This window comes from Pseudomonas sp. T8 (genome assembly GCF_024610635.1).
Lineage (GTDB): Bacteria > Pseudomonadota > Gammaproteobacteria > Pseudomonadales > Pseudomonadaceae > Aquipseudomonas > Aquipseudomonas chlororaphis_I.
Genome location: NZ_CP102374.1, coordinates 3526456 through 3584126 on the forward strand (window position 1 = coordinate 3526456; position 57671 = coordinate 3584126).

The 57671-nt window shown below is 65.0% G+C and carries 48 protein-coding genes (1 of these 48 running past the window's edge); 33 read left to right on the forward strand and 15 right to left on the reverse strand.

Features of this window, described 5'->3' with window-relative positions:
* Positions 1-64 precede the first annotated feature (64 nt).
* The 5 genes from NRG23_RS15860 to pbpC form a co-directional block, all read right to left on the reverse strand.
* Positions 65-622 (reverse strand): DUF4136 domain-containing protein, encoded by a 558-nt coding sequence (locus NRG23_RS15860; RefSeq protein ID WP_007928685.1) that lies wholly within the window; start codon positions 620-622, stop codon positions 65-67.
* Positions 623-734: 112 nt separating this feature from the next.
* On the reverse strand, positions 735-1346 hold the full coding sequence (locus tag NRG23_RS15865; RefSeq protein ID WP_124310285.1) for a DUF4136 domain-containing protein: 612 nt from the start codon (positions 1344-1346) through the stop codon (positions 735-737).
* A 12-nt stretch (positions 1347-1358) separates the two neighbouring features.
* On the reverse strand, positions 1359-2108 hold the full coding sequence (locus NRG23_RS15870; RefSeq protein WP_009046783.1) for a methyltransferase: 750 nt from the start codon (positions 2106-2108) through the stop codon (positions 1359-1361).
* Positions 2108-2410 (reverse strand): MazG-like family protein, encoded by a 303-nt coding sequence (locus tag NRG23_RS15875; protein ID WP_009041990.1) that lies wholly within the window; start codon positions 2408-2410, stop codon positions 2108-2110. Before NRG23_RS15875 ends, NRG23_RS15870 begins: the two co-directional genes overlap by 1 nt.
* A gap of 67 nt (positions 2411-2477) precedes the next feature.
* Positions 2478-4784, reverse strand: coding sequence for a peptidoglycan glycosyltransferase PbpC (pbpC, locus tag NRG23_RS15880; protein ID WP_135007084.1), 2307 nt, complete (start codon positions 4782-4784; stop codon positions 2478-2480).
* 222 nt (positions 4785-5006) lie between these two features.
* On the opposite strand from pbpC, the gene NRG23_RS15885 reads away from it, so the two are divergent.
* Positions 5007-5300 (forward strand): hypothetical protein, encoded by a 294-nt coding sequence (locus tag NRG23_RS15885; protein ID WP_007921634.1) that lies wholly within the window; start codon positions 5007-5009, stop codon positions 5298-5300.
* Between the two features lie 79 nt (positions 5301-5379).
* On the opposite strand, the gene NRG23_RS15890 is transcribed toward NRG23_RS15885, so the two are convergent.
* Positions 5380-10284, reverse strand: a complete 4905-nt coding sequence (locus NRG23_RS15890) for an alpha-2-macroglobulin (RefSeq protein WP_257375047.1) — start codon at positions 10282-10284, stop codon at positions 5380-5382.
* A gap of 126 nt (positions 10285-10410) precedes the next feature.
* On the opposite strand from NRG23_RS15890, the gene NRG23_RS15895 reads away from it, so the two are divergent.
* Positions 10411-10602 carry a hypothetical protein gene (locus NRG23_RS15895; protein ID WP_138984938.1) on the forward strand — a complete coding sequence of 64 codons (192 nt, stop codon included), beginning with the start codon at positions 10411-10413 and terminating at the stop codon, positions 10600-10602.
* Complete coding sequence (locus NRG23_RS15900) at positions 10590-11936, forward strand: MATE family efflux transporter (RefSeq protein ID WP_257375048.1); 1347 nt, start codon at positions 10590-10592, stop codon at positions 11934-11936. Before NRG23_RS15895 ends, NRG23_RS15900 begins: the two co-directional genes overlap by 13 nt.
* 61 nt (positions 11937-11997) lie before the next feature.
* On the opposite strand, the gene speA is transcribed toward NRG23_RS15900, so the two are convergent.
* The 4 genes from speA to NRG23_RS15920 form a co-directional block, all read right to left on the reverse strand.
* The gene (gene speA / locus NRG23_RS15905; protein WP_009046779.1) at positions 11998-13911 is read right to left on the reverse strand and encodes an arginine decarboxylase; all 1914 of its coding nucleotides are present in this window, start codon (positions 13909-13911) and stop codon (positions 11998-12000) included.
* 222 nt (positions 13912-14133) lie between these two features.
* Complete coding sequence (locus NRG23_RS15910) at positions 14134-14505, reverse strand: translation initiation factor Sui1 (protein WP_007921638.1); 372 nt, start codon at positions 14503-14505, stop codon at positions 14134-14136.
* Between the two features lie 201 nt (positions 14506-14706).
* Complete coding sequence (locus tag NRG23_RS15915; protein WP_028681586.1) at positions 14707-15243, reverse strand: NUDIX hydrolase; 537 nt, start codon at positions 15241-15243, stop codon at positions 14707-14709.
* A gap of 3 nt (positions 15244-15246) precedes the next feature.
* Positions 15247-16314: a DUF2333 family protein gene (locus tag NRG23_RS15920; protein ID WP_009046777.1), complete on the reverse strand. Its 1068-nt coding sequence runs from the start codon at positions 16312-16314 to the stop codon at positions 15247-15249.
* 292 nt (positions 16315-16606) lie between these two features.
* Here NRG23_RS15920 and NRG23_RS15925 point away from each other — a divergent pair, with 292 nt between their 5' ends.
* The 14 genes from NRG23_RS15925 (at position 16607) to NRG23_RS15990 (ending at position 35419) form a co-directional block, all read left to right on the forward strand.
* A complete protein-coding gene (locus tag NRG23_RS15925; RefSeq protein WP_257375049.1) occupies positions 16607-18271 on the forward strand; it encodes a PleD family two-component system response regulator in 1665 nt (554 codons plus the stop codon).
* Between the two features lie 973 nt (positions 18272-19244).
* Positions 19245-20288: a methyl-accepting chemotaxis protein gene (locus NRG23_RS32850; protein WP_373922260.1), complete on the forward strand. Its 1044-nt coding sequence runs from the start codon at positions 19245-19247 to the stop codon at positions 20286-20288.
* A 229-nt stretch (positions 20289-20517) separates the two neighbouring features.
* The gene (locus NRG23_RS15935) at positions 20518-22311 is read left to right on the forward strand and encodes a protein-disulfide reductase DsbD (protein ID WP_257375051.1); all 1794 of its coding nucleotides are present in this window, start codon (positions 20518-20520) and stop codon (positions 22309-22311) included.
* 134 nt (positions 22312-22445) lie between these two features.
* Positions 22446-22901 (forward strand): type II 3-dehydroquinate dehydratase, encoded by a 456-nt coding sequence (gene aroQ / locus NRG23_RS15940; RefSeq protein WP_007921644.1) that lies wholly within the window; start codon positions 22446-22448, stop codon positions 22899-22901.
* 24 nt (positions 22902-22925) lie between these two features.
* Positions 22926-23387 carry an acetyl-CoA carboxylase biotin carboxyl carrier protein gene (gene accB / locus NRG23_RS15945; protein WP_009046774.1) on the forward strand — a complete coding sequence of 154 codons (462 nt, stop codon included), beginning with the start codon at positions 22926-22928 and terminating at the stop codon, positions 23385-23387.
* Positions 23388-23404: 17 nt separating this feature from the next.
* Positions 23405-24760 carry an acetyl-CoA carboxylase biotin carboxylase subunit gene (gene accC, locus NRG23_RS15950; RefSeq protein WP_007921646.1) on the forward strand — a complete coding sequence of 452 codons (1356 nt, stop codon included), beginning with the start codon at positions 23405-23407 and terminating at the stop codon, positions 24758-24760.
* A 287-nt stretch (positions 24761-25047) separates the two neighbouring features.
* Positions 25048-25926: a 50S ribosomal protein L11 methyltransferase gene (prmA, locus tag NRG23_RS15955; RefSeq protein ID WP_063428109.1), complete on the forward strand. Its 879-nt coding sequence runs from the start codon at positions 25048-25050 to the stop codon at positions 25924-25926.
* A 30-nt stretch (positions 25927-25956) separates the two neighbouring features.
* On the forward strand, positions 25957-27198 hold the full coding sequence (locus NRG23_RS15960; RefSeq protein WP_257375052.1) for a DUF3426 domain-containing protein: 1242 nt from the start codon (positions 25957-25959) through the stop codon (positions 27196-27198).
* Positions 27199-27394: 196 nt separating this feature from the next.
* Positions 27395-28408 carry a tRNA dihydrouridine synthase DusB gene (gene dusB, locus NRG23_RS15965; protein WP_007921649.1) on the forward strand — a complete coding sequence of 338 codons (1014 nt, stop codon included), beginning with the start codon at positions 27395-27397 and terminating at the stop codon, positions 28406-28408.
* Positions 28405-28725: a DNA-binding transcriptional regulator Fis gene (gene fis, locus NRG23_RS15970; RefSeq protein WP_007921650.1), complete on the forward strand. Its 321-nt coding sequence runs from the start codon at positions 28405-28407 to the stop codon at positions 28723-28725. The genes dusB and fis overlap by 4 nt, the downstream gene beginning before the upstream one ends.
* A gap of 81 nt (positions 28726-28806) precedes the next feature.
* Positions 28807-30414, forward strand: coding sequence for a bifunctional phosphoribosylaminoimidazolecarboxamide formyltransferase/IMP cyclohydrolase (gene purH / locus NRG23_RS15975; protein ID WP_016703773.1), 1608 nt, complete (start codon positions 28807-28809; stop codon positions 30412-30414).
* Positions 30415-30584: 170 nt separating this feature from the next.
* The gene (gene purD, locus NRG23_RS15980; protein ID WP_009046769.1) at positions 30585-31880 is read left to right on the forward strand and encodes a phosphoribosylamine--glycine ligase; all 1296 of its coding nucleotides are present in this window, start codon (positions 30585-30587) and stop codon (positions 31878-31880) included.
* Between the two features lie 99 nt (positions 31881-31979).
* On the forward strand, positions 31980-34763 hold the full coding sequence (locus NRG23_RS15985; protein ID WP_257375054.1) for a hybrid sensor histidine kinase/response regulator: 2784 nt from the start codon (positions 31980-31982) through the stop codon (positions 34761-34763).
* A 62-nt stretch (positions 34764-34825) separates the two neighbouring features.
* On the forward strand, positions 34826-35419 hold the full coding sequence (locus tag NRG23_RS15990) for a MarC family protein (RefSeq protein ID WP_009046767.1): 594 nt from the start codon (positions 34826-34828) through the stop codon (positions 35417-35419).
* Between the two features lie 88 nt (positions 35420-35507).
* Here NRG23_RS15990 and NRG23_RS15995 read toward each other — a convergent pair whose 3' ends face one another.
* On the reverse strand, positions 35508-35768 hold the full coding sequence (locus tag NRG23_RS15995; protein WP_028681593.1) for a hypothetical protein: 261 nt from the start codon (positions 35766-35768) through the stop codon (positions 35508-35510).
* Between the two features lie 873 nt (positions 35769-36641).
* Between NRG23_RS15995 and NRG23_RS16000 the strand changes: the two genes are divergently transcribed.
* Positions 36642-37943 carry an IS4 family transposase gene (locus tag NRG23_RS16000; protein ID WP_080577987.1) on the forward strand — a complete coding sequence of 434 codons (1302 nt, stop codon included), beginning with the start codon at positions 36642-36644 and terminating at the stop codon, positions 37941-37943.
* Between the two features lie 175 nt (positions 37944-38118).
* Here NRG23_RS16000 and cobJ read toward each other — a convergent pair whose 3' ends face one another.
* From cobJ to cobG, 4 genes are read right to left on the reverse strand one after another with little or no spacing between them, the layout of a single operon-like run.
* Positions 38119-39816: a precorrin-3B C(17)-methyltransferase gene (cobJ, locus tag NRG23_RS16005; protein ID WP_257375055.1), complete on the reverse strand. Its 1698-nt coding sequence runs from the start codon at positions 39814-39816 to the stop codon at positions 38119-38121.
* Positions 39816-40547 (reverse strand): precorrin-2 C(20)-methyltransferase, encoded by a 732-nt coding sequence (locus NRG23_RS16010; RefSeq protein WP_124355543.1) that lies wholly within the window; start codon positions 40545-40547, stop codon positions 39816-39818. Before NRG23_RS16010 ends, cobJ begins: the two co-directional genes overlap by 1 nt.
* A complete protein-coding gene (locus tag NRG23_RS16015) occupies positions 40547-41173 on the reverse strand; it encodes a precorrin-8X methylmutase (protein WP_257375056.1) in 627 nt (208 codons plus the stop codon). Before NRG23_RS16015 ends, NRG23_RS16010 begins: the two co-directional genes overlap by 1 nt.
* Positions 41166-42473, reverse strand: a complete 1308-nt coding sequence (gene cobG, locus NRG23_RS16020; RefSeq protein ID WP_306674805.1) for a precorrin-3B synthase — start codon at positions 42471-42473, stop codon at positions 41166-41168. Before cobG ends, NRG23_RS16015 begins: the two co-directional genes overlap by 8 nt.
* 138 nt (positions 42474-42611) lie before the next feature.
* On the opposite strand from cobG, the gene cbiE reads away from it, so the two are divergent.
* The 15 genes from cbiE to urtA all read left to right on the forward strand — a co-directional run.
* On the forward strand, positions 42612-43817 hold the full coding sequence (cbiE, locus tag NRG23_RS16025; protein ID WP_257375058.1) for a precorrin-6y C5,15-methyltransferase (decarboxylating) subunit CbiE: 1206 nt from the start codon (positions 42612-42614) through the stop codon (positions 43815-43817).
* A 108-nt stretch (positions 43818-43925) separates the two neighbouring features.
* Entirely contained in the window at positions 43926-45023 is a 1098-nt protein-coding gene (locus tag NRG23_RS16030; protein WP_257375059.1) for a cobalt-precorrin-5B (C(1))-methyltransferase, read from the forward strand.
* Positions 45020-45733, forward strand: a complete 714-nt coding sequence (locus NRG23_RS16035; RefSeq protein ID WP_038630498.1) for a cobalt-precorrin-6A reductase — start codon at positions 45020-45022, stop codon at positions 45731-45733. Before NRG23_RS16030 ends, NRG23_RS16035 begins: the two co-directional genes overlap by 4 nt.
* Before the next feature lie 216 nt (positions 45734-45949).
* Entirely contained in the window at positions 45950-46285 is a 336-nt protein-coding gene (locus NRG23_RS16040; protein ID WP_009046759.1) for a type II toxin-antitoxin system RelE/ParE family toxin, read from the forward strand.
* 5 nt (positions 46286-46290) lie between these two features.
* The gene (locus NRG23_RS16045) at positions 46291-46614 is read left to right on the forward strand and encodes a DNA-binding protein (protein WP_009046758.1); all 324 of its coding nucleotides are present in this window, start codon (positions 46291-46293) and stop codon (positions 46612-46614) included.
* A gap of 103 nt (positions 46615-46717) precedes the next feature.
* Positions 46718-47116: a DUF2946 domain-containing protein gene (locus NRG23_RS16050; RefSeq protein ID WP_038630497.1), complete on the forward strand. Its 399-nt coding sequence runs from the start codon at positions 46718-46720 to the stop codon at positions 47114-47116.
* A gap of 48 nt (positions 47117-47164) precedes the next feature.
* Entirely contained in the window at positions 47165-47659 is a 495-nt protein-coding gene (locus tag NRG23_RS16055; RefSeq protein ID WP_016703762.1) for a copper chaperone PCu(A)C, read from the forward strand.
* Between the two features lie 105 nt (positions 47660-47764).
* Entirely contained in the window at positions 47765-48112 is a 348-nt protein-coding gene (locus NRG23_RS16060) for a DUF2946 domain-containing protein (RefSeq protein ID WP_051423570.1), read from the forward strand.
* A gap of 91 nt (positions 48113-48203) precedes the next feature.
* Complete coding sequence (locus tag NRG23_RS16065; RefSeq protein WP_257375060.1) at positions 48204-50339, forward strand: TonB-dependent copper receptor; 2136 nt, start codon at positions 48204-48206, stop codon at positions 50337-50339.
* A gap of 144 nt (positions 50340-50483) precedes the next feature.
* Complete coding sequence (locus tag NRG23_RS16070) at positions 50484-51866, forward strand: PepSY domain-containing protein (protein ID WP_257375061.1); 1383 nt, start codon at positions 50484-50486, stop codon at positions 51864-51866.
* Positions 51867-52037: 171 nt separating this feature from the next.
* The gene (locus NRG23_RS16075; protein ID WP_257375076.1) at positions 52038-54164 is read left to right on the forward strand and encodes a TonB-dependent siderophore receptor; all 2127 of its coding nucleotides are present in this window, start codon (positions 52038-52040) and stop codon (positions 54162-54164) included.
* A 105-nt stretch (positions 54165-54269) separates the two neighbouring features.
* Positions 54270-55058 (forward strand): ABC transporter ATP-binding protein, encoded by a 789-nt coding sequence (locus tag NRG23_RS16080; RefSeq protein ID WP_257375062.1) that lies wholly within the window; start codon positions 54270-54272, stop codon positions 55056-55058.
* Positions 55055-56026, forward strand: coding sequence for an ABC transporter substrate-binding protein (locus tag NRG23_RS16085; RefSeq protein ID WP_257375064.1), 972 nt, complete (start codon positions 55055-55057; stop codon positions 56024-56026). The genes NRG23_RS16080 and NRG23_RS16085 overlap by 4 nt, the downstream gene beginning before the upstream one ends.
* Complete coding sequence (locus NRG23_RS16090; RefSeq protein ID WP_038630492.1) at positions 56023-57033, forward strand: iron ABC transporter permease; 1011 nt, start codon at positions 56023-56025, stop codon at positions 57031-57033. The genes NRG23_RS16085 and NRG23_RS16090 overlap by 4 nt, the downstream gene beginning before the upstream one ends.
* A gap of 346 nt (positions 57034-57379) precedes the next feature.
* Positions 57380-57671 carry the start of an urea ABC transporter substrate-binding protein gene (urtA, locus tag NRG23_RS16095; RefSeq protein ID WP_009046748.1) on the forward strand. It continues 974 nt past the right edge of the window, so 292 of the gene's 1266 nt are visible here — the first part of the coding sequence; its start codon is at positions 57380-57382; its stop codon lies beyond the right edge, outside the window.

A 57671-nucleotide genomic window follows, 5' to 3' on the forward strand; every position in this document is an offset into this window, starting at 1 on the left:
CAACACAACGCTGGCGACCTGCCAGCGCTGTGTTTGGGAAGTGGCCGCGGTGGAATGCCGCGACTTACCTGGGTGGATAGTTCGCCAGGATCCGGCCGACGGTCTCCCTGATCGCCGTGCTGCGATCGGCGGGGTTCGGCGTGCTGCTGAGTATCTGCTCGTCGCTGCCGCGCCACACCAGCTTGCCGTCCTTGCCATCGAGCAGGTCGATCTGGATGGTGGCGACCTTGTAGGTGATGTTGCGGGTTTCGTTGTACATCGGCGCGCCCCAGTAGCCGTTCCACGGGCCACCCCAGCCGCCGCCGTAATTGGTGGTGACCTGCTGCTGGCGGTTCTCGACGATCAGGTAAGTCTGGACGTTGAGATCAGCCTTTTTGCCCGCCGCGGCCGGACGCAGGCCGCGCTGGTCCAGTTGGTCGCTGACCGCCTGGCGGATGCGCTGTTCGGTCAGGTCGCTCTTGATCCGCGGATCGTCGGGGCGGTATTGCAGGGCGGGTTCCTTGAAGCTCCAGCTGCGATAGGCAGCGAAGTCGCGACTGGCGTCGAAGTCATGGTTGACCTGGTTGGCGGCGCAGGCGCTGAGCAGCGCGGCCAGGGCCAGTAAAGCAAGAGGGCGGAACATGATGTGTCTCCAGAAGAGCAAATGCACCTGAAGGGATGTCGCTAGGTCTGTACGAAAGTTGGCGAGCGAAGCCTGTTTTCAACCCAGCCCATCGCGCAGCTTCGTACGGAGCCTAACTAGGAGGATACGCCGCCATGGCCTTTTCCACAGCCTCGCGCAACGCATCGGCGCGCTCGCTCAGGCTGCCCTGGCTCGAGGTTTCCGCGCTGGCGCTCCACACCGGCTGGCCACTGCCGCCGTCGAACAGGTTGACCCGCACCACCACGACTTCCACCTCGTAGGTACGCACCACCGGCACTGTGTTGTACATGCCGTAGCCGGGGCCGTAGCGGTTGTAGCCATAACCTCCGTAACCGTAGCCGTAGTCGTCCTGCACCTGGCGCAGGCGCTTTTCCAGGTGCAGGTCGGCGCTGACCCACAGGTCCGCCGGGCGGTTGTCGTGCAGCGGGCGCAGGCCGCGCTGGTCGAGGGCATTGCTGACCGCCTCGGCGACCTGCGCCGAATCGGCCCAGGCCGAGCCGTTGGGCAGGCGCCCGTCGCGCCAGGCCCAGCTGCGATAGCGGCCATAGTCGCGCTGGGGCGCCGGATAGGCGCTGCGGTCGAAGGTGCCGGCCGCCTGCGGGGGCGCCGGCGGCAACGGATTGGAACTGGCGACATAGGGATTGGGGCTCTGGCAGGCCGCCAGCCCCAGGGACAGCACAAGCAAACCAGCGTGGCGTTTCATTTCGGGCTCCGCTCAGACCGGACGGCAAATCCAGTGCAGGTAACGCCCAAGCCCGGCAAAGCTTGGGTGACGACGATAGGCCAATTCCATTTCCAACAGATCCAGCAACTCGGCGCGGGCCTGGAATTCCACCGGCATGTAGTCGTGGAAAACCCGTACCCCGCTCTGGGTTTCGACCTGCCACAAGCCGTCGAGTTGCGCCGCCAGCTCCCGTGGATCGAGGGGCTGTTGCGGGGTCAGGCTCTGCTTCTCGCCGGCCATGTCGTTCTTGCGCATCTTGCGAAAGTGGCCCTTGAGCAGGTTGCGATAGATCAGCGCATCGCGGTTGTAGAAGGCCAGCGACAGCCAGCCGTCCTGAGTGGTCAGTTGATGCAGCACCGGCAGGATCGCGTGGGGCTCGGCCAGCCATTCCAGCACCGCATGGCACAGCACCAGGTCGTAGGGTTCGGTGAGCTGGCCCAGCAGGTCCTGCCAGGGCGCCTGGATAAAGGTCGCCTGCTGGCCGGCCTCGGCGAAGCGCTGGCGGGCGCCTTCGAGCATCGGTTCGGCCGGCTCGGCCAGGGTCACCTGGTGGCCACGCTGGGCCAGCCACAACGACATGTGCCCCAGCCCGGCGCCGATATCCAGCACTCGCAGCGGCCGGTCCGGCAAGGCTTCGGCCAGGTCGGCCTGGAGCACCGCCAGGCGGATCGCGCCCTTGGCGCCGCCGTAGATCTTTTGGGCGAAACGGGTCGCCAGCTGGTCGAAATGACGATCGCTCATCAGCTGAACCGCCGTTCGCTGTCGGCCAGCTTGCTGCGCACCACCTGCTCCAGGTCCAGGCCCAGCTCGCTGCACAGCAGCAACAGGTACAGCACGATGTCACCGACTTCCTGGCCGGCGTGGGCCAGCTTGTCCGCCGGCAGTTGCCGCGACTGGTCTTCGCTCAGCCACTGGAAGATTTCCACCAGCTCGGCCATCTCCACGCTGGCGGCCATGGCGAGGTTCTTCGGGCTGTGAAATTGCCGCCAGTCATTGCGGTCGCGAATGGCGTGCAGGCGTTGGGTCAGTTCGTCTAGGTTCATCGGGGTCTCCTGAAGGCGTATAGCTTCGGGGGGATGGCGAGTGAAGGCAAGGCCCGTACCGCCCCTCTCAATCGATAACGCTGAACTCGACCCGCGCCGTCTGCCCGCCTTCGTCCAGCACGCTCAGTTGATAAGGCCCCAAGCGTTCGAAGCTGGCGTTGATACTGTCCTGGTTGGCACTCTCGCCCAGCGGCTCGCCGTTGACGAACCACCAGCGCCGGCCGCTGCCGCCCAGGGCCGACAGCTTGAGCCGCAGCAGTTCCTGGCTGGCCGCCGGGCGACGCAACCGATCGCCCTCGCGCACGCCGACGATGGACAAAGGCGCCGCTGCCGCCAGGGCTGGCCCCGGGCAATCCGGGTCGTTGGCCGGCAGGCGCGCTTCACGCCGTTCGATGCGCGGCAGCCAGGGCTCCAGCGGCGCCGGCCACAGCGCGATATCCCGCGCCTGCGCCCCCGGGCACTTGGCGTCGACCCGCAGGCCCTTGGCATTGACCCAGACTTTTTCCAGCAGGCCGACCCCCAAGGGTTGATCCGCCGCCTGCAAGGTCGGCGGTGTGGTGCCGTCCAGGGTCCAGGCGAAACGCTGGCGGCGGCAGTTCGGATCGCTGCGGCTCATGGGCTGGCCCAACGGCCAACAGATCGCCGCCACCCCGACATTCATCGGCACCGGCTGTACCGGCGCGCCGATACCGCGCTGGCTGTCGCGGTTGATCAGCACATCGTGCACTTGCAGCATCAAGGGCGCCGCCGAGGCCAGGCCGAACTGGCCCGGCACCGGGGTGCCGTCCGGGCGGCCGATCCAGATGCCGATCAGGTAGCGCGGCCCGACGCCGATCGCCCAGGCGTCGCGAAAGCCATAACTGGTGCCGGTCTTCCAGGCCAGCACCGGGCGCTGCACCAGTTCGGCCCGCGGGTCGCGGTCCGGGCGCGCCTGGCCGCTGAGAATGCGCCGCACGATCCACGCCGAACCGGGGGACAGCAAGGGCCGCTCGCGCAACTCATCGTCCGGTTGCAGGCGGAGGCTGGCGCTCTTGCCGCCACGGGCGAAGGCGCTGTAGCCGCTGACCAGGTCCTCCAGGCGGCTGCCGGCGCCGCCGAGAATCAGCGCCAGGTTCGGTTCCGCCAGCGCCGGCAGGGTCAGGGGCATGCCGCCGATGCGCATCTCGGCGGCAAACCGTTTCGGTCCGTAGGCTTCCAACAGTTGCACCGCGGGCAGGTTCAGCGAAGTGGCCAGGGCCGTGCTGGCCGACACCGCGCCGCTGAAGCCCATGGAAAAGTTGCCCGGCCGGTAGTCGCCATAACGCCGCGGCACGTCTTGCAGCAGCGATTCGGAATGGATCAACCCGGCATCCAGCGCCATGCCATAGAGGAAGGGCTTGAGGGTCGAACCCGGCGAGCGCATGGCGCTGATCATGTCGACATGGCCGAAGCGCCGCGCATCGTTGATATCCACCGAACCCAGGTAGGCGCGCACGGCCATGCTCTGCGCCTCGACCACCAGGATCGCCGCCGAGGTGTGTTCCGGCAGGCGTGCGCGCCAGCCCAGCAGCAGGTCTTCCAGGCGGCGTTGCAGGTTGGCGTCCAGGGTGGTGCGGATCAGCGGCGGGCTGTCCGGACGGTTCAGCCGGCGCGCCAGCAAGGGCGCCAGGCTCGGCTCCAACCGTGGCGCCAGCAACAGGGGTTCCTGCAACGCTTCATCCACCGCCGACTGCGGCCAGACCTGGAACTGCGCCAGGCGCTGCAGCACCTTGTCCCGGGCCGCCTGTGCCCGCGCGGCATGCCGGTCCGGGCGCAGCCGGCTCGGCGCCTGGGGCAGCACCGCCAGCAGCGCGGCCTCGGCGTGGGTCAGGTGCTGCGGCGACTTGCCCAGGTAAGCCCAGCTGGCCGCGGCCACCCCTTGCAGGGTGCCGCCGAATGGCGCGCGGTTGAGGTAGAGCGTGAGGATCTGCTGCTTGCTCAGGTGCCATTCCAGCTGCGCGGTGCGCCACAGCTGGCGCAGCTTGCCGTGCCAGGTTCGCGAGTGCGGATCGAGCAAGCGCGCCACCTGCATCGACAGGGTGCTGCCGCCGGACAACACCCGCCCGCCGGTGAGGTTCTGCCAGGCAGCGCGCACCAGCGCCATCGGGTTGACCCCGGGATGGCTGTAGAACCAGCGGTCTTCGTAGGTCAGCAGCGCGTCCAGGTAATAGGGCGAGACTTCATCGGTGCGCACCGGATAACGCCAGACGCCATTGGCATCGGCGAAGCGCCACAGTGGCGTGCCATCCTCGGCCAGCACCACCCGCGCCAGGTCATCCTTGGGCAGCGGCAGCGGCCAGATACGGTCGGCCAGCCAGAGCCCGGCCCACAGCAGCAACAGGCCGCCCAGCACCATCCGCAGGACTCGCCAGCCACGGCGGCCGCCCGGTTGCGCCGATGGCAAGCCGGGCGACCGGGCCTGGCCGAATATTCGCCCCCCGAAACTGCGCAGGCGCGATACAACTAATCGAAAAATCAAACCCGCGAACCTCTATGCTTGAACGGAACTCGCCAGCGCGATTGATGGCCAAAGGCTCAGGTCTGGCAAGCACGCCAACTTTTTCATCAGGATGCACGCATGCAGGTAGAAAGCTTCTTTGAATGGCTCGGCCAGGCGCTGGGCTCGGTCATACGGTTTATCGTCGATGGCCTCAGCGGTCTGTTCAACGCCCTGACGAACGCCGGCGGCAACTTTATCGACGGCTTGTCGCGGGCGCTGGGCATGGACACTTCGATCATCAGCATCATCACCCTGATCGTCGGGCTGATGCTGCTGTACTCGGCGGTCCGCGCCTTCATGCGCGCCTCGATCGTCATGGGCATCATCTGGCTGCTGCTGGGGTTGTGGCTGCTGAGCTGGGTGGTGCACTGACCGATAGTCGACCGCTATGCGGTCGTATCGCGAGCAAGCTCGCTCCTGCATGAGGAACGAGCCTGCCGCAATCCCCCTCTCAACGCCCCTTGATCACCATCTCCGGCAGGGTTTCCCCCACGGCCTGCCAGTTCGGCCGGTACATCGACTCCACTTGCGGCGGCGGCACACGGTAGGTGCCGGGCGTGACCGCGCGTGCCAGGTACAGCAGGTGCGTGACGCTGTCGTAGCCGTCCAGGTTCAGCGCCGCCACGTAGCGGTCATCGCGGAACTCCTGGTGCTTGAGGCTGGCGTTCTGCATCGACTCACGCCATTCCTTGACCTGGCTGCTGGCGTTTTCCAGGCTGGCGGCGCTCTGCGCCAGGTTCTGGTTTTCCAGCTCCAGGCCGGCCGGCAGCAGGTCCACTACCAGCGCATCCGGCACCCGCTGCTTGGCGCTGACCGCCAAGTGCACCAGCACCAGGTCGCCGCTGCCCAGGGCCCGCAGGTCCAGCGGCTGGCCGTTCATTCCCAGGTATTCGCGACGAATGCTCAGGTTCTCGCCACCGGCCAGCGGCGCATGCTGTGGATAACCGGAAATGGTCAGTTGCTGGTACACCGGTTCGCTGCCCTGATTGCGCACCGACAACGGCGACGCCAACAATGCGCCTTGCAGTTTCAGGCCCGGCTGGCCGTTGTTCAGCTCGCGGCTTTCGGCGCCGCTGCTCAGTTGCGCGGTCCAGTTGGCTTCCGGCTTGCCCAGCAGGCCACGACCGGCGAGGAACAGCGAGTTGCGCTCCTGGGTCGACAGGTACGGGCTGGCCGCCAGTTGGTCGGACAGCTCGAACAGCCGCTCCTCGCGCTTGCCCTTGGCCAGGTCGTTCTCTTCCAGCAGCGCCAGGATCAGCGCCTGATCCCTTAGCGGGCTGCCATAGTCGGCCAGCCAGTCCTTGCTGTTGCGCGAGGCCGCAAGGCCGGCGGTCAAGGCCTGCTCGGCCCGTGGCTGGTCGCCCATTTTCTGCAGGGCGATGGCCAACTGCACCAGCGGCAGGCCGGAGCGGGCATCGGTGCGCCGTTCGAACAGGCTGCGCAGCGCGCCCAGCGGCGCCTGTTGACTGCGCGCCAGCACCAGCCCGGCGTAGGCCTGCACGGCAAAGCGCGTGTGCTCAGCGTTTTCGCTGTAGTTGACCTCGATCAGGTTGCGCTCCTGCAGGTAACGCAGCAGGCGTTCGTTGGCCTTCTTCAGCGCCTCGGCCGGCACCGCGAAGCCCTGGTCGCGGGCCCGCAGCAGGAAGTCGGTGACGTAGGCGGTCAGCCAGTATTCCTCTTCGCCGTCCGCGCCCCACAGGCCGAAGCTGCCGTTGTAGCGCTGCATGCCCAGCAGGCGTTCGATGCCCAGCTCGATCTTGCGCTTGCGCTCGGCATCCGGCTCGCCTTCCAGGCCCAGGCGTTTCAGGCTGACGGCATCGGCGTACAGCGCCGGGTACAAGCCGCTGGTGGTCTGCTCCAGGCAGCCGTAGGGGTAGGCCTTGAGTGCGCGGATCTGCTCGCCGAGGTTCAGCGGTGGCCGGCTCGACAGGCTCAGCAGCGCTTCGCGCCCGGCCGGTTCGAACGCCGCCAGCTCGCCTTCCGGCAGGCTCCACGGCTGATCCTTGAGCACCGCGCGGTAATGCCTGAGCAACGCCGGATAGGCCGGTCGCACCCCCAGGGTCCATTCGCGGCTGAACGGCGGCAGGCTCTCGCCGGGAAGATCCAGGCCATTGACCAGCACCTTGACCTTGCCCTGGCCGAAGCCACCCAGCGCCCGCACCGGGATACGCAGCGTGGTGCGCTGGCCCTGGGTCAGTTGCACGCTCTGATGGGTTTCGTTGACCAGCGCCAGCTGCCCTTCGGCGCTCAGTTGCACATCGAGTTTCTGCGCCTTGCCCGAGAGGTTGGACAGGTCCAGCGCCAGGGTGGTCTGGTCGCCGCCGGCGAGGAAACGCGGCGCCGACAGCTCGGCGATCAGCGGCGCGGCGACCACCGTCTTGCCTTCGGCCATGCCGTAGCGCTCGTCAGTCCAGGCCTGGGCCATCAGGCGCAGTTCGCCGTTGAAGTCGGGAATGTCGACGCTGACTTCGCCTTCACCCTGCTCGTTGAGGGTCACCGGTGCGCTTTGCAGGGCGACGATGGTGACGCTGGTGTCCGGACGCTTGCCGCCCTTGGCCAGCGCCGCGTCACCACCGAAGGCCAGGCTGGCCAGGCGGCCCTGGCCGGCCTCGATCAACTGCCCGTAGATATCCAGCTGGTCGGCGCCATAGGCCTTGCGCCCGAACAGGCTGGAGTACGGGTCCGGGGTCGGGTATTCGGTGATGTTGAGGATGCCCACGTCCACCGCCGCCAGCAGCACATGAGCCTCTTTCGGCACGCTGCCATCGGCGTTCTTCGCCTGGATCTTCACCTTGAGCGGCTGCTTGGGGCGCATTTTTTCCGGTGCCGTCAGGGTCAGGCCGAGCTTGCGCTGGGTGCGATCCAGCGGCAGGTGCAATACACCTACCGCGCGTTTCGGGGTGATGTTGGCCTTGCGCTCGCCGGGGCGGATGACCAGCGCGCTGACGTACAGGTCGTGGCGCGCCCACTTCGGATCGAGCTTGACCGCGAAGCTCTTGCCCTCGGCCGGCACGTCGATTTCCTGCCACCACAACGGGCCGTCACTGGACTCCACCAGCAGGTAACCCTTGCCGGCGGCCGGCGGGGTCACCGTGACGTTGGCGGTGTCGCCGTCGCCATACAGCGGTTTGTCCAGCGCCAGCTTGACCTGGTCGGGGCGCACCGCGCCGCCTTCGGCGTTGTCCTGGGAACGGTAGCCGGCCCAGAAACGCAGGCTGCTGACCAGCCCGGTCTGCGGATCCTCGACCTCGACGCGATAAGGGCCCCACTCCACCGGGAAGCTGACCTTCGCGGTATCGCCAGCCTTGATGCTCAGGGTCTGTTCGTCCTGGGTGAGGAATTTCTCGTTGAAGTGATAACTCCAGCCGTCGCTTTCCGAGTAGTTCCAGTAGTAGTCGCGGCGCTCGCGCACCAGGCGCACCTTGAGGTTGTCGGCGGCCAGCTTCTGGCCTTCGTTGTTGGCCACCAGCAGTTCGAATTCGACCGGGCCATCGCCGTCGGTTTCCGTGCCGTCGAACAGCGCCCGCAGCCCCGGCAACCGGTCCGCCGGCCACACCGGCAGCACCACCCGCCGGGTGATCGGGCGACCGCCCGATTCCTGCAGGCTGCCCTGGACGATCAGTTGCAGCGGCGAACGGGCCCCGGCCCATTTGCTTTCCAGGGCGATCACTTCTTCGCCGTTTTCATCCAGCGTCGACTCCTCGATCTCCAGGTCCTGGCTCAGCTCTTCTTCGGTGATCGAGCCGAACTGGTAGCCCGGCAAGGCCTTGACCGCCTCGCGCAGCGGCCGCACGTAAAGCTGGCCGCTCAGGCGATTACCGGCGGCCGGGGCGCCATACAGGTAACGACCGTTGACGCTGATCTCGACGGTCTCGTCCGGCTTGAGCGGTGTGTCGCTGCCCTTGAGTTCCAGCGCCAGGCGCTCGGGCAGGAAATCTTCCACGAGAAATTCGTAGAGCTGCGGCTTGCCGTCGCCGAGGTCGAACACCAGCTGCCAGCGCCCGGTCGGCGCTTCGCCGGCCAGTTGCAGCTGGTACTGATAAAGCCCCGAGGCATCGGCGTCCCAAACGAACTTGCGGCTGACCTGCTCATCCGGCCGGCGCACTTCGACGCTTACCGGCTGCGGCTTGACCGCATTGCCATCCTTGTCCCGCAGCAGCGCGTTGAGCAGCACGGTTTCGCCCGGGCGATACAGGTCGCGGGGGCCGAACACGAAGAACTGCAACGGATGGGGCTGTGGGCCGCCGATATTGAATTCGGCCAGGTCCAGGGCGGCGCCGTTCAAGCGCAGCAGGCTGGTCTGCTCGCCCTGGTGGGCCAGCAGCACTTCGGCTTTCTTCGGCAGCGGCAGCTCTGCATGGCCACCCTTCTCGGTCTTGCCCTGGCCGAGCACGCGACCTTCGCCGTCCAGCAGTTCCAGGCTGACGCCGTCCAGCGCCTTGCCGCCTTCCAGGGCCTGGGTAAAGACATCCAGGCGGTTCTGGTAACGGTGCACCGACAGGCCGATGTCGCTGAGGGTGAACAGGGTCGCCGGTTGCGAATAGTTGTAGGTGCCCGAGGCGCGCATCACCGCCAGATACACGCCCGGCTGTTGCAGCGGCTTGAGCCCGGCGATCGGCAGCAGCAGGGTTTCCCGGGTATTGCGCGCCGGGTTGAGGTCGAAGCGGCCGCCATACACCAGGTCGGCCATCGGCAGCAGTTCGCGGGACTCGTAACTGTGCAGGCTGTTATTGCGCCCCCACTGGGCGAGGAACACCGGCAGCGACTCAGGCTTGATGCGGAAGAATTCGACATCGACCTTGTCGACGTTCAGCGCGATCACCGGCAGGCCCTCGGCGAGACGGGTCGGCAACAGGGTGCCGCGGCTGGCGAAACCAACCGTGGCTTGCAGGTCGCGGGTTTCCAGGCGGCTGACGTATTCGGCGGCCAGGGTCGCGTCGTTCACTCCGCGCAGCCCGGCGTCGACGGTCAGCACCAGTTTGCGCTGCGGCTCCAGGTGCCGCAGGCGCAGTTCCATGAAGTTGTCCGACAGCTCCCAGGCGCCGTCGACCTTGCCGCTCTTGCTGTCCACCAGATGCAGCTTGTCGGCGAACTTCTGCTGCGGGTCCAGGGGCACCGAGAAACTCACCGACAGGGTGCTGGCCCCGTCGAGCTGCACCTCGGACACGTCCACCACGCTCAACTCGCGACCGGCGTAGCGTTGCTTGAGGACAGCGACATCCTGCACGGGCCGAGCCTTGGCCGCGGGCACCGCCGCTGTCGGAGCCGAAGTGGTCGCCGCCTTGTCGGAGGTCGAGGAATCGCAAGCGCTCAGCAAGGCCAGCGCACAGGCCAGGAACAATCCTTTGTTAAGCATGGGGCACTCATAGGCAGGAGTATCGAAGGGTTGAACTATATCTCACCGCCGTCCGGCTGGCTGTGGCGCAGCGCACATTGATCGATAGAGGGCCCATCACCCGCAGCTTCTTTGTAGGAGCGAAGCTTGCTCGCGATCAGCCGCGAAGCGGCGCTTGCGCTGCCTGAGCAGACCCGGAAGAACATGAGTGAACATGCCGACGCCAATCGCGAGCAAGCTTCGCTCCTACAGGATTTGCGGCGTGATTGGGGTGGCATGGCCGGCCGGGCAAGCAGCTACAATGCCGGCTCTCGCAAGGAGCCTGCATGTCCAGCCTGATTTCTGCCTGGCGCCACCGTCCGACCCATGGTCGGGTGTGGGCGCTGGCCGCGCCGATGATTCTTTCCAATATTTCCGTGCCGCTGGTGGCGCTGGTCGACAGCACCGTCATCGGCCATTTGCCTCACGCCCACCAGCTCGGCGCGGTGGCGGTCGGCGCCAGCCTCTATACCTTTCTGGCCTGGGCCATGGGTTTTCTGCGCATGGGCGCCACCGGCTTTGCCGCCCAGGCCGCCGGGCGCGCCGACGGTGCGGCGCTGCGGCAGATCCTGGTGCAAGGCCTGCTGCTGGCCATGGGGCTGGCCCTGCTGCTGAGCGCCATAGGCGTGCCGCTGAGCGGCGCGGCCTTGCAGTTGATGCAGCCTTCGGCCGAGCTGGACGAGATGACCCGGACCTTCTTCCATACCCGCCTGCTCGGGCTGCCGGCGGCGCTGGCCAGCATGGCCCTGGTCGGCTGGTTCCTCGGCACCCAGAACGCCCGCGCACCGCTGGCGATCCTGCTGAGCACCAACCTGATCAACATCGCCCTCAACCTGTGGTTCGTGCTGGGCCTGGACTGGGGCGTGGCCGGCTCGGCCAGGGCCTCGGTGATCGCCGAATGGACCGGCGCGCTGATCGGCCTGGCCATGACCCGCCCGGCCCTGCGCGCCTATCCGGGGCGGATTGCCTGGGCGGCGCTGCAGCGCTGGGCCAGCTGGCGACCGCTGCTGGCGGTCAACCGCGACATCTTCATTCGCAGCCTGGCCCTGCAATCGGTGTTCTTCCTGATCACCGTGCAAGGCGCGCGCCTGGGGGACGCCACCGTGGCCGCCAACGCCCTGCTGCTCAACGGCCTGCTGCTGACCGCCCACGCCCTGGACGGCCTGGCCCATGCGGTGGAAGCCCTGTGCGGCCACGCCATCGGCGCCCGCGATCGCCTGGCCCTGCGCCGCTCACTGGTGGTGGCCGGCGGCTGGTCGCTGCTGGCCAGCATCGGCTTTGCCGTGCTGTTCCTGTGTGCCGGGCACCTGTTCATCGAGATGCAGACCGATATCGCCGAAGTGCGCCAGACCGCCTTCATCTACCTGCCTTACCTCGCCGCCCTGCCGCTGATCGCGGTCTGGAGCTACCTGCTGGATGGGTTGTTCATCGGCGCCACCCGCGCCCGGGAAATGCGCAACGGCATGCTGCTCAGCGTGCTTATCACCCTGCCCTGCGCCTGGGCCTTGCAGGGCCTGGGCAACCACGGCCTGTGGCTGACCTTCCTGCTGTTCATGCTGGTGCGCAGCCTGACCCTGCTGGCCTTCGCCCTGGGGCTGCGCCGGCACGACGGCTGGTTCGCTCCGGCCCGCTGAGCCTTCCGGCGAGCATAAAAAAACCACCGCAAGCGGTGGTTTTTTTCGAACGGTCGACCTATCAGGAAGACAGGTACGACGAGCGGGTCAGGCCCAGACGCAGGGCGTCGAGGAACTGGGTACGCTCGCTGGCGCTGATCTTCGCGCTGGCCACCTTGTCGCGGTAGTGCGTCATCAGCTCTTCCGGCGACAAGTGCACGTAGCGCAGCATGTCTTCGATGGTGTCGTGGGTCTCGATGCCGGCGTGGTACACGGTGCCGTTCGGGTTCTGGTAGATGTTCACCGAGTCGGTATCGCCGAACAGGTTGTGCATGTCGCCGAGGATCTCCTGGTAGGCACCGACCAGGAACACGCCCAGCAGATAGTCCTCACCCTCTTTCAAACCATGCACCGGCAGGCTGGTCTCGATGCTCTGCTCGTCGACGTACTGGTTGATCTTGCCGTCGGAGTCGCAGGTCAGGTCTTGCAGCACCGCGCGGCGCAGCGGCTCTTCGTCCAGGCGATGCAGCGGGATGATCGGCAGGACCTGGTCGATGGCCCAGGTGTCCGGCAGGCTCTGGAACACCGAGAAGTTGCAGATGTACTTGTCGGCCAGCTTGTCGTTGAGTTCGTCCAGCACCTGGCGGTGCGAGCGCTGGCGCGCCTTCAGCGAGTTGTGCAGGCGCCGGCACACGGCGAAGTAGCACTGCTCGGCCAGGGCTTTTTCGGCCAGGGTCAGCTTGCCGTCGGCGTACTGGGCGGCCACGTCGCTCATGTAGTGGGTGGCGCGCCAGTAGGTTTCGGTGACCATCTCGATGTCGGTCGGGCCCAGCAGGTCGACCAGCCATTGCACGGTTTCCGGCAGGCTTTCCTTGTTCTCGATCAGCGGCACGTCGTCGTTGTGTTTCTCGACGTCGGTCACCTGCACCACCAACATGGCGTGGTGCGCGGTCAGCGAACGACCGCTCTCGGAGAAGATGTGCGGATGCGGCAGGCTTTGCGCGTCGCAGAATTCCTTGAGCATGCCGACCACGACACCGGCGTAGTCGTCCATGTCGTAGTTGATCGAACTGGCGTTGCGCGAGTGAGTACCGTCGTAGTCCACGCCCAGGCCGCCGCCGACGTCGATGTGATCCACCGGCAGGCCGAGGTTGCGCAGCTCGCCGTAGTAACGGATGGCTTCCTTGAAACCGTGCTGGTAGTCCGCCAGGTTGGCGATCTGCGAACCCATGTGGAAGTGCAGCAGGCGGATGCCCTGGTCCAGGCCGGCGCTGCGGAAACGCTCGACCACCGACAGCAGCTGCGCCGCCGACAGGCCGAACTTGGATTTCTCGCCGCCGGTGTCGGCCCACTTGCTCGATGCCAGGGACGACAGGCGCACACGCAGGCCGACCTGCGGCTTGACCTTGAGCGTGGCGGCCTCTTCGATCACCAGGGCGACTTCGGACTCCTTCTCGATCACGATGAACACGTTGTGGCCCAGCTTCTGGCCCATCAGCGCCAGGCGGATGAACTCACGGTCCTTGTAACCGTTGCAGACGATGGTCCCGCCTTTCGGCGCCAGCGCCAGCACCGCCAGCAGCTCGGGCTTGGAGCCGGCTTCCAGGCCGATGGAGACGTTCTGGGTGGCGATGATGTTCTCGATCACCGCTTCCTGCTGGTTGACCTTGATCGGGTACAGCGCGGTGTACTTGCTCTGGTATTCCAGGCGCTCGATGTTGGCGTCGAAGGCACCGGTCAGCTGGCGCACGCGGTCCTGCAGGATATCCGGGAAGCGCACCAGCAGCGGCAGGGACAAGCCGCTCTTGCGCAGCTCCTCGACTTGTTCGAACAGGTCGATAGGCGAACTGTTCGGGCCGTTCGGACGAACTTCGACGCGACCGGCGTCATTGATCGCGAAATACCCGGCCCCCCAATGGCGAATCCCATAAACACTGCGGCTGTCCGCAACTGTCCATTGGCTGCCATCGTCTTTGCGTGTGCGTCGTACGGACATCGAAGTCCCCTATAAAGAAGTCATAGAGCGCCACCCCGGTCCGGGGCTGGCGCAGTCTAAAGAATGAAAATGACGATTAGCCTGCAACGAGGACGTAGACCTCGGTTACAGCGCTGAGTTTAGAAACCGGTCATGAACAGGCTCTGTGAAAACCATGAAGACGACGGCAAACCTGAATCGATCAGGGCTGCATCAAGTCGGGGGTGGTTTTCACAGAGGCTGCTAGCCGCCGGACTTCTTCGCCTTGAAACCGTGCTTGATCAGCTCTGCCAAGAGTAGCTCGACATGATCGCCCTGGATCTCGATGACGCCGTCTTTCAACGCGCCACCTGTGCCACAACGTTTCTTCAACGTGGTCGCCAGCTCCTTGAGCGCGTCTTCGGCCAACGGCACGCCGGTGATGGTGGTCACCGTCTTGCCGCCGCGGCCCTTGCTTTCGCGGCGCACGCGAGCGATGCCGTCGCCGGCAGGGATAACGGTTTGTTTGCAGATGCAGGCTGCCACCGGCTGGCTACAGTCCGGGCAATGTCGACCTGCGTCGGTGGAAAATACCAGGCCACCAAGGGCGGCGAAGGATGCGGCTTTTTTGGCCACCGGCAATCCTCTTGGGAGGACAAAGACTGGTCGAAGCACATGGCCTGTGCCATCGACCGCGAAGCCCCACTCAGGCAGGGGCAGCGCTACTGGACCGACCGCGCTTGTAAAGGCAGCGCCGGCTCAGCTTGAAAAAGGTCGCGCAGTGTAACGGCAAAAAGCCGACTTGCTAAGAGCCTAAGCGCGCCAATTTATACAACTTTAACGACGCCGCGCCAGATAGCGCTGCAAGGCCGCCAGGGAGTCCGGGCAATAGGGCTTTTCGGCGATTTCCCGCATCACTTCGTCGATCGAAATGAAGCGCGCTTCCAGCACCTCTTCCGGCTGCAGACGCAAAGGCCCGTCCCATACCGCCGAAAAGGCCGAACACCAGAGGCGATTGCCGGTGTCTTCGAAAAAGAAGTGGTCGTGGGCGGTCAACTCCACCCCGCTCACCCCCAGTTCTTCCTCCAGCTCACGGGCCGCCGACTCGGCGTAGCTTTCGACGGCCAGCACCATGCCGCCCGCGGCCACGTCCCAGTAACCGGGGTAGAGGGCCTTGCTCAGGGTGCGCCGATGCACGCACAGCTCACCGGCGGAATTGAACAGCAGGATATAGGTGCCGCGCCCGATCAGGCCACGCTCGCGCAACTCCGAGCGGGCCAGCGCGCCCAGCAACTGGTCTTCGCCATCGACCCAGGCGACTTGTTCGGCATCGGAGGCCGCGCGATGCGCGGCCTCATTGGAGGTAACCACCATGAATCAACCCTGGTTGAGCAATTGACGCAAGTCGATGACCGCCGCGTTGGCCCGGGAAATATAGTTGGCCATGACCAGCGAGTGGTTAGCCAGCACGCCAAAGCCGCTGCCGTTGAGAATCATCGGGCTCCACAGCGTTTCCTGGGACGCCTCCAGTTCACGGATGATCTGACGCACGCTGACGGTGGCGTTCTTCTTGGCCAGTACGTCGGCGAAGTCGACCTCGATGGCGCGCAGCAGGTGCGACAGGGCCCAGGCCTGGCCGCGAGCCTCGTAGAACACGTTGTCGATCTGCATCCAAGGGGTTTCCACCACCTCTTCGTCGACCTGCGGCGACTGGCCCGGCGCCGGGACTTCGGTTTTCAGCGCGGTGTTGAGCTTGACCCGGCCGACGCTGGCCGACAGGCGCTGGGACAGCGAACCCAGGCGGGTCCCGACGTCACCCAGCCAGTTGTTCAGGTTGTCGGCACGGGCATAGAACAGCGCGCTCTTCTGCTCCGGGTCGGACAGGCGTGCCTGGTAGCGGCTCAGGGAGTTGATGCCTTCCTGGTACTCGGACTCGCTGGACGGCAGCACCCAGCTCTTGTTGTCGAAGTTGAAGCGTGGCTCGGCCTTGGCCAGGTCGGCGTCCTCGGCGGACTGCGACTGGGAGCGGGCGAAGTCCTTGCGCAAGGCGCGGGTCAGGTCGCGGACCTGCACCAGCACGCCGTATTCCCAGCTCGGCATGTTGTCCATCCACAGGCCCGGCGGGAAACGGTCGTTGGAGATATAGCCACCCGGCTTGTTCAGCAGGGTGCCGGCCACGGTCTTGAGGGTTTCCACCGTGGTGTAGCCCACGACCATCTGCTTGCCTTCCTTCTCGGCGGCAACCTGCGCGCCTTGCTGGACCGGGAACAGCGACGGTTCCTGGCTCCAGTACCAGCCCAGGGCACCGGCCACCAGCAGGTACAGGGCCAGCAGGGTGCCCAGGGCGCGGCTGAACAGCAGGCCACCAAAGTAGCTGCGTGTCGCCGACTTGGGTTCGGCAGCACGATCCGGCGCGCTGCCCGCGCGGTTCTTCCAGTCCAGCATGGCTATATCCTTTCAATCACTTGGGTTCATCGGTTCGACCACAACCCTGCTCCATCGTGCCTCGAACCGAGCGGATTAAAAATCATCCACCGCGCAAGACGCCACATGCCGGGTGCATATCGAGCGGCCACTATAAATGAAGCACAGTTCAGAACCTATGCGACCAGTCGGTCGGGAACTGAATAAGGTCGCTTTGCAGATTGTTGACGTACGACACTCGTACAATCCATAAGAGGTGCTAGCATAGAGCCACCAGTCGATCTCAGCATGCACCCTAACTAGTAGTCAGGATATGACCGAGCCAGAAGACCCCAGCCGTGAGCGCCTCAAGCACCACTTTGCCCAGCGGGTAATTCACCAGGCTCGTCAGATCCTCGAGATATGGCAGCGCCTGCAGCGCAGCGAATGGTCGACCGCCGACATGTCCGAACTCAGCGAGGCCAACCTGCGCCTGCTGCGTTTCGCCGAACGCTTCGAGCAACCCGAACATACCCAACTGGCGCGCAGCATCAGCGATTCGCTGGAAGCGGTGGACGCCAACCGCGGGCGCCTGAGCAGCGGCCTGATCACCGACCTCAACCGCCTGATGCAACGCCTGTCGCGCACCGGCCTGCGCCATGGCGACCAGTTGGAACAGACCTTCCTGCCGCCCCTGCGCAAGCCGATCTACGTGATGCTGCAAGATCACGATCGCGGGGAGCGCCTGGCCAAGCAGCTGGAATTCTTCGGCCTTAGCGCCCAGTCCCTGGACAGTATCGCCGCGTTTCGCGCCTCGATGATCGAGCGTCTGCCCGCGGCGATCGTCATCGACGTCGATTTCTGCGGCAACGGCATGGGCCTGCAACTGGCCGCCGAAGCCCAGGAAGGCCTGGAGCAGAAGCTGCCCCTGCTGTTCTTCAGCCTCCACGAAACCGACACCCCGACCCGCCTGGCCGCCGTGCGCGCCGGCGGCCAGGAGTTCCTCACCGGTACCCTGGAGGCTTCGAGCCTGCTGGAGAAGATCGAAATCCTCACCTGCGTCGCCCAGTACGAACCCTATAAAGTGCTGATCATCGACGACTCCCGCGCCCAGGCCCTGCACACCGAACGCCTGCTCAACAGCGCCGGGATCATCACCCGGACCCTGATCGAGCCGATCCAGGCGATGGCCGAACTGGCCGACTTCCAGCCGGACCTGATCATTCTCGACATGTACATGCCAGCCTGTACCGGCACCGAACTGGCCAAGGTAATCCGCCATAACGACCGTTATGTCAGCGTGCCGATCATCTACCTGTCGGCCGAAGACGACCTGGACAAGCAGCTGGACGCCATGAGCGAAGGCGGCGACGACTTCCTGACCAAGCCGATCAAGCCGCGCCACCTGATCACCACCGTGCGCAACCGCGCCGCCCGCGCGCGCAACCTCAAGGCGCGCATGGTGCGCGACAGCCTGACCGGGCTGTACAACCACACCCATATCCTGCAACTGCTGGAAGACTGCAGCTTCCGCGCGCGCCGCGAGAACAAGCCGCTGAGCTTCGCCATGCTCGACATCGACCACTTCAAGCGGGTCAACGACAGCCACGGCCACCCCATGGGCGACCGGGTGATCAAGAGCCTGGCGCTGTTTCTCAAGCAGCGCCTGCGCAAGACCGACTTCATCGGCCGCTACGGCGGCGAAGAGTTCGCCATCGTCATGCCCGACACCGACCTGGAAGCCGCCTGCAAGGTGCTGGATGAAATCCGCCAGCGCTTTGCCGAGATCCACTACCCGGCCCAGCCGCAGGACCTGTGGTGCACCTTCAGCGCCGGGGTGGTCGAACTGCGGGAAGATTCCGACAGCCTGATGATGGCCAGCCAGGCCGACGAAGCGCTCTATCGCGCCAAGGACAGCGGACGAAACCGCGTCCAGGCGGCGCGCCATCAAAGCGCCACTTTTTCACCGGAACCCACCGATTCGGTCATAACCCTGTAATACAAACGCAATAAATTCAGGCGCTTACCATTCAAGTCGTTGGTAGAACGCGATGCGCCTGAAGCTGCTGACCAATCTCAATACCCTGCTATTAGTTGCCGTTTGCCTGGCCCTGGGCGCCACGCTCTGGTGGTCGCAACGCGCCCTCGAACGCCCCTATCTATTGATGGAACGCTACCTGGGCTTGTCCCAGCAGTTCCAGAACCAGGCGGCGCGCAACATCGACGACTACCTGGCCAGCGGCGACGCCCTGCGCCTGAGCAGCGCCAGCCAGGCCATCGAAACCCTGCAGGCCCAGCTCGGCGAACTGCCCGCGGAACTGGCGCAAAGCCTGCGCCCGAGCCTTTCGGGCCTGGCCGAATTCAGCAAGACCGACCTGCTGGCCGCCGGCAAACTGGCCGGCGATCCACAGGCGCTGCTGCTACAGGCCGAGCGCGAGCTGGGGGCCAGCCTCGAACAATTGAGCCAATACGCCACCGGAGCCGCCAGCAATCCAAGCGCCGCGACCTACCTGCCGCTGCTGCTGAGCGCCTCCCAGCACCTGGGCAAGCTGTCCCTGGCCCGGGAAAAACTGGTGAGCAGCGGCCGCAGCGAGCTGGCCGCCGACGTCGAGCGCGAAGTGAGCAACATGCGCGCCCAGGCCGAGCAGCTGGACGCCCTGCCCTTGCTGGGTGTCGCGGCCAGCAACGAGTCGAATACCGATGACTTCGCCGCCATGATGGGCCTGGAGAACACCGAGAAAGCCGCCGCCGAAGACGCCGGCATCGGCCTCAAGCGCGAACTCAACAGCCTGCTCGGTCGTTACCCCGCCGAGCTGAACCGCACCCGCGAGCAGATCCAGAAACGCGCCGACCTCAGCGCCGCCACCCACCTGAAAATCACCGCCGTGCAGCAGGCCATCGCCGAACTTGAGCCGGTGGTGCGCGCCCAGCATGGGCAGATCCAGGGCGAAGTACGGCTGATGCAGGGTCTGATGATCGGCCTGATCCTGCTGATCGCCCTGCTTATCGATACCTTGCAGCGCCGGCTGGCGCGGGTCCTGACCAACCTGGCGCCGGCCCTGTCGACCTGGGCCGAAGGCGACTTCAGCCGCGACATCCAGCTGGGCCGGACCAACCGCGAACTGCACGATATCGAAGAGTCCCTGAACCGTCTGCGTGCCTACCTGGTGGACCTGGTGGGCACCATCCGGCAGAACGCCGAACAGGTCGCCGGCAGCAGCCGCGCCCTGGCGGACCTGAGCAGCGGCCTGCACGGCGGCGCCGAGCGCCAGGCCGGGGATACCGCGCAGATCCGTGACGCCCTGGGCGAGCTGGAAGCGACCATCCAGCAAGTCGCCGGCGATGCCAGCCAGGCCGCCGATGCCAGCCGCAGCGCCGGGCTGGCGGTGGAACAGGGGCAGAAAGTGATCGGCCTGAGCCTGACCGGGCTGCATGCCCTGGTCGGCGAAGTGCAGGGCAACGCGCAGATGATCGAACAGCTGGCCGAGGAATCAGCGACCATCAGCGGCGTGCTCACAGTGATCCGCTCCATTGCCGACCAGACCAACCTGCTGGCCCTGAACGCCGCCATCGAAGCCGCGCGGGCCGGGGAAATGGGTCGCGGCTTTGCCGTGGTCGCCGAGGAAGTGCGCTCCCTGGCGCAACGCACCGCTGGCGCCACCGCCGAGATCCAGACCCTGATCGCCGGCCTGCAGGCCGCCGCCCGGCAATCGGTGGAGGGCATGCGCGCCCAGGTCGAACATGCCGAAGCCACCGCCAGCCAGGCCCAGGCCGCCGACGGTGCGCTGGATGAAATCGTCGGGGCGATCCAGACCATCTCCGACACCGCCATCCGCATCGCCGATGTCACGGCCCAGCAAAGCGGCGCCGTCAGCGAAATCCGCGACCACAGCGAGCGCATCCATCAATTGGGTGGGGATAACCTGCAACGCATCGGCGAAGGCCGCGAACAAGGCGAGAACCTGCTGGCCCTGGGCGGCCAACTGCACACGGCGGTGCAGGCGTTCCGCGTCTGACCCTGTAGCCGCTGCCGAGCTTGCGAGGCTGCGATCGAGGACGCAGTCCTCGCAAAGCCGCCCCATGTGGTTTGCCTGAAAGAGCACGGTTGCAGACTTTGCGGCCGCTACGTTGGAATGCCGCCTAGACCGATCGCAGCCTCGCAAGCTCGGCAGCGGCTACAGGGCGCATGCGCAGAGTCAGCCGCTCTCCGCTATCATGCGCACACCTTCGATTCGCGAGATTGCCATGCGTCTCCTGCTTTGCCTGATGCTGTTCGTGCTTGCCCTGCCGGCGACCGCCGCCGGGCTGCTGGACAGCCGCCCCAGTTCGACCCTGGGTTCGATCAACAACAGCGCCGACTTCCTGCCGGTGCGCGAAGCGTTCCAGCTGAGCCTGCTACAAGGCACGCCGCAATCGATCAAGCTGCGTTTTGTCGCCACCGAGGGTTATTACCTCTATCGCCACCGCTTCCAGTTCCGCGCCGAGCCCGCCGACATCGCCCTGAGTGCCGCCCAACTGCCCAAGGGTGAACAGAAACACGACGAGTTTTTCGGCGACGTCGAGGTCTACCACGGCATTGTCGATGTCGAACTGCCGCGCATCGGCGCAGATCAACGGGCCTTCACCCTGGTCGTGACCTACCAGGGCTGCGCCGACAAGGGCCTGTGTTATCCACCGGAAACCGAGCGTTTGCAGATCGATGGCGCCGCCTCTTCTGCCAATGCCTCAAGTGCCGGCAGCCCCGCTACCGACAGTGGGAAAACCGGCTGGAGCTGGCGCGAACTGGCGCTGTTCTTCCTTGCCGGCATCGGCCTGACCTTTACTCCCTGCGTCCTGCCGATGCTGCCGATTCTGTCCGGCGTGGTCCTCAAGGGCCAGGTCGGCGGCTGGCGCGGCTTCAATCTGTCGCTGGCCTATGTGTTGCCGATGGCCGCCTGTTTCGCCCTGCTCGGCGCCTTGATGGGGCTGTTCGGCGCCCAGCTCAATTTGCAGGCGCGCCTGCAATCGGCCTGGGTGCTGGTGCCTTTTGCGTTGTTCTTCGTCGTGTTCGCCCTGGCGATGTTCGATGTCTTCGAACTCAAGCTGCCGCGTTTTGTCAGCCAACGCCTGGAACGCATCGCCGGGCGCACCGAAGGCGGCTCGCTGTGGGGCGCGGCGGTTCTCGGCGTGGTGTCCAGCCTGCTGGTATCGCCGTGCGTTTCGGCGCCGCTGGCAGGCGCCCTGCTGTATATCAGCGCCAGCGGCGACGCCCTGGGTGGCGCCCTGAAACTGTTCGCCCTGGGCCTGGGCATGGGCGCGCCGCTGTTGCTGGTGGCCACCGGCGGCGCGGCCTGGCTGCCGAAAAGCGGGCCATGGCTGGTCTACGTGAAAAACGCCATTGGCGTGCTGCTGCTCGGCCTGGCGATCGGCCTGCTGAGCCGGGTCTTGCCGGGCCAGGTCAGCCTGTTGCTGATTGGTGCGCTGGCGGCCGGTGTCGGCCTGTTTCTCGGCGCCCTGGAATTTGTCTACAAGGCACCGCGCGCGCGCCTGGCGCAGCTGTGCGGGCTGTTCCTGCTGGTGTATGCCCTGGCCTGCTGGTACGGCGCATTCAGCGGCCAGACCGATCCGTTCAGCCCGCTCGCCCGCGCACCGGTCGCGACCACCAGCAACAGCCCTGAGAAAACCAGCGCCGGCCAGTGGCAGACCGTCACCACCCCCGGCGAGCTGGACCAGGCCCTGGCCGATGCCCGAAACGCGGGAGTCCCACTGCTCCTCGACTGGTACGCCGACTGGTGCATCAGTTGCAAAGTCATCGAACGCGAGGTGCTCGGCGACCGCCAGGTCGTCGAACGCCTGCAGGGCTATCGCCTGGTCCGCTTCGATATCACCGCCAGCAACCGCGAACAGCGCGCCCTGCTGGACCGCTACCACCTGTTCGGCCCGCCGGCGCTGATGTTCTTCGGCAAAGATGGCGTCGAACGTGCCGATGTGCGCGTGGTCGGCGAAATCAGCGCCGCGGACTTCGCCGAACGCATTGCCGCAGCGAATGACCGGAATTAGTCAGTTGGTCACATATTTCGCGTAAACATCGGTCATCGTGCTGCCTATTGCAGAGAACTGGACAGTCACAAAGGCTTTGCGGCATAGTCGCCGGGTTCTGAATAATGGCCCACAGATAAAACAAGGAACGGCAGATGGCGACCCTACTGGTGCTTCACGGACCCAATCTGAACCTGCTCGGCACCCGTGAACCGGGGGTCTACGGCGCAGTCACCCTGGCTGAGATCAACCAGGACCTGGAACGCCGGGCTCGCGAGGCCGGCCACCATTTGCTCTACCTGCAAAGCAACGCCGAGTATGAATTGATCGACCGTATCCATGCTGCCCGCGATGAAGGCGTGGACTTCATTCTGATCAATCCAGCAGCTTTTACGCATACAAGTGTCGCATTACGTGACGCGCTGCTGGCGGTGAGCATCCCATTCATCGAAGTGCATTTGTCTAACGTGCACAAACGCGAACCTTTCCGCCATCACTCCTACTTCTCCGACGTTGCGGTGGGAGTGATCTGCGGCCTTGGCGCCAGCGGTTACCGACTGGCCCTGGAGGCCGCACTAGAGCAGCTTGAACAACAAGCTAAACGCCCCTGACCGACCCTTGGGAGTTGATGATTCATGGATATCCGTAAAGTTAAGAAACTGATCGAACTGCTGGAAGAGTCCGGCATCGACGAGCTGGAGATCAAGGAAGGCGAAGAGTCCGTACGCATCAGCCGCCACAGCAAGACTCCAGCCCAGCAGTACTACGCACCGGCACCGATGGCTGCTCCGGCCGCCGCACCTGCCGCTGCCGCTCCGGCCGCCGCCGCTGCACCAGCAGCTCCAGCTGCCCCAGCGCTGAACGGCACCGTTGCCCGTTCGCCGATGGTCGGCACCTTCTACCGCAAATCCTCGCCAACCTCGCCAGCCTTCGTTGAAGTCGGCCAGAGCGTGAAGAAAGGCGACACCCTGTGCATCGTCGAAGCCATGAAGATGATGAACCACATCGAAGCTGAAACCAGCGGTGTGATCGAATCCATCCTCGTCGAAGACGGCCAGCCGGTTGAGTACGACCAACCGCTGTTCACCATCGTTTGAACCGCGGAGAGCCAACGATGTCTGCGAAGTTGGAAAAAGTTCTGATCGCCAACCGCGGTGAAATCGCCCTGCGGATCCTGCGTGCCTGCAAAGAGATGGGTATCAAGACCGTCGCCGTTTACTCCAAGGCCGACAAGGAACTGATGCACCTGGGTCTGGCAGACGAATCCGTCTGCATCGGCCCGGCCTCCGCCGCGCACTCCTACCTGCACATTCCGGCGATCATCGCGGCCGCCGAAGTGACTGGCGCCACCGCCATTCACCCAGGCTACGGCTTCCTCGCGGAAAACGCCGACTTCGCCGAGCAGGTCGAGAACTCCGGCTTCGCCTTCATCGGCCCGAAAGCCGAGACCATTCGCCTGATGGGCGACAAGGTATCGGCCAAGCACGCGATGATCGCTGCCGGCGTACCGACCGTTCCCGGTTCCGACGGCCCGCTGCCGGAAGACGAAGAAACCGCGTTGCGCATCGGCCGTGAAGTCGGCTACCCGGTGATCATCAAGGCCGCTGGCGGCGGCGGTGGTCGCGGCATGCGCGTGGTGCATAAAGAAGAAGACCTGATCTCCTCGGCCAAGCTGACCCGCTCCGAAGCGGGCGCGGCGTTCGGCAACCCGATGGTCTACCTGGAGAAGTTCCTGACCAACCCACGCCACGTGGAAGTCCAGGTACTGTCCGACGGCCAGGGCAACGCGATCCACCTGGGCGACCGCGACTGCTCCCTGCAGCGTCGTCACCAGAAGGTGCTTGAAGAAGCGCCGGCCCCGGGCATCGACGAAACCGCTCGCCAGGAAGTCTTCGCGCGCTGCGTCAAGGCGTGCATCGACATCGGCTACCGCGGTGCCGGTACCTTCGAGTTCCTGTACGAGAACGGTCGTTTCTACTTCATCGAGATGAACACTCGCGTGCAGGTAGAGCACCCGGTATCGGAAATGGTCACTGGCGTCGACATCGTCAAGGAGATGCTGAGCATCGCCGCTGGCAACAAGCTGTCGATCTCCCAGAAGGACGTAGTCATTCGTGGCCACGCCCTGGAATGCCGGATCAACGCCGAAGACCCGAAAACCTTCATGCCAAGCCCAGGCACGGTCAAGCATTTCCATGCTCCGGGCGGCAATGGCGTACGCGTCGACTCGCACCTGTACAGCGGTTACGCGGTTCCACCGAACTACGATTCGTTGATCGGCAAGCTGATCACTTACGGGGCAACCCGTGAAGAAGCCATGGCGCGCATGCGCAATGCGCTGGACGAAATCGTGGTCGACGGGATCAAGACCAACATTCCGCTGCACCGCGACCTGACTCGTGACGAAGGCTTCTGCAAAGGTGGTGTGAACATTCACTACCTGGAGCACAAGCTGGCCGGTCAACACTGATCGACACCGCACCAGACCGACAAGGCCGCTTTCGAGCGGCCTTGTCGTTTCTGCCCCTCCAGCAGGAGCGAGCTTGCTCGCGATAGGGGCATCAGCGACAACACGCATTTTCCTGGTGTTACGCGGCGCCCCTGCAGGCATCGCGAGCAAGCTCGCCCCTACAGAGAGGCGGTGTGGGCAAGTGGAAATGGCGCCTGGCGTGTCGTCTTCTGCTTCCTGCTCGCGTAAACTTGCGCGCTTCTCGCAGCCCGCTAGGCTGCACATTACATATTTCAAAGGTGCCCGCCATGCCTTGGCTGCAAGTCCGTCTCGCCATCAGCCCAGAACAAGCCGAAACCTACGAAGACGCTTTTCTCGAAGTCGGCGCCGTTTCGGTGACCTTCATGGACGCCGAGGATCAGCCGATCTTCGAACCGGAACTCAACACCACCCCGCTGTGGAATCACACTCACCTGCTGGCCCTGTTCGAAGGCGGCACCGAGGCTGCCAGCGTGCTGGCCCACCTTGAGCTGCTGACCGGCAGCCCGCTGCCCGAACATCACAGCGAAGTGATCGAAGACCAGGACTGGGAACGCAGCTGGATGGACAACTTCCAACCGATGCGTTTCGGCCAGCGCCTGTGGATCGTCCCCAGCTGGCACGCCGCTCCCGAGCCGGACGCGGTCAACCTGCTGCTCGATCCGGGCCTGGCCTTCGGCACCGGCACGCACCCGACCACCGCGCTGTGCCTGGAATGGCTCGACGGCCAGGACCTGAAAGACTGCAACGTGCTGGACTTCGGTTGCGGCTCGGGGATCCTGGCGATCGCCGCCCTGCTACTGGGCGCCAAGCAGGCGGTGGGCACCGACATCGACGTGCAGGCCCTGGAAGCCTCCCGCGACAACGCCGGGCGCAACAACATCGCCGAAGAACTATTCCCGCTCTATCTGCCGGAAGACCTGCCACAGGTCCAGGCGGACGTGCTGGTCGCCAATATCCTCGCCGGCCCGCTGGTTTCCCTGGCGCCGCAACTGTCCCGCCTGGTCAAGAGCGGCGGACGCCTGGCGCTGTCGGGCATCCTCGCCGAACAAGGTGAAGAAGTCGCGGCCGCCTACGCCCAGGACTTCGACCTGGATCCTATCGCCAACCTCGATGGCTGGGTACGCATCACCGGCCGTCGGCGCTAGAATGGCCGCCTGCATGAACCGGATCGCCGCATGACCGACAGTTTCGTCACCCAGTGCCCGCATTGCCAGACCAGCTTCCGCGTCAGCCACGCTCAGTTGAGCGTGGCCCGGGGCGTGGTGCGCTGCGGCTCGTGCCTGCAGGTGTTCAACGCCGCACGGCAGTTGCTTGAGCAACGCGCTGGCAAGGACGCTGTCGCTGCACTTTCCACACCGGCCACCCCTACCGAACCGCTGACCCCGCCGCCACCGCGCGCCATCAGCCAGAAGCAGTGGAGCGCCACCGAACTCGACCTGGACAGCCTCGACCTGGACGAGGAGCTGGCCAAGCTCGAACAGCGGGAAATCCAGCCGACCAAGGCCTTTGGCCAGGAGCGCGCCGCCAGGGAAGACACCCTCAGTGCCCGCCGCGACCAGCCGGAAGCCGAAGAGGAACACTGGCCCGACAGCCTGTTCAGCCAGCCACCCGGCAGCAGCGACGACCTCGACGAAAAAACCGAGCCGGCCGCCGTCAATGCCGGCCGGTCCGGGCGTACCGAACCGTCGCTGTCCTTCAACCTGGACGATCTGGAAGACGAACCCAAGGCGCCCTCCCTGCTCCCGGACGACGACCTGGAGCCCATGCCAGCGCACAGCTCCCTGAAGGCCGACGAGCCCGATGAGATCGAGCCGCCAGCCAGCCCGACGCCACGACGCAACAAGCGTGGCCGCGCCGAGCCCGAGGCGCCGGACCCCGTGCTGCTGGACCTGGAAGACGACCCGATCCAGCTGGACTGGCAAAAGCGCCGCTCGCCCTGGGGCCGCCGCCTGCTCTGGAGTTTGTTGATCCTGCTGGCCGCCGCCGGCCTGGCGGGCCAGTACATTGCCTATCACTTCGACGAACTGGCGCGCCAGGACCAGTACCGCCCCTGGTTCCAGCAACTGTGCCCGGAACTGGGTTGCACCGTGCCCTCGAAGGTCGATATCGGTCGCATCAAGAGCAGCAACCTGGTGGTGCGCAGCCACCCGGACTTCAGCGGCGCCCTGGTAGTGGATGCGATCATCTACAACCGCGCGCCGTTCTCCCAGCCCTTCCCGCTGCTGGAGCTGCGTTTCGCCGACCTCAACGGCCATCTGATCGCCAGTCGTCGCTTCAAGCCCGGCGAATACGTCAAGGGTGAACTCGAAGGCGTGTCGGAGATGCCGCCGCAGACGCCGATCCACATCGCGCTGGACATCCTCGATCCGGGCCCCAAGGCCGTCAACTACAGCCTAAGCTTTCACTCGCCCGAGTAAGACAGGCCATCCGAGCAAAGGCCGCGCTGGATTGACGACGGTTTTCTGACTGCTGCCCAGCGGACCAAACCGTTGGCGATAACAGAATAACTGTTCAGATTTTATCCAATTCAGCCTTTATCCGGTCATCGAGAGCGGGTATCATGCCAACCCTTTTTCGAACTCTCATGATCCGGCCCCACAACAGGGAAGTCCTATGTCGGCGGTACGCATCGGCCCATATACATTGCACAACGGCTTGATTCTCGCCCCCATGGCGGGAGTCACCGACCAGCCCTTTCGTCAGCTTTGCAAGCGGTTGGGTGCAGGCCTTGTAGTCTCGGAAATGGTCACCAGCGACATGAGTTTGTGGAACAGTCGCAAATCGCGTCTGCGCATGATCCACGAGGGTGATCCCGAGCCGCGCTCGGTACAGATCGCCGGTGGCGATGCACAGATGCTGGCGGATGCCGCCCGCGCCAACGTCGAGTTGGGCGCACAGATTATTGATATCAACATGGGTTGCCCGGCAAAGAAGGTCTGCAACAAGGCCGCCGGCTCCGCGTTACTGAAAGATGAAGATCTGGTGAACGAGATCCTGCAGGCCGTGGTGGCCGCAGTCGATGTGCCGGTCACCCTGAAGATCCGTACCGGCTGGGACCGGGCGAACAAGAACGGCCTGACGGTGGCGAAGATCGCCGAACAGGCAGGTATCACGGCATTGGCGGTCCATGGCCGGACCCGGGCCGACCTGTACACCGGTGTTGCCGAGTACGACACCATCGCTGCGATCAAGCAGGCGGTGTCGATCCCGGTCTTCGCCAACGGCGATATCGACTCGCCCGAAAAGGCCCGCTACGTCCTCGACGCTACCGGTGCCGACGGGCTGTTGATTGGCCGGGCCGCTCAGGGGCGGCCATGGATTTTTCGTGAAATCGAGCATTTTCTGCGTACCGGTCAAACCCTGCCGGCACCTGAGCTGTTCGAGGTGGAACGTATTCTGCTTGAGCATCTGGCCGCGCTGCATGCCTTCTATGGCGATGTCATGGGCGTACGCATTGCTCGCAAGCATGTGGGCTGGTATCTCGCAACCCTGCCGGGCGCCAGGGAGTTTCGCGCCCACTTCAATCGTTTGGAAGATACGGAAGCACAGTGCGCCAACGTTCGTGAGTTCTTTGCCGAGCGTTACAAGAGCCTGGTGACAGGGGACGGAGAGGGGGTGGCCGCATGACGATGATGACCGAGACTTTAGTGAGTGGAACAGCACCCGTGAGCGACAACGTGAATTTGAAACAGCACCTCAATACACCGAGCGAAGAAGGCCAGACCCTTCGCGGGAGTGTCGAGAAGGCGCTGCACAATTATTTCGCCCACCTTGAGGGCGCGGCCGTCACGGACGTGTACAACCTGGTGCTCTCCGAAGTCGAGGCTCCGTTGCTCGAAAGCGTGATGAACTACGTCAAGGGCAACCAGACCAAGGCCAGCGAGCTGCTCGGTCTGAACCGCGGCACCCTGCGCAAGAAACTCAAGCAGTACGATTTGCTGTAAGCATTCAATCAAACCAGAAAGGCGCCCGCGTAAAACCGGTCGCCTTTTTTGCTGACTCCTTTGCTTTTGATGGAAATTGAGATGACCGACCAGACTACCCGCCTGCCGATCCGCCGCGCCTTGATCAGTGTTTCCGACAAGACCGGGATCCTCGAATTCGCCAAGGAGCTGGAAGCCCTGGGCGTGGAGATCCTCTCCACCGGCGGGACCTTCAAACTGCTGCAGGACAACGGCGTGGCCGCAGTAGAAGTCGCGGATTACACCGGTTTCGCGGAAATGATGGACGGCCGGGTGAAGACCCTGCACCCGAAAATCCACGGCGGTATCCTCGGTCGTCGCGGTATCGACGACGCCATCATGAACGAGCACGGCATCAAGCCGATCGACCTGGTAGCGGTCAACCTCTACCCGTTCGAAGCCACCATCTCCAAGCCGGGCTGCGACCTGCCGACCGCCATCGAGAACATCGACATCGGCGGCCCGACCATGGTCCGCTCGGCGGCCAAGAACCACAAAGACGTGGCCATCGTGGTGAATGCCAGCGATTACGCCAACGTCCTGGAAAGCCTGAAGGCCGGCGGCCTGACCTACGCCCAGCGTTTCGACCTGATGCTCAAGGCCTTCGAACACACCGCGGCCTATGACGGCATGATCGCCAACTACATGGGCACCGTGAACCAGGCGGCCGAGACCCTGACCACCGAAGGCCGCAGCGAATTCCCGCGCACCTTCAACAGCCAGTTCATCAAGGCCCAGGAAATGCGCTACGGCGAGAACCCGCACCAGAGTGCGGCGTTCTACGTGGAAGCCAAGCCTGCCGAAGTCGGCATCGCCACCGCTACCCAGCTGCAAGGCAAGGAGCTGTCGTACAACAACGTGGCCGACACCGACGCCGCGCTGGAATGCGTGAAGAGCTTCGTCAAGCCGGCCTGCGTCATCGTCAAGCACGCCAACCCGTGCGGCGTGGCCGTGAGCCCGGACGCTGAAGGCGGTATCCGCCAGGCGTACGAGCTGGCTTACGCCACCGACACCGAATCGGCCTTCGGCGGCATCATCGCCTTCAACCGCGAACTGGACGCCGAGACCGCCAAGGCCATCGTCGAGCGTCAGTTCGTCGAAGTGATCATCGCCCCTTCGGTCAGCGAGGAAGCCCGCGCCATCGTTGCCGCCAAGGCCAACGTGCGCCTGCTGGCCTGCGGCCAATGGTCGGCGGACCGTGTTCCGGCCTGGGACTACAAGCGCGTCAACGGTGGCCTGCTGGTGCAGAGCCGCGACATCGGCATGATCGGCGCCGACGACCTGAAAGTGGTGACCAAGCGCGCCCCGACCGAACAGGAAATCCACGACCTGATCTTCGCCTGGAAAGTGGCCAAGTTCGTCAAGTCCAACGCCATCGTCTACGCCAAGAACCGTCAGACCATCGGCGTCGGCGCCGGCCAGATGAGCCGCGTGAACTCCGCCCGTATCGCCGCGATCAAGGCTGAACACGCCGGCCTGCAAGTGCAGGGCGCGGTCATGGCATCCGATGCGTTCTTCCCGTTCCGCGACGGTATCGACAACGCGGCCAAGGTCGGCATCACCGCGGTGATCCAGCCAGGCGGCTCGATGCGCGACAACGAAGTGATCGCCGCCGCCGATGAAGCTGGCATTGCCATGGTCTTCACCGGTATGCGCCACTTCCGCCACTAAGAGCAGCCACAAGCTTCAAGCTGCAAGCGACAAGGCAGAGCCGACCGCAGTTGCTCTTGCCTTGCCCTTGCAGCCTTCCTAATTCAAAGCTGCACGCAGCACTTCAGAGCGATCCAGATTGCTCTTAACTTGCAGCTTGCGGCTTATAGCTTCCTCCGAAGGAGTCTGACTTGAACGTTTTGATCATTGGTAGCGGCGGTCGTGAACACGCCCTGGCCTGGAAAGTCGCTCAAGACCCACGGGTCGAGAAAGTCTTCGTTGCCCCGGGCAACGCCGGCACCGCCATCGAAGCCAAGTGCGAGAACGTGGCCATCGACGTATTGGCCCTCGAGCAACTGGCCGACTTCGCCGAGAAGAACGTTTCCCTGACCATCGTCGGTCCGGAAGTCCCGCTGGTCGCCGGCGTGGTCGATCTGTTCCGCTCCCGCGGCCTGGACTGCTTCGGTCCGACCGCTGGCGCGGCCCAGCTGGAAGGTTCGAAAGCCTTCACCAAGGACTTCCTGGCTCGCCACAAGATCCCGACCGCCGACTACCAGAACTTCACCGAGATCGAGCCAGCCCTGGCTTATCTGCGGGAAAAAGGCGCGCCGATCGTGATCAAGGCCGACGGCCTGGCCGCCGGTAAGGGCGTGATCGTCGCCATGACCCTGGCCGAAGCCGAAGACGCCGTGCGCGACATGCTGGCCGGCAATGCCTTCGGCGACGCTGGTTCGCGTGTAGTGATCGAAGAGTTCCTCGACGGCGAGGAAGCCAGCTTCATCGTCATGGTCGACGGCAAGAACGTGCTGCCCATGGCCACCAGCCAGGACCACAAACGTGTCGGCGACGGCGACAGCGGCCCGAACACCGGCGGCATGGGTGCTTACTCCCCTGCTCCGGTAGTCACCGCCGACGTGCACCAGCGCGTGATGGACCAGGTGATCTGGCCGACCGTGCGCGGCATGGCCGACGAAGGCAACGTCTACACCGGTTTCCTGTACGCCGGCCTGATGATCGACAAGGCCGGCAACCCGAAGGTCATCGAGTTCAACTGCCGCTTCGGCGACCCGGAAACCCAACCGGTGATGCTGCGCCTGCAGTCGAGCCTGGTGCTGCTGGTCGAGGCCGCCCTGGCCCAGGCGCTGGACAAGGTCGAAGCGCAATGGGATCCACGTCCGAGCCTGGGCATCGTCCTGGCCGCCGGCGGCTATCCTGGTGACTACGCCAAAGGCGCGCTGATCGAAGGCCTGGACGCAGCCGCCAAACTGGAAGGCAAAGTCTTCCACGCCGGTACCGCGCTCAAGGACGGTCAAGTGGTAACCTCCGGCGGCCGCGTGCTCTGCGCCACCGCCCTGGGCGACAGCGTAAGTGCCGCGCAGCAGCAGGCTTACCAACTGGCAGCTAAGATCGATTGGCAAGGCTGCTTCTACCGCAAAGACATCGGTTACCGGGCCATTGCCCGCGAGCGTGGCGAAAATCAGGAGTAATCCTGTCTTCCCGTCCGGCAGGCGCCCCAGGCCCTTGCCGGACGGCTCCAGCGCCGCGCATAGTTATAATCTGGCATCAACCTACGAAGGGATTTCGCCGTGCGCTGGCTCAGGACTGCCATAGGTTTCACCGTCACTCTGCTGACCCTGCTCTGCTTGATCCCGGCCCAGGCCGCACAAGGCAGTAACTGGGCCGTTTTGCTCGATGAACAGGCCGACCTGCAACTGAGCGATATCCGCTCCCCGCGCTACACCAATCAATTCAGCCCGATCGAACTGGAACGCATCACCGCCGCCGAACCCGGAGGCGCGTTATGGCTGCGTTTCAAACTGCAACCGGGCAAGCACGAACAACTGCTGCGGATCTTCGCGCCCGACCTGTCACGCCTGGACATGTATGTGCTGGACGGCGACAACCTGGTCGAGCAGCTGACCTCCGGCACCCAACAACCCCAGGCCGAACGGCCGTTGCCCAGCAGCGACTTCATGCTGCCGCTGCCACAGGAGCAGAAGACCCTCGATGTCTATCTGCGCCTGGTCTCCGACCATCAGCTGCGCCCTTACATCACCCTGCAACCGGCGGTCATGACCGCGGCCAATCAGGGCCAGAGCGTGCTCTACGGCCTGCTGTTCGGCTGCATGGGCATGCTGATGCTGCACAACCTGGTGCGCTACGCCTACACTCGTTCGCGCAGCAGCCTGTGGCTGGCATCCTGCGAAGCCCTGGTGATGCTCAGCCTGGCGCTGATGCTCAACCTGTTCGGCCCCTGGCTGCCGGACTGGCATGCGATACAGACCCCTGGTGCCTACCTCGCGCTGTTGCTGACCACCCCTTGCGGGCTGATGTTCGTCTATCGCTTTTTCGCCCCGCTGGGCCCGCATCCGCTGAACAAGCTGCTGCTGGTCGACATCCTGATGGTCGGCCTGTGCAGCCTGTTGCTGCTGTTCGTCGACTCGCAGCCGCTGAATCTCATCACCTACGGCCTGGTGGCCCTGGTCGGCCTGAGCATGCTGTTCATCGCCGGTTATCACTGGCACAAAGGCTACCGCCCGGCGCGCTACTTCGTGGCCGGCATGGGCATCTTCAACATCGGTGCGCTGATCGTGCTGCCGGCGCTGCTGGGGCTGACCATGGTCGCGCCCCAGGGGCTGATCGTCACCCTGCTGGTGACCATGTGCCTGAGCGGGTGGGCGATGAGCATCGCCCTGGGCGAGCGCCAGCGCAGCATCACCGAGGATGAGTTCAGCGTCAGCCGCGACCTCGCCGCCAGCAACGCCGAGGTCAATGCCAAGGCCGAGTTCCTGGCGAAGATCAGCCACGAGATCCGTACACCGATGAACGGCGTGCTGGGCATGACCGAACTGCTGCTGGGCACGCCGCTGTCGGTCAAGCAGCGCGACTACGTGCAGACCATCCACAGCGCCGGCAATGAGCTGCTGACCCTGATCAACGAGATCCTCGACATCTCCAAGCTCGAGTCCGGGCAGATCGAGCTGGACGATGTGCAATTCGACCTCAATGCACTGATCGAAGACTGCCTGAGTATTTTCCGCGCCAAGGCCGAGCAGCAGAACGTCGAGCTGATCAGCTTCATCCAGCCGCAGGTGCCGCGCGTGATCAGCGGCGACCCGACCCGCTTGCGCCAGGCCATGCTCAGCCTGCTGGAAAACGCCCTGAAGAAGACCGACGAAGGCGAGGTCCTGGTGGTGGTCGCGCTGGACGAGCGCACCAGCAAACCGCGCCTGCGCATCGCCGTGCAGGACAGCGGCCAGCCGATGGAAGCCGAAGAGCGCGATGCCCTGCTGCACTCGGAACTGCACAGCAAGAACTTCCTCGCCAGCACCCGCCTGGGCGGCAATCTCGGCCTGGTCATCGCCCGCCAGCTGATCCTGCTGATGCATGGCGAGTTCGGGATCAAGACCAGCGCCAACCAGGGCAGCACCCTGTGGCTGACCCTGCCGCTGGACCCGGAACGCCTGGAGCACCCGACCTCCGACCTGGATGGCCCGCTGCAAGGGGCGCGGGTGCTGGTGGTGGACGACAACGACACCTGCCGCAAGGTCCTGGTGCAGCAATGCAGCGCCTGGGGCCTGAACGTCAGCGCCGTGCCTTCGGGCAAGGAAGCCCTGGCCCTGCTGCGCACCAAGGCGCACCTGCGCGACTACTTCGACGTGGTGCTGCTCGACCAGAACATGCCCGGCATGACCGGCATGCAACTGGCGGCCAAGATCAAGGAAGACCCGAGCCTGAACCACGACATCCTGCTGATCATGCTCACCGGCATCAGCAACGCGCCGAGCAAGGTCATCGCGCGCAACGCCGGAGTCAAGCGCATCCTCGCCAAGCCGGTGGCCGGCTATACCCTCAAGACCACCCTGGCCGACGAGCTGACCCAGCGCAACAAGGGCCAGTTCGTGCCGCATCAGCCCCATGCGCTGAGCGGGGTTCCGGTGCCGGTCAAGGTACCGAGCGACTTCCGCATCCTGGTGGCCGAGGACAACAGCATTTCCACCAAGGTGATTCGCGGCATGCTCGGCAAGCTCAACCTGCAGCCCGATACCGCGAGCAACGGCGAGGAAGCCCTGCAAGCGATGAAGGCCCAGCGCTACGACCTGGTGCTGATGGACTGCGAAATGCCGATCCTCGACGGCTTCTCCGCCACCCAGCAGCTGCGGGCCTGGGAAGTCGGCAACCAGCGCGTGCGCACGCCGGTGGTGGCGCTGACCGCGCACATCCTCACCGAGCACAAGGAACGCGCGCGGCAGGCCGGCATGGACGGGCACATGGCCAAGCCGGTGGAACTGTCGCAACTGCGCGAACTGATCGAGCACTGGGTGGCGCAGCGCGACCTGCAGAACCGCACCACGGCGCAACCGTCCTGAGCCGACAGCACGACAAACGCCTGTTAAACTCCGCTCGCCCTCCCTCGCTGTGAGTTTGCGCCATGCTCCATGTGCTGTTCAGCGTGTACCTGAAGATGCTGGTGCTCTACAGCCCCTTCTTCGTCCTGTCCTGCTTCATCAGCCTGACTCGCGGCTACTCCAACAAGGAACGTCGGCGCCTGGCGTGGAACGTCGCCCTGGCGACCCTGGCCTCCAGCGTGCTGCTGTACCTGTTCGGACGGGTGATCTTCAGCGTGTTCGGCATCACCGTGGATGCCTTCCGCATCGGCGCGGGCAGCGTGCTGTTCATCTCGGCGCTGGGCATGGCCCAGGGCAAGTCGGCGATCCAGACCGACAACGTGCAGCAGGACGTGACCATCGTGCCGCTGACCATCCCCCTGACCGTCGGCCCCGGCACCATCGGCGCCCTGCTGGTGATGGGCGTCGGCCAGCCGCACTGGGACGACAAACTCACCGCGATTCTCAGCATCGCCCTGGCCAGCTTCACCGTCGGCGTGGTGCTCTACCTGTCCAACCGCATCGAACGGATCCTCGGCGAGCAAGGCTTGCAGATCGTCAGCCGACTGATGGGCCTGTTCGTCTGCGCCCTGGCGGCGCAGATCATCTTTACCGGGGTCAAGGGGTACCTGGGTTAGGGGCAGCGGCAAGCTTCAAGCTTTAAGCGGCAAGAACGAGCAGGCTCACTGGGGACAGTGAGCCTGTGCTGTTTCTGGGGTGGACTTTTTATGCCTGCAGTTGCCACTGCAAGGCATCCAGGGCGTCGCAGCCGTCTTGTAGCAACAGGTGGGCGGCGTTGACGAAATGAATCAGATCCTGATCGCCCACACCTTTGACACTCAGGCAATTGAGGCTGTGCATCAGATCCCGCGAGGCCTTGATGCGCTGCACCGCACCGCCATGCAGATCAATTGCAGGCGCGTTGCGGTCAAGATGGAAAATCGGGGTGGGGGTGAGATTGCTTTGTAGGGGGATGAAATCCGTCACGGGTATATCTCCATAGGTTGCTGAAGAACAACCACCCTGAGCGGCTAAACAAAAGGGTGGCAGCTGTACGAGGGTTAGCCGACCGGGTGCAGCCTATGAGAAACCCGGCACACCCGAAGGTGTCCCGCGCACAGCTGCCATAGAAGGTGCCATGCAGCAAAAAGCGCCAGCATGTTAATGGATGGCGCTTAAGCATTCATAGAGATGCTTTCCGACCGGCTAAGATCGGCCGCCGATGCGTCGGCGACCGGGCAACTATGGCTTCGCAAAAAATCAGCGGCAACCGTCAAAGTGTTGCCATTACCTTCCGCAGAACCAGACTTGCCGCACCGACCGGGGGCGACCCTACCTCCTGTAGCCGCTGCCGAGCCCTAGCGAGGCTGCGATAGGACCGAAGGTCCTCCTGCGGTTTCGAGATCCCTGCGCCCGCTGCGCGGTCGATCGCAGCCTCGCAAGCTCGGCAGCGGCTACAGAGTTTCGCGCCGACCGGTAGGTCGCGCCCGGCTTTGGCTTTGGCTTTTGATCTTGATCCACCCGCCCCATCGGGAGGCTGAGCGGAGGTGTTCATCAGGGGGATGGCGCGCAGCGCCCCTCGACGCAGTCGAGGACATCGTATGGAGGTCGAAGCGAAGCCGACCGGAGTCGATGCCCCCTGATGGACACCGGAGCGAGGGAACCTGAGCGCAGCGAAGGCCGTACGCAGGGGCAAGCGTTTTTTGGTTACTTTTTTTGGCGTTTGAAAAAAAGTGACTCGCCGTAAGGGCCATCCCTTTCAAGGTCTTGGGTAAAATCCGCTGAAATTCAGTCAGGAAGACCCGAACGATGTGGGCCGATGTACTAGCGCGATTCGAGAAAAAAGCACCTGCCAGCGTGATGGCCAAACTTGCCTTGGAGCAAGCCATTGCGCCGGAGTGGGTCGATCAGGTTTTCGAAGAACACCGGCAACGGCAGTACTCCCGCGAATTGCTGTTCTCAACCATCGTTAAGCTCATGTCCCTTGTTTCATTGGGCTTGAAGCCGTCATTACATGCCGCGGCCAAGCAGCTGGAGGATCTTCCGGTTAGCCTGGCGGCCCTTTACGACAAGGTCAGCCGTACCGAACCGGCTCTGTTGCGCGCCTTGGTCACAGGTTGCGCGCAGCGCCTGACTCCGACGATCAAGGAGTTGGGGGGCTCAGCCATGCTGCCCGATTGGCAGGTTCGGGTGGTAGACGGCAGCCACCTGGCGTCCACCGAAAAGCGCCTTGGAGCACTACGGCACGAGCGCGGAGCGGCTCGTCCCGGATTCTCGGTCGTGGTCTACGATCCCGACCTGGATCAGGTCATTGACCTGCAACCCTGCGAAGACGCCTACGCAAGCGAGCGAGTCTGCGTGTTGCCGCTACTGGCCGATGCCAAGACGAACCAGGTTTGGATCGCTGATCGGCTCTACTGCACGCTTCCTGTAATGGAGGCCTGTGAACAAGTGAAAACGTCATTTGTCATTCGCCAGCAGGCCAAGCACCCGCGCCTGATTCAAGAGGGCGAGTGGCAAGCATCTTTGCCTGTTGCAACAGGTACGGTGCGTGAACAAAGCATTGAGGTAAGAGGGGGGCATCAGTGGCGACGCATCGAGTTGACGCTCCATTCACCAAACGACTCAGGTGACCGCAGTTTGATGTTCTGGAGCAACCTGCCCGAGAGCATCAGCGCACCGCAGATCGCGGACTTCTATCGCCGTCGTTGGAGTATTGAAGGGATGTTCCAGCGACTGGAAGCCATTCTGGAAAGTGAAATTGAATCTCTCGGCAGTCCACGAGCTGCCTTGCTTGGATTCACCACTGCCGTGCTGGCGTACAACGTACTGGCCTTGCTCAAGCGCAGCGTCGAACACGCTCATCGAGAGACTCAGCCTGAGGGCTGGGAGGCTTCGATCTATCACTTGGCGATCCAGGTCAGAGCTGGATATGAGGGCATGCAGATCGCTCTGCCCGTCGAATATCTACCGATCGTCTCAATGGAAAAACTGGCCCAGCGCTTGTTGGAATTAGCCAAGAACATTCAACCCAAGCAAGTCGCCAAAAGCCAACGAGGCCCCAAGGTACCCAAGCCCAGGACATGGGTTCAAGGGACGGCGGTACATGCCCACGTTTCAACAGACAGGGTCATCAAGGCTGCCAAAACGAAAAGACCTTGAAAGGGATGGCCGTAAGGGCGAAACCGCCAGCCGCCGTTACCGCAGGAACGGATATGTACACCGTCCAAAAAATGCAGCGCCAGCACGGACGCCATCGCGGGCAAGCCTCGCTCCTACAAAAACATGCCCTCGCCATAACGGCGGAACCATACAGCCGCCCGGGAGCAAGGCAGGCCTATGGCTTCTGGCCGTACCACCTCGGCGTATAGACCCACTCCCCACCTCCAGCCCTGGGGAATACGCAGGTGGTGGAAGACCCCACCAACACCATGGTGCGCATATCCACCTGCTCCGGAGTCAGGGCACCCAGGGTGGTAACCCGCAGGGTCTGCCCCGGACGGCCGATATCCCGCCCCAGCACCACCGGCGTATCCGCGGTGCGGTGCTGACGCACGATCTCCAGCGCGCGCCCCAGCTGCCAAGGACGCGAGCGCGAGATCGGGTTGTAGAAGGCCAGCGCCAGGTCGGCCTGGGACGCCAGGTCCAGGCGCTTCTCGATGATTGCCCAGGGCTTGAGATTGTCCGACAGCGACAGCACGCAGAAGTCGTGGCCCAGCGGCGCGCCAGCCTGTGCGGCGGTGGCCAGGGAAGCGGAAACTCCGGGAAGGATTTCCAGCTCGACCTGATGCCAGCTCGGCTCACTGGATTCATGCAGCGCTTCCAGCACCGCCGCGGCCATGGCGAAGACACCCGGGTCGCCGGAGGACACCACCACCACCGAGCGGCCTTGGGCGGCGAGCTCGAAGGCGTGGCGCGCACGCTGCATTTCTTCACGGTTGTCGGTGCAGTGCATGACCTGGTCGGCACGGAACGGGCCGGCCATGCGCACATAGGTTTCGTAGCCGAGGATATCGTTGGCCCGCGCCAGTTCGGCTTTCACCGCCGGCACCATCAATTCGGCGGCGCCAGGGCCCAGGCCGATCACCGCCAGGCGACCACGGGGGCGGCCGATCTGCTGCGGGTCCAGCGGCTGGCTGGCCACGGCAATGGCGATGTCTTCCCCCACGCTCAGCGGCGGCAGCAGTTGCGGCACGGCCTGTTGCGCCAGCTCGGCGACGCTGCTGGCGGCCGGGGCGAAACGCAGGGGCACACCCAGCTCGGCGGCGGCTTTGCGCAAGACAGGACTGGCCATGTCGCAGTCGGCGGCCAGCAGGCAGGCGACGGATTGCACGGCGATCTTCTTCTGATGCAAGGCATCGCGCAGCGCATCGGCGCCAGTGATCTTGCCGTTGCAGGCAATCAGCACGCTGCGCGGATAGATCAGCAGTTCGTTGGCGGCCGGCTCGCGCTCGGCCGAGCCGACGCGGATGGTCAGCCGGGCTTGCTGGTCCTGCGGCAACCGGGCCTCGGCCAGCCAGGGCGCGGCGCCTTCGATGCGCACGCTTTCCCCGCCCAGCAGGTCGGAGACGAAACGCTTGCCCAGCTCCAGATCGCCCAGGGCATAGCCGCTGGGTGGGTTGAGCAGGCAGGTGCCGAAGCGCAGCTCACCGCTGGTGGTGATGGCCGCCGCCACGCCCAGGCCAGCAGCGATTTCCCGGGCCATGACGTTCACCCCGCCCAGGCCACCGAGCAACGGCACCACGGCGCTGCCGTCCTCGGCCACGGCCAGCACCGGCGGCTCCGCGCCCTTCTCCAGCAGCAGCGGCGCCAGGGTCCGGATGACGATGCCCGCGGCGCACAGGGCGATGATCGGCGTGTCCTGTTGGTACAGCTGGCGCAGGGTCGCGCCGAACTCCTGGTACGGGCGGTCGGCGCCCTCGACCCGTTCGGCCAGGCCGTGGATCAAGGCGTCCGGGTACAGCTGCTGAAGTTTGCGCGCAGTCGCCAGGCTGCCTTGGCCAAGGATGACGATGGCCGGCGCGGAACGGGCCATCAACCTTGCCACCTTTCACCGGGCACGATGATCAGAGAGAAATACGGCGAAGACATCGGCTGCACTTCATCCAGCGGTACGATCTTCTGGTTGGCCATGGTTGCGCGCTCAACGTACAGCGCGCGCTCGGCCAGGCCCAGTTCTTCGAGCACCTGGCGCACCTTGGGGAAGTTGCGCCCCAGCTTCATCACCACCGCCGCGTCGGCATCGGCCAGGCGGCGCTTGAGTTCGTCATGGGGCAGCACGCCGGAGAGCACCGACAGGCTCTGGTTGCGATACACCAGCGGCGCGCCCAGCACCGATGCGCCACCGAGCATCGAGCACACCCCCGGCACCACTTCGGCCTGGTAACGCTCGGCCAGGCGGTCGTGCAGGTACATGTAGGAGCCATAGAAGAACGGGTCGCCTTCGCAGATCACCGCCACGTCGCGGCCGGCGTCCAGGTGTTCGGCCAGCTGCTCGCTGGCGGTGTCGTAGAAGTCGCTGATCACTTGCTCGTAGGACAGCGGCGCCGGCAGCACTTCGGTGGTCACCGGGTAGACCAGTGGCAACAGGGTCTGTGCGTCCTGCAGGTGCGCTTCGATGATGCCGAAGGCATTGCCCTTTTTACCCTTGGCGACGAAGTACGCCACCACCGGCGATTCGCGCAGCAGGCGCAGGGCCTTGATGGTAATCAGTTCCGGATCACCGGGGCCGACGCCCAGGCCGATCAAACGTCCAGGTTGCTGCATCATTCGATCTCCGTGGCCAGGGCGTTGACGGCGGCGGCGGCCATGGCGCTGCCGCCCAGGCGACCTTGCATGATCACAAAAGGCACGCCGCGGCTGTCGGCGGCGAGCATCGCCTTGGACTCGGCCGCACCGACGAAGCCTACCGGGAAGCCAAGGATCAGCGCCGGTTTCGGCGCGCCGACGTCGAGCATTTCCAACAGGTAGAACAACGCGGTCGGGGCGTTGCCGATCACCACCACGCTGCCTTCCAGGTACGGCCGCCACAGTTCCAGGGCCACCGCCGAGCGGGTGTTGCCCAGCTCGCGGGCCAGCTCCGGCACGCGCTCGTCGCGCAGGGTGCAGATCACCTGATTGTTCGCCGGCAGACGGGCACGGGTAATGCCTTCGGCCACCATCCGCGCATCGCAGAGGATCGGCGCCCCGGCGGCCAGCGCGACGCGCCCGGCCTGGCCCGCGCCTTCGGAGAATTGCAGACCGTCGATGGCATCGACCATGCCGCAGGCATGGATCACCCGCACCGCGAGTTTTTCCAGGTCCGCGGGAATGCGATCGAGCCTGGCCTCCTCGCGAATGATCGCGAAGGAGTTGCGATAGATCTCCTGACCGTCGCGGATGTAATCAATCATCAAGGGTGCTCCGTGGGCGGGCATCGAGCAATGCGCCGGCCGCTTCAAGGGAAAGGTTGCGGGCGTGCAGCGTGCCGAAACCCGGCTGCGCGGCATCGCGAAAATAGAGGTCGTAACGATCGGGGGCGACGGCCAGCAAAGTAGCCGGTGCCACATGGGCGGCGGCGCAGGAACGCGAGCAGCCGGACAGGTGTACGTCCAGGCCGTGGTGCTGGAGCAAGGCGGCCAGCTTCACCGCGTCGCCCTTGGTATCGGCCAGGGCCTTGCCGCAGCCGCTGGAACCGGTGCAGGCAATCAGGTGGGCCAGGGGCTGCTCTGGCGAGCAGAGAAAACCCAGCTGTTGCAGGCGGCGCGTGACTTCAGGCGCGTCTTCGGCCCGCAGGTTCGGCAGCAACAGGCTTTGCCAGGGGGTGAACCTCAGGCTGCCGTCGCCCCATTGCTCGGCCAGTTGCGCTGCGCCGCGCAGCATCGGCGGGTCCAGCCGCCCCAGGGGCGTGACCGCGCCGACATAGACCTGGCCCGGTTGCCGCTGTGGATAAGTACCGATATGCAGCGGCTCGGATGGGGCCACGCGCTGCCAATCGCCCACCCGGATCACCGGCCCCGGCAAGCGCGCGGATACCTGCGCCAGCAGTTCAGCCGCCGAGCGTTCCGCCAACAGCTGGCGCATGCGGGTCTGTTCGGGGCGGGCCAGGTCGAGAAACAGCTCCAGCACCGCCACCACCAGGGCCAGCCCATCCTCCAGCGCCACGCTGGCCAGGGGCAGGTCCCCAGGGCAGCCGGCCAGGCCGAAGGCCAGCCAGGGGTCGCCCGCGCCTTCGAACGCCGAGAGCCACAGGTCATGGGGATGCTCCAGCATGGCCAGGGCTTCGCCACCGTCGAGCTGCACGGCAAACTTGGGCGACAACTCATGAAAACGCGGATGGCTCTGCAAGGTGGCGAGAATCTGCGCGGCCAGGGGCCGGGTGTCGATGAGCAGCGTCCGGTCGATCCCGGCCGTGGGGCTGAGCATCAGGTTGCGCACATCATCGCCGGCCGCGGTGGTCGGCCCCAGGCCGGCGGCCAACAGATCGGCGATCAGAGCCTGATGCTCGGCGCCAATGCCGCGGATTTGCAGGTTGGCGCGGTTGGTCGCCTCGATCACCCCGCCGGCATAACGCTCGGCCGCATCGGCCACCGCGCGGGCCTGGGCCGCGCTGATCGCCCCGCCGGCCAGCTTGATCCGGCAGATACCGCCGTCCAGCGCCGGGACGATACGCAGCAACCCCGGACAGGCCGAGGGGCGTAAGGCGGTGGACATCGGGCGTTCGTTCAAGGGGGTGACCGGCTGTGTGGGAAAGGCGCTTCGCGGGCGAAGGCGCGGTATTATGCCTGCTTTGTCCGAAGGCATGAAAAGCCTGCCTGTCGGAAGAACAGGTTTTACCCTCGAGGAATAGCGATGTCGCCCTGGCTGACAGTAGTGGGAATCGGTGAAGACGGCTTCAAGGGCCTGGGCAAGAACGCCCGGCGCGCCCTGCTGGGCGCTTCGCGGATCGTCGGCGGCCAGCGGCAACTGGACCTGCTGCCGGTGTGCATCCGTGGCGAGCGGCAGTTGTGGCCGAGCCCTTTCTCACTGGAGCCGGTGCTGGCCAAGCGCGGCGAGCCGGTGTGCGTGCTGGCCAGCGGCGACCCGATGCTGTTCGGCGTCGGCGCCAGCCTGGCGCGCCAGATGGCTCAGGAGGAAATGCACGTCCTGCCCGCGCCCTCCTCTTATTCCCTGGCGGCCGCGCGCCTGGGCTGGCCGCTGCAAGAGGTGGTGACGCTCTCGGTGGTCGCCCGCCCCGTGGCGGCCCTCAGCGCCCAGCTGTTCAGCGGTGTGCGCCTGCTGGTCCTGAGCAATGACGGCCTCAGCCCCTCGGCCATCGCCGCGCTGTTACGCGAACGCGGCTTCGGCCCGAGCCGGCTCAGCGTGCTCGAGCATCTGGGCGGCGAGGCCGAACGGCGGACCGACGGCACCGCCAACGACTGGAGCGACCCGGCCATCGCCGACCTCAATCTGGTGGCCATCGAATGCCTGGCCGAGCCCGATACGCCGCGGCTGTCGCGCCTGGCCGGCTTGCCGGACGCGGCCTTCCAGCACGACGGCCAGCTGACCAAGCGCGATGTGCGCGCCATCACCCTGGCTCGCCTGGCCCCTGTCCCGGGCGAACTGCTGTGGGATGTCGGCGCCGGCAGCGGCTCGATCGGCATCGAATGGATGCGCGCGCACCCCAGTTGCCGGGCCCTGGCCATCGAAGCCGACCCAGGCCGCCAGCAACTGATCGAACACAACCGCGACGCCCTCGGCGTGCCCGGCCTGCAACTGATTCGCGGCAGCGCGCCGCAGGCGCTGGATGGCCTGGAAGCCCCGGACGCGATCTTCATCGGCGGCGGCGTGACCCGCCCCGGCGTGCTCGACACCTGCTGGGCCCGGCTCAAGCCCGGTGGCCGGCTGGTGGCCAACGCCGTGACCCTGCAAAGCGAAACGACCCTGATGGCCTGGCGCGAACGGCATGGCGGCGAGCTGACCCGCATCCATGTCGCCCAGGCCCTGCCCCTGGGGGACTTCGACACCTGGCGCCAGGCGCTGCCCATTACCTTGCTCGACCTCGTCAAACCGCTATGAACGCCCTGCCCTCCCCTGTAGGAGCGAGCTTGCTCGCGATCCAGACCACGCGGTCCGTCTGGCGGACGCTATCGCGAGCAAGCTCGCTCCTACACAAGGCCGCGCAACATGCGTGAAGAAACGGCGGAACAACCCGCCCCGCTGCGCAGCGGCCTGACCACCGGCAGCTGCGCCACCGCCACCAGCCTGGCGGCGGCGCGCCTGTTGCTCGAAGGCACCAGTAGCGATGCCGTGGAAATCGTCCTGCCCAAGGGCAAGCAGGTGCAGATGCGCCTGGAGTTCTGCCGCCTTACCGACAACGGCGCCGAAGCCGGCACGATCAAGGATGCCGGTGACGACCCCGACGTGACCCACGGCGCCCTGCTCTACTCCCAGGTGCGCCTGAGCCCGGACAGCGGCATTTGTTTCATCGCCGGCCAAGGCGTGGGCACCGTGACCCGCCCCGGCCTGGTGCTGGGTGTGGGCGAGCCGGCGATCAATCCGGTGCCACGCCGGATGATCAGCGAGCACCTGGCGACGCTGGCCCGAGAACGCGGCTACCAGGGCGGTTTCGAGGTCACGGTCAACGTCGAGGATGGCGAAGCCCTGGCGCTGAAAACCATGAACCCGCGCCTGGGCATTCTCGGCGGCCTGTCGATCCTCGGCACCAGCGGCATCGTGCGGCCGTTCTCCTGCGCGGCCTATATCGCCTCGATCCACCAGGGCATCGACGTCGCCAAGACCAACGGCTACCTGCACATCGCCGCCTGTACCGGCAACGCCAGCGAAGACACCATGCGCCGCGTCTACGACCTGCCGGAAATCGCCCTGATCGAAATGGGCGACTTTGTCGGCGCCGTGCTCAAGCACCTGCGCAAAGTGCCGGTGGACAAGCTCAGCCTGTGCGGCGGTTTCGGCAAGATCAGCAAGCTCGCGGCCGGGCACATGGACCTGCACAGCCGCCATTCCAGCATCGACCTGCCGCAACTGGCCGAATGGGCCGCGGCGGTCGGCGCCGACCAGGCGCTGCAAGACGCCATCCGTGGCGCCAACACCAGCCAGCAGGCGCTTGCCATGGCCAGCGCCGCCGGCATCGCCCTGGGCGACGCGGTGTGCCAGCACGCCCTTAACTTTGCGCGCAGCGTGGTGCCGCCACAGGTCCAGGTCGAAGTCTTCGCCATCGATCGCCAGGGCGGCATCGTCGGCCATGCCGGAGCTTTTCGATGAAACGCATATTGCTGCTGGGTGGCGTGACCGAAGCCCTGGCCATTGCCCGGACCCTGGGGCCGGAGCACATCTATAGCCTGGCGGGTATCGGGCGCGTGCCCGCTGACCTGGACTGCCAGGTGCGGGTCGGCGGCTACGGCGGCGCCGAGGGCCTGGCCCGGTTCATCCGCGAGCAAGGCATCGAGCTGCTGCTGGACGCCACTCACCCCTATGCCGCACAGATCAGCCAGAACGCCGCCACGGCCGCGCAGCTGTGTGGCATCCCCTGCTGGGCCCTGCGCCGACCGGCCTGGCAAGCACAGGCCGGTGACGACTGGCGCGAAGTCCGCGACTGGGCCGAGCTGGTCCAGGCACTCCAACCCTTCAAGCGCCCGCTGTTCACCCTGGGCCGCGAGCCCTTGCAGCACCTGCATGAGATCCCCGCCGAGCAGTTCTGGACCCTGCGCGCCCTCGACCCGTACCCCGGTAATGAGCGGTGCGAAGTGATAGGCGCACGCGGCCCCTTCCTGATCGACAGCGAACGCGAACTGTTCGAACGCCGTCGTATCGACGTGCTGATCAGCAAGAACAGCGGCAGCAGCGCCACCGACCCCAAGCTGGAAGTGGCGCGCGAGCGTGGGCTGCCGGTGCTGATCCTGCAGCGGCCGCCGTTGCCAGCGGTCGATCGGGAATTCCATGACCTGGGCGAGTTGCTCCAGGCCCTGCGCTGACCTTCTGGCCGCGCCAAAGCGTGGCCGATACATCGAGTTACCAAGCCATCCGACGTTCCCCGCTGAACGGCAAGGCGCAGCCCCGGCCGCCGCGCCACGGGGCCTTCGCGTATTGAAGACAGAGGAAACACTTGCGGCGTTGGCCACGAACAGGCTTTGCGTCACGATCAAAGGCCTATCCATATAGTAACTTATTTGTTACCTTTAAGGCCGGCGATGATCACAGTCGAGGAATACCAGCAAGAGAACCAGCGCAGCCCCTTCGGTCGCTGGTTCGAAACGCTGGATACCCAGGCAGCCGTCAAGGTTTCCACCGCGCTGCTACGCCTGGAAATGGGCAACACGTCCAACATCAAGTGGTTCGACGGGCTTGGCGAATACCGCATCGATTGGGGCCCGGGCTACAGGATCTACCTGATCCAGGAAGGCCGGCACCTGGTGATCCTGTTTGGCGGTGGCGACAAGTCCAGCCAGCAGGCAGACATCAGGCAGGCAAAAAAACTGATCGCCGAATTCCATCACCGCAAGAAGGCCGAACTGAAAACGAGGTGACACCCATGGCACTGACTCGAAGCTTCAAGCACAGCATTGCCGAACGCGCCGAGCGCGACCCGGCGTTTTCCCAGGCGCTGCTGGACGAGGCTGCTACGCTGTTTCTCAACGGCGAACCGGAGATGTCGCGGATCATTCTGCGCGACCTGATCAACGCCACCGTCGGCTTCGAAGCCCTGGCCCGGGAGACCGCCAAGCCAAGCAAGAGCCTGCATCGCATGCTGTCCGCCAGCGGCAACCCGAGCATGGACAACCTGGCCGCGATCTTTGCCGCCATCCGCGCCAAGCTCGGCGTTGCCATCGAGGTCCGCGCGGTACCGGCTCACTGAGCAACGGTGGCGCTGCGACACCACACCGCACGGCGCCTTTTTACTTATCCACAGCGATCAGGCTAAATACCCCCCTGTTCGCTCAACCTGACGGATCGTCACCATGTCCCGACAACGGCTCGCATTTGCCTGGATCGCCTGCTTCGCAGTGCTGTTCAACATGCTTGCCATGCCGCTTTCGGGAGCCATGCAGCAGACCGATCGAGCGCCCGCCGAGCAACTGTTGTGGGGCAGTTTCTGTTCCTCCAGCGGCACCAAGCTGGTGGCGATCTCCCTGGGCAAGCTGGAGCAGCAAGCCCCGCAGAACGACGATCACTCCACCATGCAGCACTGCTGGTGCTGTTCCGGCTCGGCGCCCCTGGTCGCCCTGCCAGGCCATGCGCCGCAGTTGTATTTCGCCCGTTTCGAGTCCAACCGCAGCGTCGCTTCACCCGCGCTGGTCATGCCCACGCCGCGCCAGCAATGGCCGAGCCTCAATCCCCGCGCCTCTCCTCTGGTCTGACTCCACCTCGCAATTGATCTGCGTGTCGAATCGTTCTGGAGAACTGCCATGTTGAAATCCGTACAGGCCTTGCAAGCTCTGCTGCTGGCCGCCCTGCTGTTGCCCGCTGGTTTTGTCGCCGCCCATGAATACAAGGCCGGCGAGTTGCAGATTGCCCACCCCTGGTCGCAGGAGCTGCCGCCCAATGCTCCGACGGTGGCGGCCTATTTCGTCATACACAACACCGGCAAGAATGCCGACCGCCTGCTTGGCGTCGACTCGCCGATCGCGGGCAAGGCCGAGCTGCATGAACACGTGCAGCAGGGCGACCTGATGAAGATGCAGCAGGTGCCCAACGTGGCGATTGCCCCGGGCGATACCGTCACCTTCGCGCCCATGGCCTATCACGTGATGCTGCTGGAGCTCAAAGACCGCAGCCTGCTCGGCGACGGCAAGCGCTTCCCGCTGACCCTGCACTTCGAGAAATCCGGCGACGTCACGGTCGAGGTGGCGGTGCAGAAGCAGGCGCCCGCGGGCACCCAGGAACACATGCACGCCCAATAAGCGCCGGCCGTCATTACCGTGAACTCCCCGCGCTCGCCTGGCACCCGGCGATCCGTGCGCACGCCCCTGAAAGTACGGCGCGGCAGCTGGATCAGCCTGTTCGCCATGCTGATGATCTTTATCGGCCCACTGATTTCCCAGTCGATGCCGATGGATCAGGCCATGCCGATGAACCTGTCCATGTCGATGGACATGGGCGAGCCCGGCTGCCACGGTGAAACCCCACACGGCGCAGAGCACGGCAAGGTCCAGGGCGAACACCATGCGCTCTGGGAAAAGTGCGGTTATTGCAGCCTGCTGTTCAACTGCCCGGCACTGCCTGGCAGCCTGTCGTTCACGGCGCTCGACAGTTCGCCGTCCAGCCACTTCCTCACCCCCTCGCCGCGCCTGGGCCATGCCCGGCAGACGGTGTTCCCCGGTGCCCGGACCCGCGCCCCGCCAGTCATTGCGTAAACCCCTCAACCGCACTTCACCCGGCCGACTGTAGAAAAGACAGCCGCAGGCTGCTGGCCGTGTTGTTTACGAAATGATTGATGGAACCTTTATGTCCAGGTTTTCTGCTGACACTCGCCTGTGCTCTGCCCAGGCCTGCGCTACCTTTGCCCTGAACGAACCTCGCGTACGTTTCAGCCATGCCATCGCCGTCCTGTGCGGCGCCCTGCTCACGCCACTGGCCCTGGCGGCCGAACAGCCGGTGGATCACAGCCAGCACGGCGAAGAACTGAGCCCGACGGTGATCACCGCCATCGCCCCCAGCTCGCCGCTGACCGTGGTCACCAACCCCAAGGATCCGCGCCAACCGGTCCCGGCCAGCGATGGCGGCGACTACCTGAAAACCATCCCCGGCTTCGCCCTGGTGCGCAACGGCGGTACCAACGGCGACCCGGTGCTGCGCGGCATGTTCGGCTCGCGCCTGAACATCCTCACCAACGGCAGCATGATGCTCGGCGCCTGCCCCGGCCGCATGGACGCGCCGACCTCCTATATCTCGCCGGAAACCTACGACAAGCTGACGGTGATCAAGGGCCCGCAAACCGTGCTCTGGGGCCCGGGCGCTTCGGCCGGGACCATCCTCTTCGACCGCGAACCGGAAAACTTCGGCGAGCTGGGCACCCGGGTCAACGCCAGCGTCCTGGCCGGCTCCAACGGCCGCTTCGACAAGGTGGTGGATGCCGCCGCCGGCGGGCCGCTGGGCTACATGCGGGTGATTGGCAACCAGGCCCATTCCGACGACTACAAGGACGGCAACAACGACACCGTGCCGTCGCGCTACGAGAAGTGGAACGGTGACGTCGCCGTCGGCTGGACCCCGGACGCCGACACCCTGCTGGAACTCACCGCCGGCAAGGGCGACGGCGAAGCGCGTTACGCCGGGCGAGGCATGGACGGTTCGCAGTTCAAGCGCGAAAGCCTGGGGCTGCGTTTCGAGCGCTCCAATATCGGCGAGGTACTGGATAAGGTCGAGGCGCAGGTCTACTACAACTACGCCGACCACGTGATGGACAACTACACCCTGCGCACGCCGTCCGGCACCGGGATGATGGCCGGCCCGATGGCCAGCAACGTCGACCGCCGCACCCTCGGCGCGCGGATCAAGGCCACCTGGCGTTGGGCCGACGTGCAGTTGATCAGCGGTATCGATGCGCAGACCAACGAGCACCGCCAGCGCAGCGCCATGGGCATCGACACCTACAAGGACCAGCCCCGCACCAAGGACGCCGACTTCCACAACTACGGCGCGTTCGGCGAGCTGACCTGGTACGCCGCCGACCGCGACCGGCTGATCAGCGGCGCCCGGGTGGACCGCGCCTCGGCCAAGGATTACCGCCAGCGCATCGGTTCCGGAATGATGAGCCGGCCCAACCCGACCGCTGGCGATACCCGCGCCGACACCCTGCCCAGCGGTTTCATCCGCTACGAGCATGACCTGGCCGACAGCCCGACCACGGTCTATGCCGGCCTCGGCCACGCGCAACGCTTCCCGGATTACTGGGAGCTGTTCTCGCCGAAAATGGGCCCGGCCGGATCGCTCAACGCCTTCGATTCGATCAAGCCGGAAAAGACCACCCAGCTCGACTTCGGCCTGCAATACAAGACCGCCGAACTGGAAGCCTGGGCCTCGGGCTACATCGGCCAGGTACGCGACTACATCCTGTTCAACTACCGCCCGGGGATGATGGGCATGACCTCGCAAGCCGAGAACATCGACGCCCGCATCATGGGCGGCGAACTCGGCGCGGCCTACAAGCTGACCGACAACTGGAAGGCCGACGCCACCCTGGCCTATGCCTGGGGCAAGAACAGCAGTGACGGCACGCCATTGCCGCAGATGCCGCCGCTGGACGCGCGTTTCGGCCTGACCTACAGCGAGGACAACTGGAGTGCCGGCGCCCTGTGGCGGGTGGTGGCGGCGCAGAACCGCATCGACGAAAACAAGGGCAACGTGGTCGGCAAGGACTTCGGCAAGAGCGGCGGCTTCGGCGTGTTCTCGCTCAACGGCGCCTATCGGATCAACAAGAACCTGAAGGTCAGCACCGGCGTCGACAACCTGTTCGGCAAGGCTTACGCCGAGCACCTGAACCTGGCCGGCAACGCCGGGTTCGGCTACCCGGCCAATGACCCGCAAGCCATCAACGAACCGGGGCGCACGCTCTGGACCAAGGTGGACCTGAGCTTCTAAACACAACAAGAAATGGAGCCGCTGCCGACAGGCTGCGATAAGGCCGAAGGCCTTCAGCGATCTTGAATACGCTGCGGCCGTTGGGGCCGATCGCAGCCTTCGACAGCGGCTACAGAGACAATTGCCCATGCGGAGCATTCCCTGATGAGCCAACCCAAAGTGTCGTTCTACAACCTGGCCTGGCGCTGGCATTTCTACGCCGGGCTGTTCGTAGCCCCTTTCATGGTGATGCTGTCCCTGACCGGGATCATCTACCTGTTCAAACCCCAGCTCGACCAACTGATGTATAGCCACCTGCTGCAGGTACCGGCGGGGCACCACATCCTCAGCGCCGATGCGCAGCTCCAGCGGGTCCAGGCCGCGTATCCCCAGGGCCACGTCAAACAGTACCTGCCGCCGCTCGAAGCCGGGCGCAGTGCGCAGTTCGTGGTGCAGCAGGAAGGTGGCGAACTCAATGTGTTCGTCGACCCTTACCACGGCACTATCCTTGGCGAGCAGGACGCCAAGAACAATCTGCAAGCTATCGCCCGGGCCATTCATGGCGAGCTGATGATTGGCACCCTCGGCGACCGCCTGGTGGAGCTCTCGGCAGGCTGGGGCATCGTCCTGGTGGTGTCCGGGCTGTACCTGTGGTGGCCGCGCGGCAAGTCGTCGGCCGGGGTGTTGTGGCCACGCCTGGGCAACCGCGGCCGCGTGCTGTGGCGCGACCTGCATGCCGTGGTCGGCTTCTGGGGCGCGGCGTTCCTGCTGCTGATGCTGCTCAGCGGCATGACCTGGACCGGCTTCTGGGGCAAGCAATACGCCGAGCTGTGGAACCGCTTTCCGGCGGCGATGTGGAATGACGTGCCCAAGTCCGACCAGCAGGCTGGCGAACTCAACACCGCCAGCCGCCAGACCGTGCCCTGGGCCATGGAGAACACGCCGCTGCCGATGTCCGGCGACCACGCCGAACACATGGCCCACGGCGCCGCGCACGAAGGTCCGGCGGCGCCCGTGATCAGCCTGCAGCAGGTGCAGGACATCGCCACCCAGCGCCAGGTCGAAGCCGGTTACAGCATCACCCTGCCGACCACCGCCAGCGGCGTGTTCACCATTGCCGTGTTCGCCGACGACCCACGCAACGACGCCACCCTGCATGTCGACCAATACACCGGCAAGGTCCTGGCCGATGTGCGCTGGCAACAGTACAGCAACGTCGCCCGCGCCACCGAAGTCGGGGTGATGCTGCACGAAGGCAAGATGTTCGGCCCGTTCAACCAGATCGTGGTGCTGCTGATCTGCCTGATGATTCTGCTGAGCGCCGTCAGTGGCCTGGTGATCTGGTGGAAGCGCCGCCCCCAGGGACGCCTTGGCGTACCGCCGCTGCGCCACGACCTGCCGAAATGGAAAACCGCGATGGCGATCATGTTGGCGCTGGCCGTGGCCTTTCCCCTGGTCGGGGCCTCGCTGGTGGCCGTGTGGCTGCTGGATCGCTTGCTGTTGTCGCGCTGGAACCGCTCGACTGAATCGGCCTCATCTTCATCATGAATCAGGCGAGATGCGCGGTTTAGAGGGATCTGTAGACTGCTGTCGCTTCAATTTCCGACACGCATAATGTTACCTTGTAACACTTTCGTGTAAGATCCCTACCCGCAGCGCCAAGGCCGCGGGTATTCCTTTCGAAGAAGCGATTCAACCGCCCCAATGAACTGCCCCTCAATAAATAAGTACCTTGCGTCCAGCCTCTGCCTGCTGGCCCTGAATCACTCCGCCCAGGCCGACGACGCACCGCTGACGCTGCCCACCGGCACCATCAGCGCGCCCGCCATCGACGCCCAGGACATCAGCCTGCAAACCCCGACCACCGCCGGCTCGCGCCTGGGCCTGAGCGCCCTGGAAACCCCGGCCAGCACCGAGAGCCTGAGCGGCGAGCGCATTCGCCAGCGTGGCGACCGCAGCGTGCAGGACGCGGTGTCGCGCGGCACCGGGATCAGCCGTACCGGCACACCCGGCGACGGCGGCACTTCGTTGTCGGCCCGTGGTTTTACCGGCCAGGGTTCGGTGATGCAGTTGTATGACGGCAATCGCCTGTACAGCGGCATGGGCACCGTGACCTTCCCGGTGGACACCTGGTCGGTGGAACGGGTGGATGTGCTGCGCGGCCCGGCCTCGGTGCTGTATGGCGAAGGCGCCACCGGCGCGGTGGTCAACGTGATTCCGAAGAAACCCTTCGCCGGCGAAATCGAAAACCACCTGCGCCTCGGCTACGGCTCCTACGACAGCCAGCAGCAGGCCCTCGACAGCGGCGGCTCGCTGAGCGACACCCTGAGCTATCGCCTGAACCTCAACCGCCTGCGCAGCAACGGCTGGATCGATCGCGGCGACAGCGCCAGCGACTTCATCAGCGCGGCGCTGCGCTGGCAGGCCACGGACGACCTGGCCTTCACCCTCGCCCACGACTACGGCGACCAGCAGCCGATGAATTATTTCGGCACCCCGCTGGTCAATGGCCGCTTCCATGAGGGCCTGCGGGACAAGAACTACAACATCGGCAACGACAAGCAGCACTACAACGATCAGTGGACGCGCCTGACCAGCGAGTGGCAGCTCTCCGACAGCGTCAGCGCCAGCAACGAGCTGTATTACCTCAAGGCCCAACGGCGCTGGCAGAACGCCGAAAACTACAACTGGGACACCGCCGGCCAGCAGCTTCTGCGCAGCGGCAACTTCGCCATCAAGCACCAGCAGGAGCAGGTCGGCGATCGCCAGACCTTCACCTTCAAGCACAGCCTGTTCGGCCTCGACAGCCAGACCCTGGCCGGGGTCGATTACAACCGCATCCGCTTCCAGCTCAACAGCAACTCGCCGTTCAACGATGCGCTGCCGGATGGCCAGCCGCTGGATCTGCAACACCCGGACAAGGGCCGTTTCGACAGCGCCTCGGCCTATCGCCCGCAGTTCCAGAGCACCACCAAGCAGATGTCGGCCTTCGCCGAAAACCGTACCCAACTGAGCGAGCGCTGGTCGCTGGTGACCGGCGTGCGCCGCGACTATGTGCAGGTGGATCGCGACAACCTGGTGGACGGCAGCCAGAGCGACAAGACCCTGACCGGCAACAACTGGAAGGCCGGCCTGGTGTTCGCCCTGACGCCGGACACTTCGTTCTACGGCCAGTACGCCACCAGTACCGACGGTGTCGGCGGCCTGATTTCCCTGAGCCCGAGCCAGCAGCAATACGACCTGGCCCGCGCCCGGCAGAGCGAGATCGGCCTCAAGCAGATGTTCTGGGACCAGCGCGGTGAGTGGACCCTGGCGGCCTATCACATCGTCAAGAAGAAGCTGCTGACCGACGACCCGGGCAACCCGACACTCAAGCAACAGGTCGGCCAGCAGTCGTCACGCGGCCTGGAAGCCAGCCTCGACCTGCAACTGCCGCACGCCTGGCAGCTGCAAGCCAACGCCGCCATCGTCAAGGCCCAGTACGACGACTTCGAAGAGCAGGTCGGCAACCGGTTCGTCTCGCACAGTGGCAATCGCCCGGTGGACGTGCCGCGGCGCACCGCCAACCTGTGGCTGAACAAGGCCGTGACCGATAACCTGCGGGCCGGCGCCGGGGTGCGTTATGTCGATGCCCGTTATGCCGACCTGGCCAACCGCAACGAACTGCCCAGCTACACCGCGGTCGATGCGGTGCTGTCGTGGAAAGCCCTGCGCAACACCACCTTCGGTTTGCAGCTGAACAATCTGTTCGACCGGCAGTACGCGCAAAGCCAATACAATGAGGGCCAGCAATGGATCCTCGGCGAACCGCGGTCGTTTTTCGTGACCGCCGATTATCAGTTTTGAGCCGATGGCCCCATCGCGGGCAAGCCTCGCTCCTACAGAGCGGGCGGCGATCCGACTTGCCCGCGACGACGCCTGTCGCATCACCCCGTATTCAAGAGCAACCGCATGACCTCGCTGAACCTCACCAACCTGGCCTGGACGCCCCTGGGCCAGGGCCACTGTCATCACCAGTTCCAGTTGCGTGAGGCCAGCCTGCGCGTGGCGCCGGGGGAATTCGTCGGGCTGATCGGTCCCAACGGCAGCGGCAAGACCAGCCTGCTGCGTTGCAGCTATCGCTTCAGCCGGCCGGACCAGGGCGAAGTCCGGCTCGATCACTACAACGTCTGGAAACAGACGCCGCGCTGGTGCGCGCAACGCATCGCCGTGGTGTTGCAGGAGTTTCCCGAGGCCTTCGGCCTGACCGTCGCAGAAGTGGTCGCCATGGGCCGCACGCCGCACAAGGGCCTGTTCGACAGCGACAGCGCCGCAGACCGCGCCATCGCCCGCCAGGCGCTGGAGTCGGTGGGCCTGCTGGGTTTCGAGGCGCATGCCTTCGCTACCTTGTCCGGCGGGGAAAAGCAGCGGGTAATCCTGGCCCGCGCCCTGGCCCAGCAACCGCAACTGCTGATCCTCGACGAGCCGACCAACCACCTCGACCCACGCTACCAACTGGAGCTGCTGCAACGGGTCAAGCGCCTGGGCATCGGCACCCTCGCCAGCATCCATGACCTGAACCTCGCCGCGGCCTTCTGCGACCGCCTGTACGTGATCGATCACGGGCGCATCGTCGCCAGCGGCACGCCGGCCGAAGTGCTGACCCGCGAACTGCTGCAGCAGGTATTCGGCGTCCAGGCCCTGGTCGACCAACACCCGCTGTCCGGCTACCCACGAATCACCTGGATAACCCAACCATGACCCTGCGCGTCTCACTCAACAGCCTGTTTCGCTCCAGCCTGTGCCTGGCCCTGTCGCTGCTCGCCGGCCAGGCCTGCGCCGAAACCACCCGTTACCCGCTGACCGTCCACAGCTGCAACCGCGAGGTGACCTTCAAGGAGGCGCCGAAACACGCCCTGAGCCACGACATCAACATGACCCAGATGATGCTCGCCCTCGGCCTCAAGTCGCGCATGGTCGGCTACAGCGGCATCAGCGGCTGGAAGGCGGTGACGCCCGAGATGCGGACCCTCCTCGACGGCCTGCCGGAGCTGGCGGCCAAGTACCCGTCGGTGGAAACCCTGCTCGACGCCAATGTCGATTTCTTCTTCGCCGGCTGGGACTACGGCATGCGCGTCGGCGGCGACCTGACCCCGCAGACCCTGACGCCGCTGGGCATCAATGTGCTGGAGCTGACCGAGTCCTGCGCCTTCGTGATGAAGCGCCCGCCGGCCAGCCTCGACGACACCTACAACGACCTGCGCAACCTGGGGCAGATCTTCGATGTACAGGACCGCGCCAACCAATTGATCGCCGACATGCAGCAACAGGTCGCCGCGATCCAGCAGGACCTGCCCACGGAAAAACCTCGGGTGTTCCTCTACGACAGCGGCGAAGACCGCGCCATGACCTCCGGCCGCCTGGGCATGCCCCAGGCGCTGATCGACGCCGCCGGCGGACGCAACATCCTCGACGATGTGGAGGCCAGCTGGACCCGGGTCAATTGGGAAACCGTGGTCGAGCGCAACCCGCAGGTGATCGTGATCGTCGACTACAGCGAGATCAGCGCCGAACAGAAGCAGCAGTTCCTGCTCAACAACAAGGCGCTGCAATCGGTGGACGCGATCCGCAACCAGCGCTTTATCGTGATCCCCTACGTGCAGGCCACGCCGGGCATCGATAACGTCGAAGCGGTGCAAACCCTGGCCAAGGGTTTCCACGGCGCATGATCGATCGTCGTTATGCCTTGCTGCTAACTGCCCTCGGCGCGTTGTTGCTGGCGTCCTGCGTACTGTCCCTGGGTTTCGGCTCGGCGCGGGTGCCGGTGGACGTGGTCTGGCGGATCCTGCTGCACAAGGCCCTCGGCCTGGGCGAGGTGGACTGGAGCGCCGGGCAGGAACATATCGTCTGGCTGATCCGCGTACCGCGCATGCTGCTCGGCGCCCTGGTCGGCGCCGGGCTGGCCTTGATCGGCGCAGTGCTGCAAGCGGTGACGCGCAATCCGCTGGCCGACCCGCACCTGCTCGGCGTGACCTCCGGCGCCACCCTGGGCGCGGTGATCGTGGTGCTGCATGTGGGTGAAATCGTCGGCCTGCTGACCCTGCCCATCGCCGCCTTTATCGGTGCCCTGGCGAGCATGTTGCTGGTGCTTGGCATCGCCGCGCGCCATGGCCGGCTCGACAGCGACCGCCTGCTGCTGTGCGGGGTGGCGGTGTCCTTCGTGATGATGGCGGTGGCCAACCTGCTGCTGTTCATGGGCGACCACCGCGCCAGCTCGGCGGTGATGTTCTGGATGCTCGGCGGGCTGGGCCTGGCGCGCTGGGAACTGCTGGCGGTGCCGGCGGCCAGCGTGCTGCTCGGGCTGGTCCTGCTGCTGGGCATGGCGCGGCCGTTGAACGCGCTGATGGCCGGCGAGCAGACCGCGGTGACCCTCGGTTTGAATGCCCGCAACGTGCGGCTGCGGGTGTTCCTGATCGCTTCGCTGATGACCGGGGTGCTGGTGTCCATCAGCGGTTCCATCGGCTTCGTCGGGCTGATGGTGCCGCATATCGCCCGGCGTCTTGTGGGCGCCGAGCATCGTCGGCTGTTGCCGGTGTGCGTGCTGCTGGGCAGCGTGTTCCTGGTCTGGGTCGACGTCGCCGCCCGCACCCTGATCGCCCCCGAAGACCTGCCCATAGGCGTGGCCACGGCGGCCATTGGCGGGTTGTTTTTCATCGGCCTGATGCGCCGCCGCTGAAAAAGCTTCCGTAGGAGCGAGCGGGCGGAGGCTGCCCTGTAGCCTCTGCCGTAGGCTGCGATAAGGCCGAAGGCCTTCGGCGATCTTGAAGCCTTGCGCGCCCTTCGGTCGCGATCGCAGCCTGCGGCAGCGGCTACAGGGCCAGTCATCATCAGCACCAACGAAGCGCATTCGCCCGCACCAAAGACGCCTGATGGCCCCGCATTGGTGCGCCAGCCCTCTCCCCCTATCCGTAAAAGCGACGTTTTCATGCCCTGTGCCGACTAGGCACACCCCTTGCAAAACAGCCCTTCAGTAGTCCGCATCTGCCAACCAAGAAAACTCATAAGTTCATGGAGATCGCACAATGAAGCGTCGCAGCTTGATCAAGGCTTTCACACTCACGGCAAGCATTGCCGCGATGGGCATGACCTGGACCGTCCAGGCCGCCGAGACCATCAAGGTCGGCATCCTGCATTCGCTGTCGGGGACCATGGCGATCTCCGAAACCTCGCTCAAGGACATGGCGCTGATGACCATTGACGAGATCAACGCCAAGGGCGGCGTCAACGGCAAGAAGCTCGAGGCGGTGGTGGTCGACCCGGCGTCGAACTGGCCGCTGTTTGCCGAGAAAGGCCGCCAGCTGCTGACCCAGGACA

Bases quoted from the DNA above. Each gene is read 5' to 3' on its own strand.
- cbiE (WP_257375058.1), top strand. From the start codon at position 42,612: ATGTCGCCCTGGCTGACAGTAGTGGGAATCGGTGAAGACGGCTTCAAG.
- NRG23_RS15865 (WP_124310285.1), bottom strand. From the start codon at position 1,346: ATGAAACGCCACGCTGGTTTGCTTGTGCTGTCCCTGGGGCTGGCGGCC.
- accB (WP_009046774.1), top strand. From the start codon at position 22,926: ATGGATATCCGTAAAGTTAAGAAACTGATCGAACTGCTGGAAGAGTCC.
- NRG23_RS15960 (WP_257375052.1), top strand. From the start codon at position 25,957: ATGACCGACAGTTTCGTCACCCAGTGCCCGCATTGCCAGACCAGCTTC.
- NRG23_RS15900 (WP_257375048.1), top strand. From the start codon at position 10,590: ATGTCCAGCCTGATTTCTGCCTGGCGCCACCGTCCGACCCATGGTCGG.
- pbpC (WP_135007084.1), bottom strand. From the start codon at position 4,784: ATGGTGCTGGGCGGCCTGTTGCTGCTGTGGGCCGGGCTCTGGCTGGCC.
- accC (WP_007921646.1), top strand. From the start codon at position 23,405: ATGTCTGCGAAGTTGGAAAAAGTTCTGATCGCCAACCGCGGTGAAATC.
- NRG23_RS15885 (WP_007921634.1), top strand. From the start codon at position 5,007: ATGCAGGTAGAAAGCTTCTTTGAATGGCTCGGCCAGGCGCTGGGCTCG.
- NRG23_RS16040 (WP_009046759.1), top strand. From the start codon at position 45,950: ATGATCACAGTCGAGGAATACCAGCAAGAGAACCAGCGCAGCCCCTTC.
- NRG23_RS16055 (WP_016703762.1), top strand. From the start codon at position 47,165: ATGTTGAAATCCGTACAGGCCTTGCAAGCTCTGCTGCTGGCCGCCCTG.
- NRG23_RS15990 (WP_009046767.1), top strand. From the start codon at position 34,826: ATGCTCCATGTGCTGTTCAGCGTGTACCTGAAGATGCTGGTGCTCTAC.
- dusB (WP_007921649.1), top strand. From the start codon at position 27,395: ATGTCGGCGGTACGCATCGGCCCATATACATTGCACAACGGCTTGATT.
- NRG23_RS16015 (WP_257375056.1), bottom strand. From the start codon at position 41,173: ATGATTGATTACATCCGCGACGGTCAGGAGATCTATCGCAACTCCTTC.
- aroQ (WP_007921644.1), top strand. From the start codon at position 22,446: ATGGCGACCCTACTGGTGCTTCACGGACCCAATCTGAACCTGCTCGGC.
- NRG23_RS15925 (WP_257375049.1), top strand. From the start codon at position 16,607: ATGACCGAGCCAGAAGACCCCAGCCGTGAGCGCCTCAAGCACCACTTT.
- NRG23_RS15870 (WP_009046783.1), bottom strand. From the start codon at position 2,108: ATGAGCGATCGTCATTTCGACCAGCTGGCGACCCGTTTCGCCCAAAAG.
- speA (WP_009046779.1), bottom strand. From the start codon at position 13,911: ATGTCCGTACGACGCACACGCAAAGACGATGGCAGCCAATGGACAGTT.
- NRG23_RS16000 (WP_080577987.1), top strand. From the start codon at position 36,642: ATGGCCAAACTTGCCTTGGAGCAAGCCATTGCGCCGGAGTGGGTCGAT.
- NRG23_RS16045 (WP_009046758.1), top strand. From the start codon at position 46,291: ATGGCACTGACTCGAAGCTTCAAGCACAGCATTGCCGAACGCGCCGAG.
- NRG23_RS16050 (WP_038630497.1), top strand. From the start codon at position 46,718: ATGTCCCGACAACGGCTCGCATTTGCCTGGATCGCCTGCTTCGCAGTG.
- NRG23_RS16035 (WP_038630498.1), top strand. From the start codon at position 45,020: ATGAAACGCATATTGCTGCTGGGTGGCGTGACCGAAGCCCTGGCCATT.
- NRG23_RS15890 (WP_257375047.1), bottom strand. From the start codon at position 10,284: ATGCTTAACAAAGGATTGTTCCTGGCCTGTGCGCTGGCCTTGCTGAGC.
- prmA (WP_063428109.1), top strand. From the start codon at position 25,048: ATGCCTTGGCTGCAAGTCCGTCTCGCCATCAGCCCAGAACAAGCCGAA.
- NRG23_RS15860 (WP_007928685.1), bottom strand. From the start codon at position 622: ATGTTCCGCCCTCTTGCTTTACTGGCCCTGGCCGCGCTGCTCAGCGCC.
- cobG (WP_306674805.1), bottom strand. From the start codon at position 42,473: ATGTCCACCGCCTTACGCCCCTCGGCCTGTCCGGGGTTGCTGCGTATC.
- NRG23_RS32850 (WP_373922260.1), top strand. From the start codon at position 19,245: ATGATCGGCCTGATCCTGCTGATCGCCCTGCTTATCGATACCTTGCAG.
- NRG23_RS16030 (WP_257375059.1), top strand. From the start codon at position 43,926: ATGCGTGAAGAAACGGCGGAACAACCCGCCCCGCTGCGCAGCGGCCTG.
- NRG23_RS16060 (WP_051423570.1), top strand. From the start codon at position 47,765: ATGCTGATGATCTTTATCGGCCCACTGATTTCCCAGTCGATGCCGATG.
- NRG23_RS15875 (WP_009041990.1), bottom strand. From the start codon at position 2,410: ATGAACCTAGACGAACTGACCCAACGCCTGCACGCCATTCGCGACCGC.
- NRG23_RS15915 (WP_028681586.1), bottom strand. From the start codon at position 15,243: ATGGTGGTTACCTCCAATGAGGCCGCGCATCGCGCGGCCTCCGATGCC.
- fis (WP_007921650.1), top strand. From the start codon at position 28,405: ATGACGATGATGACCGAGACTTTAGTGAGTGGAACAGCACCCGTGAGC.
- NRG23_RS16085 (WP_257375064.1), top strand. From the start codon at position 55,055: ATGACCCTGCGCGTCTCACTCAACAGCCTGTTTCGCTCCAGCCTGTGC.
- NRG23_RS15935 (WP_257375051.1), top strand. From the start codon at position 20,518: ATGCGTCTCCTGCTTTGCCTGATGCTGTTCGTGCTTGCCCTGCCGGCG.
- NRG23_RS15920 (WP_009046777.1), bottom strand. From the start codon at position 16,314: ATGCTGGACTGGAAGAACCGCGCGGGCAGCGCGCCGGATCGTGCTGCC.
- cobJ (WP_257375055.1), bottom strand. From the start codon at position 39,816: ATGGCCCGTTCCGCGCCGGCCATCGTCATCCTTGGCCAAGGCAGCCTG.
- NRG23_RS16090 (WP_038630492.1), top strand. From the start codon at position 56,023: ATGATCGATCGTCGTTATGCCTTGCTGCTAACTGCCCTCGGCGCGTTG.
- NRG23_RS16070 (WP_257375061.1), top strand. From the start codon at position 50,484: ATGAGCCAACCCAAAGTGTCGTTCTACAACCTGGCCTGGCGCTGGCAT.
- purH (WP_016703773.1), top strand. From the start codon at position 28,807: ATGACCGACCAGACTACCCGCCTGCCGATCCGCCGCGCCTTGATCAGT.
- NRG23_RS16010 (WP_124355543.1), bottom strand. From the start codon at position 40,547: ATGCAGCAACCTGGACGTTTGATCGGCCTGGGCGTCGGCCCCGGTGAT.
- NRG23_RS16080 (WP_257375062.1), top strand. From the start codon at position 54,270: ATGACCTCGCTGAACCTCACCAACCTGGCCTGGACGCCCCTGGGCCAG.
- NRG23_RS16065 (WP_257375060.1), top strand. From the start codon at position 48,204: ATGTCCAGGTTTTCTGCTGACACTCGCCTGTGCTCTGCCCAGGCCTGC.